This window comes from Mycoplana ramosa (assembly GCF_041930185.1).
GTDB lineage: Bacteria > Pseudomonadota > Alphaproteobacteria > Rhizobiales > Rhizobiaceae > Mycoplana > Mycoplana ramosa.
The window spans coordinates 1-56,608 of sequence record NZ_JBHEEW010000010.1 but is presented as its reverse complement, the minus strand read 5'-3'; the positions used below and the strand labels follow the sequence as shown (position 1 = coordinate 56,608).

The 56,608-nt window shown below is 64.3% G+C and carries 51 protein-coding genes, 3 tRNA genes and 2 riboswitches (1 of these 56 cut by a window edge); of the genes, 40 read left to right on the top strand and 14 right to left on the bottom strand.

What is annotated here, in order from left to right:
* The 9 genes from JNC62_RS14075 to cobO all read left to right on the top strand — a co-directional run.
* Positions 1-611, top strand: the 3' end of a protein-coding gene (locus tag JNC62_RS14075) for a cobyric acid synthase (protein WP_374839646.1). It extends 850 nt beyond the left edge of the window; the window shows 611 of its 1,461 coding nt (coding positions 851-1,461); its start codon lies beyond the left edge, outside the window; the stop codon is at positions 609-611.
* A 172-nt stretch (positions 612-783) separates the two neighbouring features.
* Complete coding sequence (locus JNC62_RS14070) at positions 784-2,601, top strand: peptidoglycan-binding domain-containing protein (RefSeq protein ID WP_374839645.1); 1,818 nt, start codon at positions 784-786, stop codon at positions 2,599-2,601.
* A gap of 88 nt (positions 2,602-2,689) precedes the next feature.
* Positions 2,690-3,004: riboswitch (cobalamin riboswitch) on the top strand.
* Positions 3,005-3,050: 46 nt separating this feature from the next.
* On the top strand, positions 3,051-3,227 hold the full coding sequence (locus tag JNC62_RS14065; protein WP_374839644.1) for a CbtB domain-containing protein: 177 nt from the start codon (positions 3,051-3,053) through the stop codon (positions 3,225-3,227).
* Positions 3,228-3,237: 10 nt separating this feature from the next.
* A complete protein-coding gene (locus JNC62_RS14060) occupies positions 3,238-4,026 on the top strand; it encodes a CbtA family protein (protein ID WP_374839643.1) in 789 nt (262 codons plus the stop codon).
* The gene (gene cobU / locus JNC62_RS14055) at positions 4,023-4,550 is read left to right on the top strand and encodes a bifunctional adenosylcobinamide kinase/adenosylcobinamide-phosphate guanylyltransferase (RefSeq protein ID WP_374839642.1); all 528 of its coding nucleotides are present in this window, start codon (positions 4,023-4,025) and stop codon (positions 4,548-4,550) included. Before JNC62_RS14060 ends, cobU begins: the two co-directional genes overlap by 4 nt.
* 4 nt (positions 4,551-4,554) lie before the next feature.
* The gene (gene cobW, locus JNC62_RS14050; protein WP_374839641.1) at positions 4,555-5,613 is read left to right on the top strand and encodes a cobalamin biosynthesis protein CobW; all 1,059 of its coding nucleotides are present in this window, start codon (positions 4,555-4,557) and stop codon (positions 5,611-5,613) included.
* 117 nt (positions 5,614-5,730) lie between these two features.
* Positions 5,731-9,696 (top strand): cobaltochelatase subunit CobN, encoded by a 3,966-nt coding sequence (cobN, locus tag JNC62_RS14045; RefSeq protein ID WP_374839640.1) that lies wholly within the window; start codon positions 5,731-5,733, stop codon positions 9,694-9,696.
* On the top strand, positions 9,693-10,079 hold the full coding sequence (locus JNC62_RS14040) for a GFA family protein (protein WP_374839639.1): 387 nt from the start codon (positions 9,693-9,695) through the stop codon (positions 10,077-10,079). Before cobN ends, JNC62_RS14040 begins: the two co-directional genes overlap by 4 nt.
* A 61-nt stretch (positions 10,080-10,140) precedes the next feature.
* Positions 10,141-10,752 (top strand): cob(I)yrinic acid a,c-diamide adenosyltransferase, encoded by a 612-nt coding sequence (gene cobO, locus JNC62_RS14035; protein WP_374839766.1) that lies wholly within the window; start codon positions 10,141-10,143, stop codon positions 10,750-10,752.
* A gap of 47 nt (positions 10,753-10,799) precedes the next feature.
* On the opposite strand, the gene JNC62_RS14030 is transcribed toward cobO, so the two are convergent.
* The 3 genes from JNC62_RS14030 to JNC62_RS14020 form a co-directional block, all read right to left on the bottom strand.
* Entirely contained in the window at positions 10,800-11,921 is a 1,122-nt protein-coding gene (locus JNC62_RS14030; RefSeq protein ID WP_374839638.1) for a cation-translocating P-type ATPase, read from the bottom strand.
* Positions 11,918-13,582 (bottom strand): cation-translocating P-type ATPase, encoded by a 1,665-nt coding sequence (locus tag JNC62_RS14025; RefSeq protein ID WP_374839637.1) that lies wholly within the window; start codon positions 13,580-13,582, stop codon positions 11,918-11,920. Before JNC62_RS14025 ends, JNC62_RS14030 begins: the two co-directional genes overlap by 4 nt.
* A 224-nt stretch (positions 13,583-13,806) precedes the next feature.
* Complete coding sequence (locus JNC62_RS14020; RefSeq protein ID WP_374839636.1) at positions 13,807-14,592, bottom strand: TSUP family transporter; 786 nt, start codon at positions 14,590-14,592, stop codon at positions 13,807-13,809.
* Between the two features lie 309 nt (positions 14,593-14,901).
* On the opposite strand from JNC62_RS14020, the gene JNC62_RS14015 reads away from it, so the two are divergent.
* Genes JNC62_RS14015 through cbiB form a run of 5 tightly spaced genes read left to right on the top strand, consistent with a single transcriptional unit; the run spans position 14,902 to position 19,511 of the window.
* On the top strand, positions 14,902-15,393 hold the full coding sequence (locus tag JNC62_RS14015; protein ID WP_374839635.1) for a cobalamin biosynthesis protein: 492 nt from the start codon (positions 14,902-14,904) through the stop codon (positions 15,391-15,393).
* Positions 15,393-16,235: a uroporphyrinogen-III C-methyltransferase gene (gene cobA, locus JNC62_RS14010; RefSeq protein WP_374839634.1), complete on the top strand. Its 843-nt coding sequence runs from the start codon at positions 15,393-15,395 to the stop codon at positions 16,233-16,235. The genes JNC62_RS14015 and cobA overlap by 1 nt, the downstream gene beginning before the upstream one ends.
* Positions 16,232-17,533, top strand: coding sequence for a cobyrinic acid a,c-diamide synthase CobB (locus tag JNC62_RS14005; protein ID WP_374839633.1), 1,302 nt, complete (start codon positions 16,232-16,234; stop codon positions 17,531-17,533). Before cobA ends, JNC62_RS14005 begins: the two co-directional genes overlap by 4 nt.
* Positions 17,530-18,540 carry a threonine-phosphate decarboxylase CobD gene (gene cobD, locus JNC62_RS14000; protein ID WP_374839632.1) on the top strand — a complete coding sequence of 337 codons (1,011 nt, stop codon included), beginning with the start codon at positions 17,530-17,532 and terminating at the stop codon, positions 18,538-18,540. The genes JNC62_RS14005 and cobD overlap by 4 nt, the downstream gene beginning before the upstream one ends.
* Positions 18,537-19,511 (top strand): adenosylcobinamide-phosphate synthase CbiB, encoded by a 975-nt coding sequence (gene cbiB / locus JNC62_RS13995; protein WP_374839631.1) that lies wholly within the window; start codon positions 18,537-18,539, stop codon positions 19,509-19,511. Before cobD ends, cbiB begins: the two co-directional genes overlap by 4 nt.
* Before the next feature lie 69 nt (positions 19,512-19,580).
* Here the strand turns inward: cbiB and JNC62_RS13990 are convergent, their stop codons facing one another.
* Positions 19,581-20,306 (bottom strand): Crp/Fnr family transcriptional regulator, encoded by a 726-nt coding sequence (locus tag JNC62_RS13990; RefSeq protein ID WP_374839630.1) that lies wholly within the window; start codon positions 20,304-20,306, stop codon positions 19,581-19,583.
* A gap of 369 nt (positions 20,307-20,675) precedes the next feature.
* Between JNC62_RS13990 and JNC62_RS13985 the strand changes: the two genes are divergently transcribed.
* The 6 genes from JNC62_RS13985 (at position 20,676) to JNC62_RS13960 (ending at position 26,306) form a co-directional block, all read left to right on the top strand.
* The gene (locus JNC62_RS13985) at positions 20,676-20,954 is read left to right on the top strand and encodes an acyl carrier protein (RefSeq protein ID WP_374839629.1); all 279 of its coding nucleotides are present in this window, start codon (positions 20,676-20,678) and stop codon (positions 20,952-20,954) included.
* A 120-nt stretch (positions 20,955-21,074) separates the two neighbouring features.
* Positions 21,075-21,560: a 3-hydroxyacyl-ACP dehydratase FabZ family protein gene (locus JNC62_RS13980; protein ID WP_374839628.1), complete on the top strand. Its 486-nt coding sequence runs from the start codon at positions 21,075-21,077 to the stop codon at positions 21,558-21,560.
* Positions 21,561-21,563: 3 nt separating this feature from the next.
* Positions 21,564-22,766 carry a beta-ketoacyl-ACP synthase gene (locus JNC62_RS13975; protein ID WP_374839627.1) on the top strand — a complete coding sequence of 401 codons (1,203 nt, stop codon included), beginning with the start codon at positions 21,564-21,566 and terminating at the stop codon, positions 22,764-22,766.
* Positions 22,767-22,776: 10 nt separating this feature from the next.
* Positions 22,777-24,063 (top strand): beta-ketoacyl-ACP synthase, encoded by a 1,287-nt coding sequence (locus tag JNC62_RS13970; protein ID WP_374839626.1) that lies wholly within the window; start codon positions 22,777-22,779, stop codon positions 24,061-24,063.
* Between the two features lie 275 nt (positions 24,064-24,338).
* Positions 24,339-25,367, top strand: a complete 1,029-nt coding sequence (locus JNC62_RS13965; protein WP_374839625.1) for a zinc-binding dehydrogenase — start codon at positions 24,339-24,341, stop codon at positions 25,365-25,367.
* Positions 25,368-25,370: 3 nt separating this feature from the next.
* Complete coding sequence (locus JNC62_RS13960; RefSeq protein ID WP_374839624.1) at positions 25,371-26,306, top strand: lipid A biosynthesis lauroyl acyltransferase; 936 nt, start codon at positions 25,371-25,373, stop codon at positions 26,304-26,306.
* 19 nt (positions 26,307-26,325) lie between these two features.
* On the opposite strand, the gene JNC62_RS13955 is transcribed toward JNC62_RS13960, so the two are convergent.
* Complete coding sequence (locus JNC62_RS13955; protein ID WP_374839623.1) at positions 26,326-26,817, bottom strand: hemerythrin domain-containing protein; 492 nt, start codon at positions 26,815-26,817, stop codon at positions 26,326-26,328.
* A 177-nt stretch (positions 26,818-26,994) separates the two neighbouring features.
* On the opposite strand from JNC62_RS13955, the gene ccoN reads away from it, so the two are divergent.
* The 4 genes from ccoN to ccoP are packed head-to-tail and all read left to right on the top strand — an operon-like array spanning position 26,995 to position 30,423.
* Positions 26,995-28,629: a cytochrome-c oxidase, cbb3-type subunit I gene (ccoN, locus tag JNC62_RS13950; protein WP_374839622.1), complete on the top strand. Its 1,635-nt coding sequence runs from the start codon at positions 26,995-26,997 to the stop codon at positions 28,627-28,629.
* A gap of 14 nt (positions 28,630-28,643) precedes the next feature.
* On the top strand, positions 28,644-29,375 hold the full coding sequence (gene ccoO, locus JNC62_RS13945; RefSeq protein WP_374839621.1) for a cytochrome-c oxidase, cbb3-type subunit II: 732 nt from the start codon (positions 28,644-28,646) through the stop codon (positions 29,373-29,375).
* 12 nt (positions 29,376-29,387) lie between these two features.
* Entirely contained in the window at positions 29,388-29,540 is a 153-nt protein-coding gene (locus tag JNC62_RS13940; protein WP_374839620.1) for a cbb3-type cytochrome c oxidase subunit 3, read from the top strand.
* Positions 29,541-29,544: 4 nt separating this feature from the next.
* Complete coding sequence (gene ccoP / locus JNC62_RS13935; RefSeq protein WP_374839619.1) at positions 29,545-30,423, top strand: cytochrome-c oxidase, cbb3-type subunit III; 879 nt, start codon at positions 29,545-29,547, stop codon at positions 30,421-30,423.
* Between the two features lie 69 nt (positions 30,424-30,492).
* On the opposite strand, the gene JNC62_RS13930 is transcribed toward ccoP, so the two are convergent.
* Complete coding sequence (locus JNC62_RS13930; protein WP_374839618.1) at positions 30,493-30,849, bottom strand: VOC family protein; 357 nt, start codon at positions 30,847-30,849, stop codon at positions 30,493-30,495.
* Complete coding sequence (locus tag JNC62_RS13925; RefSeq protein WP_374839617.1) at positions 30,849-31,262, bottom strand: SRPBCC family protein; 414 nt, start codon at positions 31,260-31,262, stop codon at positions 30,849-30,851. The genes JNC62_RS13930 and JNC62_RS13925 overlap by 1 nt, the downstream gene beginning before the upstream one ends.
* 457 nt (positions 31,263-31,719) lie before the next feature.
* Between JNC62_RS13925 and ccoG the strand changes: the two genes are divergently transcribed.
* From ccoG to mgrA, 6 genes are all read left to right on the top strand, one after another.
* Positions 31,720-33,306, top strand: coding sequence for a cytochrome c oxidase accessory protein CcoG (gene ccoG / locus JNC62_RS13920; RefSeq protein ID WP_374839616.1), 1,587 nt, complete (start codon positions 31,720-31,722; stop codon positions 33,304-33,306).
* The gene (locus tag JNC62_RS13915; RefSeq protein WP_374839615.1) at positions 33,303-33,806 is read left to right on the top strand and encodes a FixH family protein; all 504 of its coding nucleotides are present in this window, start codon (positions 33,303-33,305) and stop codon (positions 33,804-33,806) included. The genes ccoG and JNC62_RS13915 overlap by 4 nt, the downstream gene beginning before the upstream one ends.
* The gene (locus JNC62_RS13910; protein WP_374839614.1) at positions 33,803-36,112 is read left to right on the top strand and encodes a cation-translocating P-type ATPase; all 2,310 of its coding nucleotides are present in this window, start codon (positions 33,803-33,805) and stop codon (positions 36,110-36,112) included. Before JNC62_RS13915 ends, JNC62_RS13910 begins: the two co-directional genes overlap by 4 nt.
* Positions 36,109-36,291 carry a cbb3-type cytochrome oxidase assembly protein CcoS gene (ccoS, locus tag JNC62_RS13905; RefSeq protein ID WP_374839613.1) on the top strand — a complete coding sequence of 61 codons (183 nt, stop codon included), beginning with the start codon at positions 36,109-36,111 and terminating at the stop codon, positions 36,289-36,291. Before JNC62_RS13910 ends, ccoS begins: the two co-directional genes overlap by 4 nt.
* Before the next feature lie 179 nt (positions 36,292-36,470).
* Positions 36,471-37,907, top strand: coding sequence for an NADP-dependent phosphogluconate dehydrogenase (gnd, locus tag JNC62_RS13900; RefSeq protein ID WP_374839612.1), 1,437 nt, complete (start codon positions 36,471-36,473; stop codon positions 37,905-37,907).
* Positions 37,908-38,102: 195 nt separating this feature from the next.
* A complete protein-coding gene (gene mgrA, locus JNC62_RS13895) occupies positions 38,103-39,134 on the top strand; it encodes an L-glyceraldehyde 3-phosphate reductase (RefSeq protein ID WP_374839611.1) in 1,032 nt (343 codons plus the stop codon).
* A 134-nt stretch (positions 39,135-39,268) separates the two neighbouring features.
* Here mgrA and JNC62_RS13890 read toward each other — a convergent pair whose 3' ends face one another.
* On the bottom strand, positions 39,269-41,197 hold the full coding sequence (locus JNC62_RS13890; protein WP_374839610.1) for an LTA synthase family protein: 1,929 nt from the start codon (positions 41,195-41,197) through the stop codon (positions 39,269-39,271).
* A gap of 246 nt (positions 41,198-41,443) precedes the next feature.
* Here JNC62_RS13890 and JNC62_RS13885 point away from each other — a divergent pair, with 246 nt between their 5' ends.
* The 4 genes from JNC62_RS13885 to bluB all read left to right on the top strand — a co-directional run bounded on the left by JNC62_RS13885 (position 41,444) and on the right by bluB (position 46,661).
* The gene (locus JNC62_RS13885; protein ID WP_374839609.1) at positions 41,444-43,120 is read left to right on the top strand and encodes an NAD+ synthase; all 1,677 of its coding nucleotides are present in this window, start codon (positions 41,444-41,446) and stop codon (positions 43,118-43,120) included.
* Between the two features lie 16 nt (positions 43,121-43,136).
* Positions 43,137-43,961, top strand: a complete 825-nt coding sequence (locus JNC62_RS13880) for a TolB family protein (protein ID WP_374839608.1) — start codon at positions 43,137-43,139, stop codon at positions 43,959-43,961.
* A 160-nt stretch (positions 43,962-44,121) separates the two neighbouring features.
* Positions 44,122-45,660 carry a diguanylate cyclase domain-containing protein gene (locus tag JNC62_RS13875; RefSeq protein WP_374839607.1) on the top strand — a complete coding sequence of 513 codons (1,539 nt, stop codon included), beginning with the start codon at positions 44,122-44,124 and terminating at the stop codon, positions 45,658-45,660.
* Between the two features lie 11 nt (positions 45,661-45,671).
* Positions 45,672-45,929, top strand: a riboswitch (cobalamin riboswitch).
* A 45-nt stretch (positions 45,930-45,974) separates the two neighbouring features.
* Complete coding sequence (bluB, locus tag JNC62_RS13870; protein WP_374839606.1) at positions 45,975-46,661, top strand: 5,6-dimethylbenzimidazole synthase; 687 nt, start codon at positions 45,975-45,977, stop codon at positions 46,659-46,661.
* A 7-nt stretch (positions 46,662-46,668) separates the two neighbouring features.
* On the opposite strand, the gene JNC62_RS13865 is transcribed toward bluB, so the two are convergent.
* Positions 46,669-47,667 (bottom strand): DUF2865 domain-containing protein, encoded by a 999-nt coding sequence (locus tag JNC62_RS13865; protein ID WP_374839605.1) that lies wholly within the window; start codon positions 47,665-47,667, stop codon positions 46,669-46,671.
* A 152-nt stretch (positions 47,668-47,819) separates the two neighbouring features.
* Between JNC62_RS13865 and JNC62_RS13860 the strand changes: the two genes are divergently transcribed.
* Positions 47,820-48,965: a phytanoyl-CoA dioxygenase family protein gene (locus JNC62_RS13860; protein ID WP_374839604.1), complete on the top strand. Its 1,146-nt coding sequence runs from the start codon at positions 47,820-47,822 to the stop codon at positions 48,963-48,965.
* A gap of 195 nt (positions 48,966-49,160) precedes the next feature.
* Here the strand turns inward: JNC62_RS13860 and JNC62_RS13855 are convergent, their stop codons facing one another.
* The 3 genes from JNC62_RS13855 to JNC62_RS13845 all read right to left on the bottom strand — a co-directional run bounded on the left by JNC62_RS13855 (position 49,161) and on the right by JNC62_RS13845 (position 51,155).
* Entirely contained in the window at positions 49,161-49,667 is a 507-nt protein-coding gene (locus JNC62_RS13855; RefSeq protein WP_374839603.1) for a GreA/GreB family elongation factor, read from the bottom strand.
* A gap of 413 nt (positions 49,668-50,080) precedes the next feature.
* Positions 50,081-50,156: transfer RNA gene (locus JNC62_RS13850), tRNA-Thr, on the bottom strand.
* Between the two features lie 51 nt (positions 50,157-50,207).
* Positions 50,208-51,155: a LysR family transcriptional regulator gene (locus JNC62_RS13845; RefSeq protein ID WP_374839602.1), complete on the bottom strand. Its 948-nt coding sequence runs from the start codon at positions 51,153-51,155 to the stop codon at positions 50,208-50,210.
* A gap of 138 nt (positions 51,156-51,293) precedes the next feature.
* Here JNC62_RS13845 and JNC62_RS13840 point away from each other — a divergent pair, with 138 nt between their 5' ends.
* Together JNC62_RS13840 and JNC62_RS13835 are read left to right on the top strand one after the other, a co-directional pair.
* A complete protein-coding gene (locus JNC62_RS13840; RefSeq protein ID WP_374839601.1) occupies positions 51,294-51,917 on the top strand; it encodes an FMN-dependent NADH-azoreductase in 624 nt (207 codons plus the stop codon).
* Between the two features lie 185 nt (positions 51,918-52,102).
* Positions 52,103-52,381, top strand: coding sequence for a hypothetical protein (locus tag JNC62_RS13835; protein ID WP_374839600.1), 279 nt, complete (start codon positions 52,103-52,105; stop codon positions 52,379-52,381).
* 57 nt (positions 52,382-52,438) lie between these two features.
* Here the strand turns inward: JNC62_RS13835 and rlmB are convergent, their stop codons facing one another.
* Positions 52,439-53,314, bottom strand: a complete 876-nt coding sequence (gene rlmB / locus JNC62_RS13830; RefSeq protein ID WP_374839599.1) for a 23S rRNA (guanosine(2251)-2'-O)-methyltransferase RlmB — start codon at positions 53,312-53,314, stop codon at positions 52,439-52,441.
* 216 nt (positions 53,315-53,530) lie between these two features.
* Here rlmB and JNC62_RS13825 point away from each other — a divergent pair.
* Both JNC62_RS13825 and JNC62_RS13820 read left to right on the top strand, forming a co-directional pair.
* Positions 53,531-53,615, top strand: a tRNA-Tyr gene (locus tag JNC62_RS13825).
* Between the two features lie 24 nt (positions 53,616-53,639).
* A tRNA-Gly gene (locus tag JNC62_RS13820) sits at positions 53,640-53,713 on the top strand.
* Here the strand turns inward: JNC62_RS13820 and JNC62_RS13815 are convergent.
* Complete coding sequence (locus JNC62_RS13815; RefSeq protein WP_374839598.1) at positions 53,702-55,042, bottom strand: polysaccharide pyruvyl transferase family protein; 1,341 nt, start codon at positions 55,040-55,042, stop codon at positions 53,702-53,704. The genes JNC62_RS13820 and JNC62_RS13815 overlap by 12 nt on opposite strands.
* 808 nt (positions 55,043-55,850) lie before the next feature.
* On the opposite strand from JNC62_RS13815, the gene JNC62_RS13810 reads away from it, so the two are divergent.
* On the top strand, positions 55,851-56,608 hold a 758-nt coding region (locus JNC62_RS13810; protein WP_374839597.1), incomplete at its 3' end, for an elongation factor Tu.

Below are 56,608 nucleotides of genomic sequence, written 5' to 3'. Positions count from 1 at the left end.
CAGGCGAACGCATCCCGTCCGATGCCGGTCTCGTCGTGCTTCCGGGTTCGAAGTCCACCATCGCCGACCTCCACGACCTGCGGGCGCAGGGCTGGGATCGTGATCTGGCGCACCACCACCGCCGCGGCGGCCGCATCATCGGGATCTGCGGCGGCTACCAGATGCTGGGCCGGCGCGTGACCGATCCGCTCGGCATCGAGGGCAGCGAGCGAGAGATCGAAGGTCTTGGCCTGCTTGAGGTGGAAACCGAGATGGCGCCGGAAAAGACGGTGCGCAACAGTTCGGCGCATTCGCTTCGCTACGGCGTGCCACTTGAGGGCTACGAAATCCACCTCGGCCGAACCACCGGCCCGGACTGTGCGCGGCCCGCCGTGGAGATCGACGGCCGGCCGGACGGAGCGACATCGCCGGACGGGCGCGTTTTCGGCACCTACCTGCACGGGCTCCTGTCGAGCGATTCCTTCCGGGCCCGCCTTCTGGCGGAATTCGGGATTGCCGGCGGCGGCTTTGACTATCGCAAAGCGGTCGACGAGGCGCTGGATGGGGTGGCGGCGGAACTCGAGGCCGCACTGGACCCGCGATGGCTGGCTCAGTTTTTACGATGTGATTGAGTCCTCCCGATTATTCGACTTTCGCCAAACGTCAGTAAGTATGTGCAATGCCGGTTCTTCGAAGGTCGGAAGGCAGCCATCAAAGTTGTGCCGGAATCCGATGCCAAGGCGTTGAACGGCGTCCAGTTGCGACTAGCCTGCGGTGCTTCCGCAGCGATCGAAAGGGAATTTGATGACCAGTGCGCGTTTTGCGAAACTCGGATTGGCCAGCCTGCTGGGGCTCGCCGTCGCCGGTGGAGCGGCGGTGCAGGCGGCGGAAACGCAACCGCCCGTCAGCGCGACAAAAAAGTGGGAATCCGAGTTTTCATTGTGGCAGAAGATTTCCGCCAGCAGCGATCCGGCCGGGTATGAAAGCTACCTGAAGCAGTATCCGAACGGCACGTTCGCTTCGATGGCACGGATCCGCCTCGCCGAATTGAACGCCGCCGGCGTCGCCAAGCCTGCCAAGGAGGCAGACGGATCCGCGCAGGGGACGGAGGGTGCCGTTCCTTCGGCGAAGGAAAAGGCGCAAGCGGAGCAGAAGGCCGCCGAAGCGGCGCGGCTGAAAGCCGAGGAACAGGCGAAGGTTGCCGCCGAGAAGGCGAAGGCCGAGGAGGAAAGGCTCGCCGCCGAAGCCGAGCAGAAGCGGCTGCAGGCCGAGGAAGAGGCGAGGATCGCCGCCGAGAAGGCGAAGGTCGAGAAAGAAAGGCTTGCCGTCGAGGCAGAACGCAAGCGGCTGGAGGAAGCCGAGCGACTGCGCAAGGAACAGCAGGCGCGCGCGGAAAAGGAAGCCAAGCGCGCCGCCGAGGTGAAGGCCGAGGCTGAGCGCAAGGCGGCCGTGGAGGCTGCCGAGGCCGAGCGGTTGAAGGCGGAGCAGCAGGCGCGGGCCGAGGCCGCACGCTTGAAGGCCGAGCAGGACGCAAGGGTGGCTGAGGAAGCAAAGGCCAAGGCAGAGGCGGAGCGGGCGGCCGCGGAAGCTGAGCGCAAACGCCTCGAGGCGGCGGCGGAAGCCGCGCGGATCAAGGCCGAGCAAGCCGCGCAGGCAGAAGCGGAGGCCCGGGCCAAGGCGGACGCGGCAGAGGCGGAACGGGTGAAGGCGGAAACTGCGCGAGCCGAAGCGGAGGCTGCGCGGGCCAAGGCCGAGGAGGCCGCGGCGGCGGAGCGGCAGAAGGCCGGGCAGGCTGCGGACGACAATGCCGGATCTGTCGCGCCCGACGGTTCTCACAGCGCTGCCGGTGCCACGGATACCGAGGCACTTCCCGCCGCGCCGGACAGTTCGACGGCCACGACCACGGCGACCGGGGCAGACGGCGATGAGGCCGAGCGCCTTGCCCGTCGTGAGGACAACAGCTGGAGCCGGGCCGTTCTCAGTGGCCGGCCGGCCGCATTCCTGAAGTATCTCGACGAATATCCGAATGGCCGGTTTGCCGACCAGGCGCGGCAGCGCTTGGCCGCCGGCGGCACCCAGAGCAATGACGGCGCGACGGCGGAAGGCGAGGCCAGCAGCAGCGACGTCACCACCCGGAAGCCTGTGGCCAAGCCGCAGTTGCAGTCGCAACCGACGGTTTTCCAGACATCGCCTGACGTCCGCGAGGCTTATCTGGAGGCGGGAACCCGCGCTCAATCGCAGCGATGGCTGAACGCGCTCGGCTACGACACGGGCGGTGCGGACGGCGTGTTCGGGCCGAGAACCCGTGCGGCGATTGCGGCATGGCAGCGCTCGCTCGGCTATCGCGCAGACGGCTACCTGACCCGCAAGCAGTTTCGTCAGTTGCGCGAGTCGGGCCAGTTCGCCGAGCAACGCAATCGCCAGCGTGTCGCGCGGGAGCGCTACCAGGCGGGAGGCTATTCCGGTGACGGCTATGGCGTGTACGACGGGCCGGTTGACGGCTACCTTGAGGGGCCAGTGGGCGGCTATCTGGAAGGGCCTGTCGGCGGCTACTACGAGGGGCCAGTTGACGGCTATTACGGCCGCCCGCGCCGGGGCGGGTGGAGTGGTCCCGGCTACTGACCCCCTGGTTCGGAGATCCGTCCTGACGCCGGTATTCGGCAGATGGATGGCGCGGACGGTCGATTGACTTCGGCCACCGTCGCGCATATTCATCGCAGCATTGGATGGTGCGCCGGTCCGGGAACGGATTGGCGCGTAAATGGGAACGTGACGGGTGGACCCAAGCAGGGCGCCCCAATCACGGCCGACCCCGCGACTGTAGAGTGGCGAGGCCTGTCCGACCGGATCGAACGATCCGGCAAAGCCACTGGGTGGCGGCATGATGAACCGGGGCTGGACGCCTCTATGTCTACGAATCGTCCGCCTTTCATGCCGCTTTCACCCGGGAAGGCGAGGACATGCCGCCGGCGCGCACGCGCCTGACGCCGCGAGCCAGGAGACCTGCCGGCCAATGATGGGCATCGTGCCCGACCCTGGGGGTGTTCCCCGTTGCCAGCACGGAGGTTGTCATGGCTGTTTCTCACGTTTCCTCGAATTCCCTTTCCCTCAACGATCGTCTCTACGCGGGAATTACCGCGTTGCTGCTCGGCGCCTTCCTGGTGTTCGGCGCTGGCCTCGCCAATTCCTCCGTTCTGCACGACACCGCGCACGACACCCGCCATTCCTACGGCTTCCCCTGCCACTAAGGGGGGTGACATGATCGTCAAATATCTCCTGGCCGCCCTGGTGGCCGGGCTGTTCTCCGGCGCGCTCATGACGGCCGCCCAGGAGGCGCGGGTGATTCCGCTCATTCTCCACGCCGAGGAGTATGAGGGCGGGGAGGCCGCGCCCGCTCCGGCCGGCACCGAAGCCCAGCCCGAGGCGACGCACGAGCATTCGGCGCTCGGTATCGGTGCGGGCCTGTCCGAAATTGCCGGCTATCTGTCGCCGGTTTCGGTCGCCTACGCCCATGGCGGCGAGGCACACGACGACGAGGGCGGCATCATGTTCGGCATGAGCCGGTTCTCCGGCACGCTGCTTGCCAATCTGGTGGCCGGCGCCGGCTTCGCCCTGCTTCTTGCAGGCGCCAGCCTCGTCACCGGCAACCCGATCACGGTCGCGAACGGAGCGCTGTGGGGAGCTGCGGGCTGGCTTGCCGTGCATCTGCTGCCGGCCATCGGCCTGCCGCCGGAGCTGCCGGGCTTTCCAGCTGCCGAGCTGGCCGACCGCCAGCTCTGGTGGATGGCGACCGTCGCGCTTTCAGCCGGCGGGCTCTACCTGCTGATCCTGAAGGACGGACTGGCCGCCAAGGTCGCCGGCATCGCCCTGATCGCGGCGCCGCACGTCTATGGCGCGCCGCAGCCGGTGGATCTGACCAGCAACGTGCCGGCCGTGCTCGGCGCCGAGTTCGCCGTCGCCGCGCTCGCCACGACGCTGTTCTTCTGGATCGTGCTCGGCCTGTCGCTCGGCTTTGCCAACGAGAAGATCGCAAAGGCCGATCGATGAATACGACATCGCCCGGAGCTGTCCTGGTTCTGGGCGGTGCCCGTTCCGGAAAATCCGCATTTGCCGAGCGGCTGGTGCGCGAGACCGGCCTTGGGAAGCACTACATCGCGACCGGGCGCGCCTGGGACGAGGAGATGCGTGAGCGTATCGAGCAGCACAAGGTTCAACGGGGCAGCCACGGCTGGACCACCCATGAGGAACCGCTGGCGCTGCCGGAGCGCATCAACGATACCGCCCGCGACGATCGCGTCCTCCTCGTCGACTGCCTGACCCTCTGGGTCACCAACCTGATGCTCGAAGGCCACGATATTCCTGCGGCCTTCGACGATCTCTCCGCAGCCGTCGTGACGGCGCCCGGGCGGCTGGTCTTCGTCTCCAACGAGGTCGGCCTCGGCATCGTCCCGGAGAACAAAATGGCGCGCGAGTTTCGCGACCACGCCGGCCGGTTGCACCAGCAGGTGGCGTCTCTCGCCGCCGAAGTCTATCTTGTCGCGGCAGGCCTGCCGCTGAAAATGAAGGGTTGAGCCCATGCTCCAGCAGAAGATTCCCGCCACCGTCATCACCGGCTTCCTCGGCGCCGGCAAGACGACGATGATCCGCAACCTGCTGCAGAATGCCAACGGCAAGCGCATCGCGCTGATCATCAACGAATTCGGCGACCTCGGCGTCGACGGCGATGTGCTGAAGGGCTGCGGTGCCGAGGCCTGCAGCGAGGACGACATCATCGAGCTGACCAACGGCTGCATCTGCTGCACCGTCGCCGACGATTTCATCCCGACCATGTCGAAGCTGCTCGAGCGCGAGAACCGCCCCGACCACATCGTCATCGAGACCTCCGGCCTGGCGCTGCCGCAGCCGCTGGTCGCCGCCTTCAACTGGCCGGAGATCAAGACCCAGGTGACGGTCGACGGCGTCATCACCGTTGTCGACAGCGCCGCCGTCGCCGCTGGCCGCTTCGCCGACGACCACGACCGGGTCGATGCGCTGCGGGTCGAGGACGACAACCTCGATCACGAGAGCCCGCTGGAGGAACTGTTCGAGGACCAGCTGACTGCCGCCGACCTGATCGTGCTCAACAAGACCGACCTGATCGACGCCGCCGGCCTCAAGGCCGTGCGCGAGGAGGTCGCTTCCCGCATCACCCGCAAGCCGGCGATGATCGAGGCGAGGAACGGCGAGGTCGCCGCCGCCGTCCTGCTCGGGCTCGGCATCGGCTCCGAGGACGACATCGCCAACCGCAAGTCGCACCACGATCTCGAGCATGAGAACGGCGAGGAGCACGACCACGACCATGATGAGTTCGAAAGCTTCGTCGTCGAAGTCGGCGCCGTGGCCGATCCGGCCGGCTTCGTGGAGCGGCTGAAGGGCGTCATCGCTGCGCATGACATCCTGCGCCTCAAGGGCTTCGCCGACGTGCCCGGCAAGTCGATGCGCCTCCTGATCCAGGCCGTAGGCAGCCGCATCGACCAGTATTTTGAGCGCGCCTGGAAGCCCGGCGAGGCCCGCGGCACCCGCCTCGTCGTCATCGGCCTGCACGACATCGACGAGCCCGCCATCCGCGCCGCCATCGCCGCTGCCGCGAACTGAGGTCGCAGCCGTGTTTCCGGGGCAGGGCCATCGCATGCTGGCTCCCGCTTCTCCCCGGCAGGGAGAAGGCGGCCCGCAGGGCCGGGTGAGGGGACGTCAATTCCGTGGAGGGCGCGCATGCACCTTCTCCTAGCCCAGAAAGGCACGATCGCCGACGGCAAGGAGGCTATCGACCTTGGCCAGTCGCCGGGCGAGGTGCTGTTCCTGTCCGCCGCCGATACCGAGCTCGCCGCGATCGCCGCCGCCAATCGCGGACGACAAGCAGGAACGCGGCTGCGGCTTGCCAGCCTCGCCTCGCTGTCCCACCCGATGTCGGTCGACACCTATGTCGAGCGCACGGCGCGACACGCGAAGCTGATCGTCATTCGCGCGCTCGGCGGCGCCAGCTATTTCCGTTACGTGCTCGAGGCACTGCACGCCACCGCCGTCGCCAACGATATCGCCCTGGTGGCGCTGCCGGGCGACGACCGGCCGGACGCGGGACTGGCGCCGTTCAACCGCATTGCCGAGGACGACCGGCTCGCCCTGTGGGCCTATCTGACCGAGGGCGGGGCGGACAACGCCTCCCGCTTCCTCGCCTATGCCGACGCGCTCGTCACCGGCGGCGAAAAGCCGGCGCCAGCGACGCCGCTGGAAAAGGCCGGCATCTGGTGGCCGGGCAGGGGCGTCGTCGACGTCGGGACATGGGCCGGGCTTTGCGACGAGGCCGCGTGTTCTTCGCGGGGACTTTATCCCTCGCCGCAAGCCTCTCCCGGTGGCCCCTCACGCGTAGCCTCTGCCGATGAGCTTTGCCCCCCACCCCAGCCCTCTCCCCGTGAACGGGGAGAGGGGGCGGGATCGCCCGCAGCGGGCGCCATCCTTCCTTCTCCCCGCCTGCGGGGAGAAGGTGCCCAAAGGGCGGATGAGGGGCAGTTCGCGACGGACACAAGTATCCCCCCGACCGTCGCCATCTGCTTTTACCGCGCCTACGTGCAGAGCGGCGAGACCGCCCCGGTCGAGCTTCTGATCGAGGCGCTGGCGGCGGAGGGCGTGCGGCCGCTGCCGGTCTTCGTCTCCAGCCTGAAGGATCCCGCCTCGGTCAAAACGCTGCGGGCGGCCTTCGCCGCTGTCTCGCCTGACGTGGTGCTGAACGCCACCAGCTTCGCCGTCTCGGCGCCCGGCGCGAACCGCAAGCCCACCGTGCTCGACGAGGGCGGCGCGCAGGTGCTGCAGGTGATCTTTTCCGGCTCCTCGCGCGCGGCCTGGGAAGGCTCGGGGCAGGGGCTTACGGCGCGCGACCTCGGCATGAACGTCTCGCTGCCGGAGGTGGACGGGCGGGTGCTCGCCCGCGCAGTCTCCTTCAAGTCGGCGGCGCGCTGGGACGCCGAGGTCGAGACCAACATCCTCGGCCTCGAGCCGGTCGAGGACCGCATCCGCTTCTCCGCCCGCCTTGCCGCCAACTGGGCCCGGCTACGCCGCACGGCGGCCCAAGAACGGCGCGTCGCGCTGGTCATGGCCAACTATCCGAATCGCGACGGCCGGCTCGGCAACGGCGTCGGCCTCGACACGCCGGCCGGCACGCTGGAAATCCTCCGGTCGATGCGCTCTGGCGGCTATGTCACCGGCGATCTGCCCGCCGATGGCGATGCCATGATGGCGCACCTCATGGCCGGGCCGACCAATGCAGCGAGCGACGGCCGGGAAATCCGCGAAACCATTTCCCTGAAACGCTACAAGGCGTTCTTCGCCTCTCTTCCCAAACCAGTTCAGGAAGGCGTCACGGCGCGCTGGGGCGCCCCGGAGAGCGATCCGTTCTTTATGGGCGACGTTTTCGCCCTGCCGCTTGCCCGCTTCGGTGAGACGCTGGTCGGCATCCAGCCGGCGCGCGGCTACAACATCGATCCGAAGGACACCTACCACTCGCCCGACCTCGTGCCGCCGCACGGCTACTTCGCCTTCTACGCCCATCTTCGCGAGGTTTTTGGCGCGCATGCCATCGTGCATGTCGGCAAGCACGGGAACCTCGAATGGCTGCCGGGCAAGGCACTGGCGCTGTCGGAGGTCTGCTATCCGGAAGCCGTGCTCGGGCCGATACCGCATCTATACCCCTTCATCGTGAACGACCCGGGCGAGGGCACCCAGGCCAAGCGCCGCTCCGCGGCCGTCATCATCGACCACCTGACGCCCCCTTTGACGCGCGCCGAGACCTACGGGCCGCTGAAGGATCTCGAGGCGCTCGTCGACGAGTATTACGACGCCTCCGGCGGCGATCCCCGCCGCATCAAGCTTCTCAGCAAGCAGATCCTTGACCTGGTCCGCGACATCGGCCTCGACCAGGACGCCGGCATCGCGAAATCGGACGGCGAGGAGGCGGCGCTGCAAAAACTCGACGCCTATCTCTGCGACCTGAAGGAGATGCAGATCCGCGACGGGCTGCACGTCTTCGGCGTCTCGCCCTCGGGGCGGCTGCTCACCGACCTGACCCTTTCACTGGCCCGGGTGCCGCGCGGCCTCGACGAAGGCGGCGACGCCAGCCTGCAGCGGGCGATCGCGGCGGACGCTTTGGACGCTTGCTTCGACCCGCTCGACTGCGTCCCCTCCGACCCGTGGACCGGTCCCAAACCCGAAATTCTCGCGCAGCAAACCGAAGCCCCCTGGCGCACGGCCGGCGATACGGTCGAGCGCATCGAACTCCTGGCGGCAAAGCTGGTGGGTCACGAACTGCCGTGCCCGGCGGGCTGGACCGCCACCCGCGCCGTCCTTGACCAGGTGGACGCTGCGATCCGGCCGTCGATCGAGGCCTGCGGCGAAGCCGAAATGGCGGCGCTGATGCGCGGCCTCGATGGCCGCTTCGTCGAGCCGGGCCCCTCCGGCGCGCCAACGCGCGGGCGGCCGGACGTGCTGCCGACCGGGCGCAACTTCTATTCCGTCGACAGCCGCGCCGTGCCGACGCCGGCCGCCTGGGAGCTCGGCAAGAAATCGGCGGAACTGCTGGTGACACGCTACGCTCAGGACCACGGGGAATGGCCGACCTCCTTCGGCATCACCGCCTGGGGCACCTCGAACATGCGCACCGGCGGCGACGACATCGCCCAGGCGCTGGCGCTGATCGGCGCGAAGCCCGTCTGGGATGCCGTGTCCCGCCGCGTCACCGGCTACGAGATCATCCCGCCGGCGATGCTGCGCCGGCCGCGCGTCGACGTGACGCTGCGGATTTCCGGCTTCTTCCGCGACGCCTTCCCCGAGCAGATCGCGCTGTTCGACCGGGCGGTGCGCGCCATCGGCGCGCTCGACGAGGACGACGAGGACAACCCGATCGCCGCCCGCATGCGCGCCGAGGCGGCAAGTCTCGCCGCGAGCGGTGCCAGCGAGGGCGAGGCGCGGGCGCAGGCTGGCTATCGCGTGTTCGGGGCAAAACCCGGCAGCTACGGCGCCGGCCTGCAGACGATGATGGACGAGGGCCTCTGGAAGGACCGCGGCGACCTGGCCGAAGCCTGGCTCGCCTGGGGCGCGCATGCCTATGCCGGGGAGGGCGAGGATGCTTTTAGCCGCGACCGGCTGGAGGCGCGGATGAAGAGCCTGCAGGCGATCGTCCAGAACCAGGACAACCGCGAGCACGACCTGCTCGACAGCGACGAGTACTACCAGTTCGAGGGCGGCATGGCGGCGGCGGTCGCCCACCTGACCGGCACGCAGCCGACCGTCTACCACAACGACCATTCACGCCCGGAAAAGCCGGTTGTGCGAACGCTGGAGGATGAAATCGGCCGGGTGGTGCGCGCCCGCGTCGTCAATCCGAAGTGGATCGATGGCGTCATGCGCCACGGCTACAAGGGCGCCTTCGAACTCGCCGCCACCGTCGATTTCATGTTCGCCTTCGCCGCGACGACCGGTGCCGTCAAGGATCACCATTTCGAAGAGGTCTATCGGGCGTATATTCTCGACGAGCGGGTGCGGGATTTCATGCTCGAGAAGAACCCCGCGGCCCTGAAGGAGATGGCCGATCGGCTGGTCGAGGCAATCGATCGGCGGCTGTGGTCGCCGCGCTCGAACTCGGCACGCTTCGAGCTGGAGACGATTGCGGAAAGGAGGAGGGCGTCATGACCGAGCTTTCCGGACATTGCCTGTGCCGGTCAGTACGCTTTCGCGTGTCCGGTCCGGTGATCCGCGCCGGCCATTGCCATTGCGAGAGTTGCCGGCGGGCGACCTCGTCGCCGGTGACGACTTTTTTCAGCGTCGCGAGGAAGGATGTGGTGTTCGACGGCGACACGCTGCGCCACTACGCCTCTTCGCCCGGCGTGTCGCGCGGCTTCTGCATCGCCTGCGGCTCGCCGATGAGCTACGAGACGGCGGAGCGGCCGCAGGAGATCGACCTCTATGTCGGCGCCCTCGAGGACGCCTCCGGCGTGGAGATCACCAGGCACTGGTTTTGGAGCGAACGGGTCGCGTGGCTTGCCTGCGACGACGACCTGCCCAAGCACGATTGAGGAGCATGCGATGAGCGACACCGAGAACGAAACCGTCACCGACACCGGCCCCGAAATCGGCATGACCGAAGCCGAGCTTGCCCGCCACTCGGAGAAGATGGCGAAGAAGAAGCAGGCGCGCGAAAAGATCATGGCGACGAAGACCGACGAGAAGGGTCTGGTCATCGTTCACACCGGCAAGGGCAAGGGCAAGTCGACGGCCGGCTTCGGCATGATCTTCCGCCACATCGCCCACGCCAAGCCCTGCGCGGTCGTGCAGTTCATCAAGGGCGCGATGCTCACGGGCGAGCGCGAGTTGATCGAGAGGCATTTCTCCGATCTCTGCCAGTTCCACACGCTCGGAGAAGGGTTCACCTGGGAAACCCAGGACCGGGCCCGCGACATCGCGATGGCCCAGAAGGCCTGGGAGAAGGCCAAGGAGCTGATCCGCGACGAACGCAACTCGATGGTGCTGCTCGACGAGATCAACATCGCGCTGCGCTACGATTACATCGACGTCGCCGAGGTCGTCGAGTTCCTGTCGACGGAGAAGCCCTATATGACCCATGTCGTGCTGACGGGCCGCAACGCCAAGGAGGAACTGATCGAGATCGCCGACCTCGTCACCGAGATGGAGCTGGTGAAGCACCCGTTCCGCTCCGGCATTAAGGCGCAGATCGGCGTCGAGTTCTAAGGGCGAAGCGGGCGGCTGCATGAATTTCAGTACTCGCCCGACGCCTGTCACGCTGCCTTCAAGATGAGCTTGGCCAATACTCGGAGCCAGAGCACCGAGCTGGCGACCGAGGCGCAGAACAGCCAGTCGGAAAAGTCCAAAGGAACGGTGGAGAATGCCTCCTGCAGGAACGGCGTGTAGACGACGGCGGCCTGCAGGAACAGGGATAGGCTGATCGCGAGCCAGAGCCACCGGTTGGCGAACAATCCGACAAATGCGCTGAGTTCGTCCGAACGCGCGTTGAGGATGTTGAAGAGTTGGAAGATGGTCAGCGTGGTGAAGGCCACTGTCTGTGCGTACTGCAGCGTACCGTGGCCTTCGATCAGCCCACCGGGGAGGCTGGCATCGAGGACGAGCAGCGTGCCCACTGCCATGATCGTTCCGACATAGAAGATCCCGATCCACATCCGCCGGGTGATGACCCCCTCGCCGCGCGGGCGCGGCGGGTGCCGCATGATATCCGTGTCGGCAGGATCCAGCCCGAGCGCAAGCGCCGGGGCCCCATCCGTGACCAGGTTGATCCAGAGGATCTGCGTCGCCAGAAGCGGCAGCACGACCTCTCCGGAACCTGCGACAAGCCCGATCAGGTCCGCCAAGAGGACGCCGAAGAACATGGTCATCACCTCGCCGATGTTCGATGAGAGCAGGTAGCGCAGAAACTTGCGGATGTTCGAGAAGATGACGCGACCTTCCTCCACCGCTGCGACGATGGACGCGAAGTTGTCGTCCGCAAGCACGATGTCGGCGGCTTCCTTGGAAACGTCGGTTCCGGTGATCCCCATCGCCACCCCGATGTCGGCGGTCTTGAGGGCAGGCGCGTCGTTCACCCCGTCCCCTGTCATCGCAACCGTCATCCCGCCGCGTTGGAGGGCGTTGACGATACGGAGCTTGTGGTCCGGATTGACCCGGGCGTAGACCGAGACCTGCCGCACGGTCTCTTCGAGTTCCTCGGGCGACATCTTCTCCAGTTCCGCACCGGTTACGGCGCGCCCATCCTCGCTGATGCCGAGTTCCAAGGCTATTGCCGCAGCCGTGCGTGGATGGTCGCCTGTTATCATGATGCAGCGAATGCCTGCCGACCTTGCCGTCGCGACCGCCTCCTTTGCCTCCTGTCGCGGCGGATCGATCATTCCGATGAGGCCGAGGAAGACGAGATCGCGCTCGAGGTCGCCAGGAGGCGGCTGCGCCGGTAGGCGTCGCGGGGAATGGATCGGAACGCGATTGCCAGCGTGCGCAACGCCTCGTTGGCCAACGCGTCATTTGCCGCACGAATGGCGGCGCGGCGTTCCGCTGTCAGGGGCCGCGCTTCGCTTCCGACGAGTTCGTGCGAACATCTGGCCAGGAGCACATCGGCCGCGCCCTTGGTGAACGCACGCAGATGCTCCCGCTCGGCATCCGCGTGGATCGTGCTCATCAGCTTGCGTTCCGATGAGAACGGGACCTCGCCGATCCGGTCGAAGCGGGCGTCCAGTTCGTCAGGCTCAAGGCCGGCCTTTCGGGCCGCGACGATCAATGCTCCCTCCGTGGGGTCTCCCTGGACGATCCATCGACCTTGCCGCTCCTGCAGGACGGCGTTGTTCGCGCGGTCGGCTGCCGCCAGGGTGCGGACCAGTTCGGTCCTGAGAGCCCCGTCGACCGGGCCGCCGTCGCCAGACCGCACGTCGCCATGCGGAGAGTAGCCGATGCCTCCCAGCTCGATGCTGCCGCTCGCCGTGACCACCCGCTTCACGGTCATTTCGTTGCGGGTCAGCGTTCCGGTCTTGTCCGAGGCAATGACATTGGCGGACCCGAGGGTCTCCACAGCCGCGAGATGCCGGACTATCGCATTCCGACGCGCCATCCGCTGGACGCCCAAGGACAGGACTGCCGTCACGACGGTCGGCAACCCCTCGGGTACGGCTGCAACCGCCAAGGCGACCCCGAGAATCAGCACATCGAGAAGGGCGGAGAAGTCGGCAATCTCCTCGAAGACGAGTATGGTGGCGATCATCACCACCGCGATGGCGATGACGATCAGGCCCAGTACCCGCCCCACGCGATCGAGCTCACTCTGAAGCGGGGTTTTCTCGTCTGGGGTCGTCTCCAGCAAACCGGCAATCTTGCCCATCTGGGTCGCCATGCCGGTCGAAGTCATCACGGCACGACCATGGCCGTAGGTAGCCGAGGTGCCACTGAACACCATGTTGTGGCGGTCCCCGACGGCCGCTTCGTGCTCGATCGGGGCGATGTCCTTGGAGACCGGAAGGCTCTCGCCGGTCAACGCGGCTTCCGCCGTTTGCAGCGCCGTCGACTGGATCAGTCTCGCGTCGGCGGGAATGGTATCGCCTTCCTCTATAAGGAGAATGTCGCCGGGAACCAGCTCGGCGGATGGGATCTGCTGTACCACGCCGTCGCGGATTACCTTTGCCCGTGCGGCAGCCATCTGCTTCAGCGCTGCGATCGCCTGCTCCGCGCGCGACTGCTGAAGATAGCTCATCACCGCGTTCAGGAAGACAATGGCGAGGATGGCAATCGCCTCATAGGGCAGAGCGGTGTCGCGTTCGATCAACCACAGGGCGCCGGAAATCAACGCCGCGATGATGAGCAGGACGACGAGGACGTCGGTGAACTGAGCCAGGAACTTGCGCCAGGCGGGTACCGGCTCTTCGGCATTCAGCACGTTTGGACCATAGTTTCGGAGACGACCCTCCGCCTCGGTTGAGGACAGACCGGTCTGCGGGTTGGTCCCTAGCCGCGCAAGCAGACCGGCCGCGGTTTCGAGATGTGCATTGGACGCGTCAATCGTGACCATGCTGCCTCTGGCGCTCGGATCGAGCGATGATATTACGACGATCGCCGCGTTAGGCCACCTCCGAATAAAAGAACGAGTCCGGGGCAAGGCGCGCCGCCCCGCGGCATCACGCGAACGGGAATGATGGTGGTCGTTAACCACCACCGCGCCTTTGCCGATGAACTCACAGGACGTCAGGCGATCTTTGCTCGACGGTCGGAATTGTAGGCGGCGATGAGACGTCGTTAGACGCCGAGCCAGAGCCGCAGCGGATTCGCGGGATCCGCCATCAGCCTTATCGCCAGCGCCATGCTGGTGACGACCAGGAGCGGCTTGATGATCTTGGCGCCCCGCTTCATCGCGAAGTGGGAGCCTGCCTGCGCGCCGAGGAACTGGCCGACGCCCATGAGCAGTCCGACCTTCCACAACATCGCCCCGTAGGCGAGGAAGACGGCGAAGGCGCCGATGTTGGAGCCGAAGTTCAAGAGTTTCGTATGCGCGGTCGCTTTCAGTACGCCGAAGCCGGCAAGTGTCACGAAGGCGAGCATGAAGAACGATCCGGTGCCCGGTCCGAACACGCCGTCGTAGAAGCCGATCAGCGGCACGACGGTCAGGGCGAAGGCCGCTTCCGCCAGCCGCCGATGCTTGTCGACGTCTCCGATGTTCGGCTTGAGGGCAAAGTAGAGAGCGATGCCGAGCAGCAGGAAGGGCAGCACCGCCTTCAGCACGTCGCCCGGCAGCACCGTCGCAACAGCGGCACCGAGGGCCGCGCCGATGGCCGACAAGGCCGCCATCGGCAATTGCTTGCGCAGATTCACCTGTCCCGCCCGCGCATAGGCGAGAGTCGCCGAGCCTGAACCGAACAGGGCCTGCAGCTTGTTGGTCCCGAGCGTTTGCAGCGGGGGTATGCCGGCGAGCAGCATGGCCGGAATGGTGATCATGCCGCCGCCGCCGGCGATCGAATCGATGAAGCCTGCGAGGAAGGCGGCAAGAAACAGAAAAAACAGGACGTGGAGAGCGAGGTCGATCACGGGCTGGTCCGGCAGGCGAGAAAAATGCTGTTGTCTCTTTGTCAGAAGCCGGCTGCATTTGCAAAGTGCCGCGAGTTTGTTGCCGCAGCAGGCGGGGGGGCCGACGGGATGGCGCTCACGCTTCATTCGACGCCGCAATCCGGTTTGACCGGGAAAATGCGCTCCGGTAAACAGACCGACATGCGACGGTGCCCTTGGCGGGGCCGGAGAGGTGCTCGATGTGATCGACCCGGGAAGGGGATCAAGGTCGGGGCTGTCGAGACGGGAATGCCCGAACTCTCGCATGACCCGGAGGCGAGGAGAGGGCAGATGAAGCAATCGGCGCAAGCCACCAAGGGCGGGGGACCGGTCCTCGTGCTCGGCTTGGGTTGCGAGCGGGGCGCCGGCGCGAGCGAGGTCATTGCGCTTGCCGAGCAGGCGCTGCGTTCGGCCAGCCTTGATCCCGCCGCCCTGGTCACGGTCGCCTCCCTCGATACACGCGCCGACGAGCCGGCGATCCAGGCGGTTGCCCGCCACTTCCGCGTGCCGTTCCGCACCTTCGATCCGACAACGCTGGAAGCGGAGACATGGCGGCTGGCCAATCCGTCCGAGATCGTTTTTCGCCACACCGGCTGCCACGGGGTCGCGGAGGCGTCGGCACTCGCGGCAGCCGGACGCGACGGTCGGCTTGTGGTTCCGAAGGTCAAGTCGGCGCGCGCGACCGCCGCGATCGCGGAGTCCTTTCAACCTGTTGGGGTTGCTTCTTTGCAAGGTGAATCGGTTGCTTCAAGTGTCGCGTCATCTATGGGGAGGGCCGTCTGATGGACGCACTGTTCTCGTCCCTCCCGGTTATGGAGCCGGGAAGCGTTTGGCTTGTGGGTGCGGGACCCGGAGACCCGGGCCTGATGACGCTGCTTGCCGTGCAGGCGCTGCGACAGGCCGACGTCATCGTTCACGACGCGCTCGTCAATGCCGAATGTCTGAAGATGGCAAAGGTGGGTGCCGCGCTGGAGTTCGCCGGAAAGCGCGGCGGCAAACCGTCGCCGCAACAGCGCGACATTTCGCTTCGGCTCGTGGAGCTTGCCCGCGCCGGCAAGCGCGTCCTGCGGTTGAAGGGCGGCGATCCGTTTGTCTTTGGCCGTGGCGGTGAAGAGGCGCTCACGCTGATCGAGCACAATATCCCCTTTCGCGTGGTTCCGGGCATCACCGCCGGGATCGGCGGGCTCGCCTATGCCGGCATTCCCGTCACCCATCGCGAGGTTAATCACGCCGTCACCTTCCTGACCGGCCATGATTCGTCCGGCGTTGTCCCCGACCGCATCAACTGGAGCGGCATTGCCGCCGGGTCCCCAGTCATCGTCATGTACATGGCGATGAAGCATATTGGGCAGATTGCCGAAAACCTGATCGGCGCCGGCCGGTCGCCGGACGAGCCGGTTGCCTTCGTCTGCAATGCCGCGACGGCGGAACAGACGGTGTTGGAAACCACCCTGTCGCGTGCTGCGGAAGATGCGGCCGAAGCGGGTCTCGAGCCGCCCGCGATCGTTGTCGTCGGTGATGTGGTGAGGCTTCGCGGATCGCTTGACTGGCTCGGGGCCTTGCGGGACGGCAGGACGCTGGCGCCCGACCCGTTCGGCTCCCGCACCTTGAAAGATCCCGCATGAGAGGGCTGATGATCGCGGCTCCGGCCTCCGGGTCGGGCAAGACGACCGTGACCCTCGGCCTGCTGCGGGCTTTTGCGGATCATGGAATGGCACTGGCGCCGGGGAAGGCCGGCCCCGACTTTATCGACCCCGCTTTTCATGCCGCCGCCGCCCGCGCCGACTGCTTGAACTATGATCCCTGGGCGATGCGCCCGGAACTGCTGGCAGACCTCTCAGCCAGGCAGCGGGACGGCGACCGGTTGCTTCTGGTCGAGGCGATGATGGGGCTTTTCGATGGGGCGGCGGACGGCACCGGCACGCCGGCGGATCTCGCCGCGATGCTCGGGCTTCCGATCGTCCTTGTGGTCGATTGCAGCAGGCTGTCACATTCGGTTGCAGCGCTCGTGCGCGGCTATATCGATTTCCGTGCCGATGTCCGTGTCTGCGGCGTCATCCTCAACAAGGTCGGCAGCGCCCGCCACGAGGCAATGCTGCGCGATGCGCTGAAAAGGGCCGGCGTCACGGTGTTTGGCGCGATTGCCAGGGATCCCGGGCTCGTCTTGCCGGAGCGGCACCTGGGGCTTGTCCAGGCGGGCGAGCACGCCGCCCTGGAAGACTTCGTCGACCGGGCTGCGGAGGTGATGCGCCGGAGCATCGCGCTGGATCGGCTTGCGGATGCCGGCGCTTGCCAGTCAGGGCCGGTACCGGCGGATGCTCCCCGCCTTGAGCCACTCGGACAGCGGATTGCGATCGCGCGCGATCGGGCCTTTGCCTTCATCTATGCGCACATTCTCCAGGGCTGGAGGGACAACGGCGCCGAGATTTCCTTCTTCTCCCCGCTTGCCGATGAGACGCCGGCTGCGGATTGCGACGCGGTGTACCTGCCCGGCGGGTATCCGGAGCTTCATGCCGAAACCCTTGCCAATGCGACGAATTTCAAGGAAGGCATGGTCGCCGCTGCTCGTCGCGGCGCGCGCGTCTATGGCGAGTGCGGAGGTTACATGACCCTGGGGGAGGGCCTGGTTTCGGCGGATGGCGCCCGGCACGCGATGCTTGGCCTGCTCCCGCTTGTGACCAGCTTTGCCGAGCGCCGCCGCCAGCTCGGATACCGGCGTCTGACGCCACTCGACGCCTCTGGATTTTCGCGGCCGATGACGGCGCACGAGTTTCACTATTCGACCGTTGTCGATGAGGGCGACGCGGACAGGCTCTTTGCCGTGGCCGACGCAACGGGCGCGGACCTCGGCAAGGCCGGACTGCGGCGGGGCAACGTGTCGGGATCTTACATGCATCTGATCGACATCGCGGTGCAGCCATGAGCGAGGCGCCGATCCAGCACGGCGGCGGCCTCTCGGCTGCGGCGGCGCGCTATGGCGGCCGCCCGGAAGACTGGCTCGACCTCTCCACCGGCATCAACCCGTGCCCGGTGCAACTGCCGCCGATCGATGCGGCCGCATGGCACCGGCTCCCGGATCAGAGCCGGCTCGGCGAGGCGCGTCTGGCCGCCGCGGCCTACTATCGAAGCGGAAACTGCCTGCCGCTGCCGGTGCCGGGAACGCAGGCGGTAATCCAGCTTCTGCCAAGGATCGTGCCGCCGGGCCGCCGCGCTGCGGTCGTTTCTCCGACCTATGGCGAGTATGGTCGCGTGCTGCGAAATGCCGGAGTGGCGGTTGATGCGATCGACAGTCTGGAGGGAGTGCGTGAGGATCACGGGCTGGTCGTCGTCGTCAATCCCAACAATCCCGACGGGCGGCTCTATCGCTCCGAAGAGCTCCTGCGGCTGTGGCGAAGCCTTTCCGAGGCCGGGGGAACGCTGGTTGTCGATGAAGCCTTCGCCGATATCGAGCCGTCGGCCGCGCTCGCGCCCCATGCCGGCACCGGCAGGGGGCTTGTCGTCTTCCGCTCCTTCGGCAAGTTCTTCGGCCTTGCCGGTCTGAGGCTGGGATACGTCCTCGGCGAAAAGGCGCTGCTTGCGGATCTTGCGGAGTGGCTTGGACCCTGGGCGGTGTCCGGCCCGGCACTGACGATTTCCACCGGTCTGATGACCGGCGATTGCGAGCCGATCCGCAAGGCGATTCGGGAGCGCAAGGCCGCCCTCGACGCCGTCCTGCAAGCTGCGGGTCTACCGATTGTCGGCGGAACACCGCTGTTTTCGCTCGTTGAGCATGCACAAGCGCAAAAATTGCAGGAATGGCTCTGCAGTCGCCATGTTCTCGTGCGCGCATTCGATTATGATCGGCGCTGGCTACGCTTCGGTCTTGCGCCGGACGCGGCCGCCGACATGCGCCTTGCAGAAGCACTTGCCAGTTTTCGCTCTGATCCATGACCGCCACGCTCATCGTCCTTGCCGTTGCCCTCGTTCTGGACCGCATCGTCGGCGATCCGCCGAAGCTGTGGAACCGCGTGCCCCATCCGGTGGTCGTGTTCGGCTGGGCAATTTCGGCATTCGATCATTTTTTCAACGGCAAGCGCATGCATGCCGAGACCCGCAGGTTCAACGGAGCGGTCGCGATCGGCGCGCTGCTTGCGGCCAGCCTCCTTGCCGGCTACCTCATCCACAGCCTGCTGATGGGGCTCGGCTGGCTCGGTTGGGCGGTCGAGGCGATGATCGTTGCACTTTTCCTTGCCCAGAAGTCTCTGGCCGATCATGTGGGCGCGGTTGCGACCGGCCTGAAGCGCGGCGGCCTGGAGAGCGGGCGACAGGCGGTCTCGATGATTGTCGGCCGCGATCCGGCGACGCTTGACGAACCCGCCGTGTGCCGCGCCGCGGTCGAGAGTCTTGCGGAGAACTTTTCCGATGGGGTGGTCGCACCGGCTCTCTGGTATGCCCTGCTTGGGCTGCCCGGGTTGCTTGCCTACAAGATGCTCAACACGGCGGATTCGATGATCGGCCACAAGAACGCGAAGTATCTCGAGTTCGGCTGGGCATCCGCGCGGCTGGACGATCTGGCCAACTGGCCGGCGGCGCGTCTTTCGATCCTGCTGATTGCAGCCGGCGCTTGGATCGACAAGGGCGGCCGCACCGCGCGCGCTGCGCTCGACCTCGGACTTCGCGACAACGGCCTGCACCGGTCGCCCAATGCCGGCTGGCCGGAAGCGGCCATGGCCGGCGCGCTCGGCATCAGCCTTGCGGGGCCGCGGATCTATGGCGGGGTGCGCGTCGAGGAGCCTATGATCAACGCCGCCGGCCGCGCAATGGCGACGGCGGGCGACATTGGCGCGGCCCTGTCGATCTTCGATCGTGCCTGCGATGTGCTGGTATTGGCGGCTATTGCCGGCGCCGTCATTGCGGCATGAACGACAGCGCGACCGTCAGATTTGCTTGCTGCGCGTCCCGACACCGGGGTCTGCTGGAGTGCGTGTGCTTCAGTCGATGCCGGCAAACTGCTGCAGCCGTTCGAGGTCGGGCACGGTGACATGGCGATTGTTCTCGATGTGGATGACGCCATCCTTGCGCAGCTTGGTGAACTGGCGGCTGACGGTTTCGATCGTCAGGCCAAGGAAGTCTGCAACGTCGGCGCGCGAGAGCGGCAGTTCGAAGGCCGTGCCTTCCACCGTTTCCGGATCGTAATGCGTCGCGATCAGGTGCAGGAAGCTCGCGACCTTTTCCTGAGCGTTCTTCCGTCCAAGCGTCAGCATCCAGTCGCGTGCTTCATCAAGTTCCTTGAGTGTCTGCTGATGAAGCCGATGCTCCAGATCCGGCGAACGGCTGACGAGGCGTTCAAGCATTTGCCTCGGGAAGGTGCAGATTTCGGTCTCCGTCGCCGTTTCGGCGCTATGCGGGCTTTCGGTGGCATGGGGGCGGCCCAGGAAATCCGGCGCAAACTGCAGGCCGACGATCTGCTGGCGGCCGTCCGGCATCATCCGGGTCAGTTTGACAACGCCGCGCATGATGTTGGCGCAAGTGCAGGTTTCCTCGCCTTGGCCGACCAGTTCGGTGCCGGCCTCAAGACGCTTGCGTGTGGAGTGTTTGCTGAGCTCCAGGAGCTGCTCGGCGGACAGCGCTCCGCAGACGCCACCATGACGTGCTTCGCAGGAGCGGCACGCGACCGGGGTATCTGAATTGTGAATATCGCTGCGCTGCATGTCCATTGGTGCCGCCTCTCTTCGATTTGACGCCCGTCACCCTTGAAGGAGATCGCTGGCGCTTACAATGCGACATGGTTGCCGCAGTCTCCGATCGCGGCAATTTATCGCGATCGTCAGTTGAAGCCAGCTGATCCGAACTCAGCGCGGCCGGCTTGACCAGAATCAGATGCACGGCTTTAGTTGATCAGCATTTTTGCAACGTGGCCATGGCCGCCCCGCTCCGGAGCAATGTGGGTGAGACCGTGGCCGGCTTCAACTGGTGTTAGAGCAACAAGCTGTTGCCAAAATGCTGCAGTCGGGGATCTGCCCATTGGCATTTCCGCCGCATTTACTTATAGGATCGCCAAACCATAGAAATCATGAGGTACTGGCGTGACAGCTACATTTAACAAGGTTGCCGACATCATCGCGGAAACCAGCGAGATCGATCGTGAAACGATCAAGCCGGAGAGCCACACGATCGACGATCTCGGCATAGACAGCCTTGATTTCCTCGACATCGTGTTTGCGATCGACAAGGAGTTCGGCATCAAGATTCCGCTCGAGCAATGGACGCAGGATGTCAATGAAGGCAAGGTGGCGACCGAAGAATACTTCGTTCTGCGCAACCTTTGCGCCAAGATCGACGAACTGCGGGCCGCCAAAGCCTGATTCGCCATCGAATTGACGGCGGCGCTCCAGGTGCCGCTTCTGACCGATATCAGGCTGCTCCGGCCTGCTATATCCGATAGACCATTCGATTTCCGGTTTTGCCGGAGGCATGGGTTCTCGATGCTGCTTGAATATTTCCAGATGATCGATCGCGTGGTGTCTGTGGACGCCGAGCGCGCGACACTCAAGGCGCGTTCCGTGGTGCCTGCGAGGAGCCCGGTCTTTGAGGGCCATTTTCCCGGCATGCCGCTCGTTCCGGGCGTGCTTTTGATCGAGACGATGGCGCAGGCGTCGGGCTTTCTCGTGCTCGCCGCGACCAACTTCGCCGCCATGCCCTTTCTGATGTCGGTCGACGGCGCAAAGATGCGGACGTTTGTCGAACCCGAAGCCGTTCTGGATATTGAGGCCGTTCTCGAGCACGACGGATCCGGGTTTGCCGTCACTAAGGCCAGGATTACATCCGATGGCAAGAAGATCTGTGACGCGCAGCTGAAGCTGCGGACCATGCCGTTCAACGAAGTGCCGCTGGGCGATATAGTGCGCAAGCGGGCCGAGGAACTCGGGCTGTTCGAAGCCCTTGCCGCCAGCGGCGGCGAAAGGACCTGACGCATGACGAAGGCTGCAAACGACGTCGTCATCACCGGAATCGGCATCGTCACCTGTCAGGGTGTCGGCGTCGAGCCGCACATCGCCCATCTGAAATCCGAGCGAGCGCCGGAACTGAAGATCGATGTGGACCGCTTTGCCCCCTATCCGGTGCACCCCCTCCCGGAGATCGACTGGTCGCAACAGATCGCCAAGCGCGGCGACCAGCGGCAGATGGAGAACTGGCAGCGCCTTGGCGTGTTTGCCGCCGGTCTCGCACTCGACGATGCCGGCCTGAAGGAAGATGTCGAAGCCTGCGGTACGATGGACATGATCGTGTCTTGCGGGGGCGGCGAGCGCGACATCAATGTCGATTCGCTGATTGTCGACGAGGGACTGAAGCGCAACGACCGCGAGCGGCTGCTGAACGAGAAGCTGACCACCGAACTGCGCCCGACGCTGTTCCTCGCCCAACTGTCCAACCTGATGGCGGGCAACATCTCGATCGTTCACAAGGTCACGGGATCGTCGCGAACCTTCATGGGCGAGGAGGCGGCCGGCATCAGCGCGATCGAGACTGCATTTGCCCGGATCCAGGCGGGACAATCGACACATACGCTAGTCGGCGGTGCATTTGTCGCAGAGCGGGCGGATGTCATTTTGCTCTACGAGGCGATGGGTGCACATGCCACGGGTTCCTGGACGCCGCTGTGGTCGCGCGACCCGAATGCGGGTGGCGGCGTCGTGACCGGGTCGGTCGGCGCGTTCCTGGTGCTGGAATCACGTGCGCACGCCGAGGCGCGCGGCGCACGCATCTATGCGACGATCACCACGATCGGCGGCGATCGCGGCCGGCGCGAAGACGGACGGCTGGAGCGCCGGCTGGAAGCGCTGGCGGACGCCGTCGAGGCGAATGCCGATTCCACAGTCATTTTTACCGGCGCCTCGGGTCTGCACGGAGTGACCGGCCGCGAGAAGGCATGGCTGGAGCACCGCTTCGCCGGCGTGCCGGTGCGGGGCTACAGCGGACTGGTTGGCCACGCGCTGGAAACGCAATTCCCGCTGGGGCTCGCGCTTGCGGCGCTGGCAATTTCGAGCCAGGCGAAGGTTCCGCCCTTTGATGCTTCGGCGGAGCGGGCGATGAGCGGACCGGCCTCGACGGCGATCGTCACGACCGTCGGCCACACGCGCGGCGAGGGCCTCGCCATGCTGAACGCAGAGAAGTGAGGACGGGGGCATGAGCAAGGCAGCCTACAGGGACCATCTTGGACGCCCGATCGTCGCCGTCACCGGCATGGGCGTGATCACGTCGCTCGGCCAGGGGCTCGAGGACAATTGGGCCGCGCTGTCCGGCGGCGTATCCGGGATCCACGGCATCACCCGCTTCCCGGTGGATGGCCTCAATACCCGCATCGCCGGTACTGTCGATTTCGTCAAACTGCCTGCCGAAAATCCGGTGGAGCGGTCCTATTTCTATGCGCGCGAGACGACCGAGGAAGCGCTGGCCCAGGCCGGGCTCTCGGGTGATTTCGGCGGGCCGCTGTTTCTGGCTGCCCCGCCGATCGAGCCGGAATGGAGCCAGCGGTTTGCGCTGGCCGAACGCGCCCCGCCGATGCAACGGCCGGGCGATGCCTATGACCGCTTCATGGCTGTTCTGCGTGAGAAGCCCGATCCGGCGCTGTACGAGACCTGGCTCTTCGGGGCGATCTCCGAGCGGCTCGCCGATCGTTTCGGCACGCGCGGCTTGCCGGTGACGCTTTCGACGGCCTGCGCCTCCGGCGCCACCGCGATCCAGCTCGGCGTCGAGGCGATTCGGCAGGGACGCACCGAACGCGCCTTGACTGTCGGTACCGATGGATCGGTGACCGCGGAGGCACTGATCCGCTTTGCCCTCCTTTCGGCTCTATCGACCCAGAACGATCCGCCGGAGAGGGCATCTAAACCCTTCACCAAGGATCGCGACGGTTTCGTGATCGCCGAGGGCGCGGCAACGCTGGTGCTGGAATCGCTGGAATCGGCCGTCGCGCGCGGCGCCCGCGTGCTCGGCATCCTGAAGGGCTGCGGCGAGAAGGCCGACCACTTCCACCGCACCCGTTCCTCTCCGGACGGCGGGCCGGCGATTGCCACGATCCGCGCAGCGCTGGAAGACGCAGGGATCGCCGAGGACGGGATCGGCTACATCAACGCGCACGGCACCTCGACGCCGGAGAACGACAAGATGGAGTATCTATCCATGTCGACGGTGTTCGGGGAGGGGCTGTCGAAGATCCCGGTTTCGTCGAACAAGTCGATGATCGGTCACACGCTGACGGCGGCGGGCGCGATCGAGGCGGTGTTCTCGATCCAGACCATGCTCACCGGCACGCTGCCGCCGACGATCAACTACCAGAACCCCGATCCGGGCATCGTGCTCGACGTCGTGCCGAACGTGAAGCGTGACAAGCAGGTTTCGGCCGTGCTTTCAAACTCCTTCGGCTTCGGGGGGCAGAATGCCAGCCTGGTCATGACGGCCGAACCGGGCTGAGCGGTGGGCGGAACCGGACGGGCAAGGGCCTCCGTCCGGTACCGCATGCTCCGGCGCAGGGCGCAATCCGCGTCGAAAAGACACCAGTCCTCGCGTCCCCCCAGATGCGAAAAGATGTTCCGGTTTTTCGGCCCATGCGCTAGAGCATCGGTCGAAAAGCGGCGCATCGACACCCCGATGGGGCGGTGCGAAGCTTCTGCTTCAGGGTGCCCGTACGCGGACCGCACTCTGCCTTCCAAGAATATTCGTCGCCGCCGCGGCAAAGGAAAAAGAACATGCGTGCACTCCAGCTCCTCGACGACCGCAAGCTCGAACTGACCGACCTTCCCGAGCCACCCGCGCCGGGACCGGGGGAGGTGACGCTGCGCGTCAAGGCGGTTGCCCTCAACCACATCGACGTCTGGGGCTGGCGCGGCATGGCGTTCGCCAAGCGCAAGATGCCGCTCGTGATCGGGGCCGAGGCCTCTGGCGTCGTCGACCAGATCGGTCCGGGTGTTGCCAATGTCCTGCCGGGTCAACTCGTCGCGGTCTATGGCGCGCGCACCTGCGGTCTGTGCAAGCCCTGCCGCGAGGGGCGTGACAACCTCTGCGAACATGTCGGCGGCGTCCATGGATTCCATCTGGACGGCTTCGCACAGGAGAAGATCAACATTCCGGCGCGCCAGCTCGTGCCCGCGCCTCCCGGCGTTGATGCGATCGGTGCTGCGCTCGCGCCCGTCACGTTCGGCACGGTTGAGCACATGCTGTTCGACAATGCCAAGCTGGAATCCGGAGAGACGATCCTGGTTCACGCCGGCGGATCTGGGATCGGCACGGCGGCGATCCAGCTCGCCAAGAAGATCGGCTGCACCGTGATCACCACCGTGGGCTCGAACGACAAGATCGAGAAGGCGAAGGCGCTCGGCGCCGACCACGTCATCAACTACCGCGAGGACCGATTCGAGGGCGTGGTGCGCAAGCTGACCAAGAAGAAGGGCGTCGACGTCGTCTTCGAGCATGTCGGCAAGGACACCTGGGCTGGCTCGATGCTCTGCCTCAAGCGCGGCGGGCGACTCGTCACCTGCGGCTCGACCTCGGGTGTGTCGACCGAAATGAACCTGATGATGCTGTTCCAGCAGCAGTTGAAGCTGCTCGGCTCGTTCGGCTGCCGGATGGAGAACATGGCGAACGCCATGCAGAAGATGGCCCGCGGCATCGTTCATCCGGTCATCGACACCGAAGTCACCTTCGATGGCATCGCGACTGCGCTGGAGCGCATGGAATCGCGCCAGATCTTCGGCAAGATCGTGCTGCGGCTGGACTGACCCGTGCGCAAGATTGTCACTCGCATTGTGCTGGCGCTGCGCAGTTTCGAGCAGTGGCTGGTCGCCCAGTTCGTCTTCGGCCTCCTCAGCCTCATGAAGCTCTTTCCGGCCGACGGGGCGATGAATTTCGCCGATCGCGTCGTGCGCTGGATCGGGCCGAAGACGCGCCGTCACGTGCTGATGATGACGAATCTGCGCAACGCGTTCCCGGAGAAATCGGAAGCCGAACTCGAAGAGATCGCGCTGGATAGCTGGGGCAACATGGGCCGCATGGCCGCCGAATACGTCTTTCTCGACCGGCTCTTCGATTTCGATCCCTACAATCTGGAGGTCGGGCGGGTCGAGGTGTCCGGCATCCCGCTGTTCGTCGACCTGCGCTACAATCCGCGCCCCTTCATCGTCTTCACCGGCCATACCGGCAACTTCGAGATGCTGCCGGTCGCGGGCGCGGCCTTCGGGCTGGACGTGACGGTTCTGTTCCGGCCACCGAACAACCCCTATGTCGCCGACAAGGTGTTCGAGTTCCGCCGCGCGCGCATGGGCAACCTCGTGCCGTCGCATGCCGGTTCTTCGTTCACGCTGGCGCGCAAGCTCGACAGCGGCAATCCTGTCGGCGTCCTCGTCGACCAGAAGTACAGAAAAGGGGTTCCCACGACCTTTTTCGGTCGTCCGGTCCACACTAATCCGCTACTGCCCAAACTCGTGCGCCAGTTTGGTTGCGAGGTGTTTCCGGCCCGCTGCATCAGGTTGCCGGGCAACCGGTTCCGCCTCGAACTGGAGCCGGCCATGGAAATCCCGCGCCGTCCCGACGGCGCGGTGGATGTCGAGGCGACGGCGCAGAAACTGAACGACAAGGTCGAAGAGTGGGTGCGCGAGTACCCCGGTCAATGGTTGTGGTATCACGACCGCTGGGAAATCAAGCATCACCTCAAGGCGTGACGGGGAGGTCCCCGTCAGCTCAAGAGTGCCACAGCCGGCCCAACAGGTGTTCGCGCTCGAATGCGATGTGCCGGCGGATCGTTTCGAAGAAGCCGCGCAGCATGTACCCGGCCGCTTCGGCATTGACGTCCTCGGCGCCGCTCCCGAGTTTCAGGAGCGTATCGATCAGTTCCTCTGCGAAGCACTCGTCCTCGCAATGCTCGAACTTCAGCCGGTTCAGCGTGGCTTCGAGCGCGCCGGCGCGGCCGGCCTGCGCGGCCAGGTGCGGAAAGATCACCTGTTCTTCATAGCGATGCAGGTTGTGGATCAGCGGGCCGAGGACTTTTGCCGCATAGATGCACTTCTGCCGATTTATGTTGGCAGGCAAACTATCGGCGATCTCCTCGAGTGCGTCACACAACAGCAGCTGTTCCCGGTGCGCTCCTGCCAGCCAGTCCAGCGATATGGTGTTGCGCGGCATGGTGGAGAGAAGGTGGTCCACTCTGTCCTGTTCCTTTTGTGCCAGTGTCATGGCGTCTGCTCCCCTTCCCGAAGTAACGAGACTGACTTTTGCTCCTGGAAACCATGTCCGGCCTTGATCTGTATCAAGGCTGCCCTCTCGTGTATTTGCGAGCAGTGCTTTGATGCCGTGGCGGGATTCGGGTGAAGCCGCACGGCGCGTAACGACGTTGAGTTGGGGATGCCAACGATGAAATATGGTTTTGAGACCGCGCTTCTGGCCGTGGGCACGTTCCTGGCGTTGCTCGGGGCGGCTTTCGCGCACGACAATCTGTTCCAGGCCCACATGTGGGTGCTTTTCGTGGTGCTTCTGGGCGGCACCATCATCATGGTAAGGCGGGTTTCCTTCGCGCCCTACCACGTGTCCGGAAGCGGAGCGAAGCAAGGTGACGGCAATCCCTACTTCGATGAAGTGATCAGGTATGGCGTCATCGCCACCGTCTTCTGGGGTGTCGTCGGCTTCCTGGTCGGCGTGGTCATTGCCGCGCAGCTTGCCTTCCCCGACCTCAATCTCGAGCCCTGGCTCAACTTCGGCCGTCTGCGTCCGCTGCATACCTCGGCGGTGATCTTCGCCTTCGGCGGCAACGCACTAATCGCGACCTCGTTCTACGTCGTCCAGCGCACGTCGCGCGCTCGCCTGTTCGGCGGCAATCTCGGCTGGTTCGTGTTCTGGGGCTACCAGCTCTTCATCGTCATGGCCGCGACCGGTTATCTGCTGGGCATTACCCAGAGCCGCGAATATGCGGAGCCGGAGTGGTACGTCGACCTGTGGCTGACCATCGTCTGGGTCGCCTATCTCATCGTCTTCCTGGGCACGGTGATCCGGCGCAAGGAGCCGCATATCTATGTGGCGAACTGGTTCTATCTCTCCTTCATCATCACCATCGCCATGTTGCACGTCATCAACAACCTGGCGATTCCGGTGTCGTTCCTCGGCGTGAAGAGCTATTCGGCCTTCGCAGGCGTGCAGGACGCGGTGACGCAGTGGTGGTACGGCCACAATGCCGTGGCCTTCTTCCTGACCATCCCGTTCCTGGCGATGATGTACTATTTCGTGCCGAAGCAGGCGGAGCGGCCGGTCTATTCCTACCGCCTGTCCATCGTCCACTTCTGGTCGATCATCTTCCTCTACATCTGGGCCGGCCCGCACCACCTGCACTACACCGCCGTACCCGACTGGGCGCAGACGCTCGGCATGGTGTTCTCGATCGTCCTGTGGATGCCTTCCTGGGGCGGCATGATCAACGGCCTGATGACGCTTTCGGGCGCATGGGACAAGGTCCGCACCGATCCGATCATCCGCATGATGGTCGCGGCTATCGCCTTCTACGGCATGGCGACCTTCGAGGGGCCGATGCTGTCGATCAAGGCCGTCAACTCGCTGTCGCACTATACCGACTGGACCATCGGCCACGTCCATGCGGGCGCGCTCGGCTGGAACGGCATGATCTCGTTCGCGGCCGTTTACTATCTGGCGCCCAAGCTGTGGAACCGCGAGCGGCTCTATTCGGTCAACATGGTCAGCTGGCACTTCTGGCTCGCCACGCTCGGCATCGTGCTCTACGCCGCCGCCATGTGGGTTGCCGGCATCCAGCAGGGTCTGATGTGGCGCGAATACGACGACCAGGGCTTCCTCGTCTATTCCTTCGCGGAAACCGTGCTCGCAATGTTCCCCTACTATGTCATCCGGACGCTTGGCGGCGTGCTCTACCTGGCCGGTGCCTTGGTGATGGCCTGGAACGTCTACCAGACCATTCGCGGGCGCCTGCGCAACGAAGCCCCCATGGGCACCCGGCCGGCTGCGGCCTTGCAACCTGCCGAATAAGGAGCGTGTGATCCATGTCTATATTGAACCACCACTCCAAGCTGGAGAGAAACGCAACGCTGCTGCTGGTCGCCTCGCTCGCCGTGGTCACGGTCGGCGGCATCGTTGAGATCGCACCGCTCTTCTATCTCGACAACACGATCGAGAAGGTCGACGGCATGCGTCCTTACTCGCCGCTGGAGCTCGCTGGCCGTGACATCTATGTCCGCGAGGGCTGCTATGTCTGCCACAGCCAGATGATCCGTCCTTTCCGCGACGAGGTCGAGCGCTACGGGCACTATTCGCTCGCGGCCGAGAGCATGTACGACCATTCCTTCCAGTGGGGGTCGAAGCGCACCGGGCCGGACCTGGCGCGCGTCGGCGACCGCTACTCCAACGAATGGCACGTGCAGCACCTCATCGAGCCGCGTTCAGTGGTGCCGGAATCGGTCATGCCGAGCTACGCCTTCCTCAAGGAGACTCCGCTGAAGGTCACCGATGTCAGCATGAACCTGAAGGCCAATCGCGCGGTCGGCGTTCCCTACGACGACGCGATGCTCGAGAACGCGGTGGCCGACCTGAAGGCCCAGGCCGATCCGAACGCGGATACGTCGGGCCTGCTGCAGCGCTATCCGAAGGCAAAGATCGGTGACTTCGACGGTGATCCGCAGAAGCTCACCGAGATGGATGCGCTGGTCGCCTATCTGCAGATGCTCGGCACGCTGGTGGACTTCTCCACCTATGACGACGCAAGCGGTTATCGTTAAGGGAGGCGAACCATGGAAACCTACACGGCCATGCGGCACTTCGCCGACGTCTGGGGTCTGCTCGCCATGACGATTTTCTTCGTCGGCGTCATCCTTTTCACCTTCCGGCCCGGCGGACGCAAGGCCGCTGAGAACGCCGCGCAAATCCCTCTCAAGGAGGACTGACACCATGGCTGACAAGCATGGGGCTGAAAAGCACATCGACGACGTCACGGGCGTCGAAACCACCGGCCATGAATGGGACGGCATACGCGAACTGAACAACCCGATGCCGCGCTGGTGGCTCTGGACGTTCTACGCGACCATCGTCTGGGGGATCGGCTATATGATCGCCTATCCCGCCTGGCCGATGCTGACGGAGGCGACGCGCGGCGTGCTCGGCTATTCCAGCCGTGCGGAGGTGGCGAAGGAGTTGCAGGCGGCCAAGGCTGCGCAGACGGTGTTCGTGGATCGGATCGCGGCCGCCCCGCTCCCCGACATCATCGCCGATCCGGAACTGTCTCAGTTCGCGATTGCCGGCGGCGCCGCGGCGTTCAGGGTGAACTGCGTGCAGTGCCATGGGTCCGGCGCCGCCGGCTCGGCCGGCTTCCCCAACCTGAACGATGATGACTGGATCTGGGGCGGCAGCCCCGACGAGATCTACAAGACGATCGCGCATGGCATCCGTTTCGAAGGCGACGCCGACACGCATGTTTCCGAAATGCCTGCATTCGGCGACATGCTGCAGCCGGACGAGATCAAGCAGGTTGCCGCTTATGTGGTCAGCCTCACTGGAACGCCCGCCGATTCAGGCATGATCGAACCGGGCAAGCAGCTCTTTGCCGATAACTGCGCTTCCTGCCATGGCGAGGATGCGAAGGGCATCCGCGAGATGGGCGCGCCCAACCTTGCCGATGCCATCTGGCTGAAGGGAGAAGGCGAGCAGGCGGTCGCCAACCAGATCCGCGCCCCCAAGCACGGCATGATGCCCGGCTGGCTGTCGCGTCTCGGCGAGCCGACCGTCAAGCAGCTCGCCGTTTATGTGCACTCGCTGGGTGGCGGGGAATAGTCCACCGTCCGAGACTGCGTTCCAAGTACGCCCCTCTGCCGCCTGCCGGGAGAGGGGCGTTTTTTGTCTCTACCGATCCGACCAGACGCCCAGTTCGTAACCATCCGGATCGGCAAAGTGGAAGCGGCGTCCGCCGGGAAACGGAAAGATCGCCTTGACGATCCGCCCACCGGCCGTTTCCACGCGGGCAGCGGCGTCTTCAAGGTCGTCGGCAAAGAGAATCACCAAGGGTCCGCCGGCGGCGTCTACCGGCGCCAGCGTCGTGAAGCCGCCGGTCAGGCGGCCATCCTGGAACTCGCAATACTGCGGGCCGTAGTCCGTGAAGGTCCAGCCGAAAGCGCTGCCATAGAACGCTTTCGATCGGGCGATGTCCGCCACCGCGAACTCGATATAGTCGATCTTGCAGTCCTTTCCCGTCGCGACCATCACCTGTCTCCCCGTGTTTCCATCAATTCCTTCAGTGTCTCGAGATCACGCGCCACCTGTGCGGCGTCCGTCTCGAACGCCGCGTCGTCCATGCCCGGCAGGCGGAGCAGGGTAAACATCACCTCGGCGCCGTCGCCGTTGGGCACGACCCGCAAGGCATTGTAGACCACCCGCCCGTTCGGCATCGTGACGGTGTGGTCGATCACCCCGAAATCGTTGTCCGGGGCGAAGCGGACGCGAACCTGTCCAATCGGCCCGCCATCGGCCACCCAGTCCGCGCCATCGGGCGCCAGGCCGGACGCCAGGCCCGCGGCCCAGCGCGACATCTTCTCCGGCCTCGAGGCGAAGGCATAGACCTCGCGCCAGTCGCGGGCGATCGAGCGGTGGATGATTCGGGCGGGTAGGGTGGTCATCGTCGCGTTCCTTTCGAGTTGCAGCCCTTCGGTTGAAGGAAGTTCAATCATACGACCGAGCGTATCGCCACAAGGCAGCTGTGTCAGGTGGAGCGCATTTGCGCCAGGCGTGCGATTCGTCTTCTAGGCCTGGTCTACTTTGGTCCCCGTCTCCAGAGGCAGGAAACGAGGCGTCGACCGGAAATCGACTGCTGTTTGGTCTGCACCAAGGACGACGCTGCCTGCGTCGACCAGCATTGAAACAATCGACGGTGCACTCACGCAGACGAAGCCTGCGGATATCGGATGCAGCCGCAAAGTTCCCACAAGGCGGGATGGCGGTCGCAGCCGCCAGCGGTTCCGTCCGCGGCGGATTTGTCGCATGCCACTTCGGCCGCCGCGACCGTAATAGTTGATTTAAGTCAAGGAGGCCTCAGGATACGGGGCGCACAAGGTTGCCGAAGGACGGTGCCGCTCGATGAACATTTACAACGCCCTGGAAACCAAGACGGAACCCGCCATCGAGCAACTCGAGGCCGAGGCGGTCAATTCTGCGAAATACCGAAAGCCTCTCTACGAGAAGCGGCGGAAGATTTTTCCAAAGCGCGCGGAGGGCCGGTTCCGGCAGTTCAAGTGGATCGTGATGCTGGTGACGCTCGGCATCTACTACCTGACACCCTGGATCCGGTGGGATCGCGGCGCCCATGCACCGGATCAGGCGGTGCTGGTCGACCTGGCCAATCGGCGCTTCTACTTCTTCTTCATCGAGATATGGCCGCAGGAGTTCTTCTTCGTGGCCGGTCTGCTTGTGATGGCGGGCTTCGGTCTCTTCCTGGTCACCTCGGCAGTCGGGCGCGCCTGGTGCGGCTATGCCTGCCCGCAAACCGTATGGGTCGATCTGTTCCTCGTCGTCGAGCGGGCGATCGAGGGCGACCGCAATGCGCGGATCAAGCTCGATGCCGGTCCCTGGACGTTTGAGAAGCTGCGCAAGCGGGTTGCCAAGCACGTCACCTGGCTTGCCATCGCGGTTGCCACCGGTGGTGCCTGGATCTTCTACTTCGCCGACGCACCCCAACTGCTCAAGAGCTTCCTCACCTTCGAGGCACCGCCCGTCGCCTATATCACCGTCGCCGTGCTGACCGCGACGACCTACGTTTTCGGCGGACTGATGCGCGAGCAGGTCTGCACCTACATGTGCCCCTGGCCGCGCATCCAGGCCGCAATGGTGGACGAGAATTCCCTGGTCGTCACATACAACGACTGGCGTGGCGAGCCGCGCTCGCGCCACGCCAAGAAGGCGATTGCGGCCGGAGAAAGCGTCGGCGACTGCGTCGACTGCAACGCCTGCGTCGCGGTCTGCCCGATGGGAATCGACATTCGCGACGGACAGCAGCTGGAATGCATCACCTGCGCCCTTTGCATCGATGCCTGCGACAGCGTCATGGACAAGCTCGGCAAGGAGCGCGGGCTGATCGCCTATGCCACCCTTTCGGACTACATGGGCAACATGGCGCTCGCCACCGGTGGCGGTGCGGGACCGATTGATCCCGCGCGCGTTCGCAACCAGTCGGACGGCACCCTGTCGGACAAGGTGCGCCACTTCGACTGGCATGTGATCTTCCGCCCCCGCACGATCTTCTACCTCGTGGTCTGGTCGCTTGCGGGTCTGGGGCTGATCTTCGCGCTTGTTTCGCGCGACCGGCTCGGGCTGAATGTCATTCATGATCGAAATCCGCAATATGTGCTCGAATCGGACGGATCGATCCGCAACGGCTACGAGGTCAAGCTTCTGAACATGATCCCGGAGCCGCGCATCATCTCACTCTCGATCGAGGGGATGCCGAATGCGACGATGCGCATTGCCGGCCACGAGAGCCCCGATGGCCGTCAATTCAACATCCCGGCATTGCCGGACAAGGTGACGGCGCTGAAGGTGTTCGTAACGCTGCCGAAGGAATCTAGCGCCGAAGCGGCCGACGGGTTCCGGCTCGTGGCCGAAGACCGGCCGGGCAACGAGCACAGCGCCTATGAAGCCAACTTCAATGTTCCAGGAGGTAAGCGATGAGCCGGGCTGCGAAGACACCAAAGGCGCCGTTCACATTCACCGGGTGGCATATGCTGGGTGTGATGCTGCTGTTCTTCGGCACGATCATCGCCGTCAACCTCGTAATGGCGTGGAACGCGGTCAGCAGCTGGAGCGGTCTCGTGGTGCAAAATACCTACGTTGCCAGCCAGCAGTTCAACGGCAAGGTGGCGGAAGCAAAAGCCTTTGCGGCCAGTGGGCTGGCGGGCTCTCTCCAGATTGCCGACGGCCGCGTCAGCTATCAACTGCGCGACGCCGCGGGCGCCCCGGTGGCAGCCGATGCCGTCACGGTTACGTTCAAGCGCCCCGTCGACGAACGGGAGGATTTCCAGTTGACCCTTGTCGAAGCCGGTGGGGGCAACTACGCTGCCAAGCGGGATATGGCAGGCGGTCAGTGGATCGCTGACATCACCACCGTTCGGGGCGGCGAAACGATCTTTCATCAGACGATCCGTCTTGTCGTTGCGGGAGAGACGCCATGAGTTGCTGCGCGCCGGGCACCGAAGGCGCCCTGGATGGCACGGCGGCCTTAGCGGCCGCGCCGTCGGCGGGGGAACTCCTGCTTGCAAGCCGCGATCTCGGCGAGGGGCTGCGCCAGACGGACCTGAGCGTTCCTGGGGTGCATTGCGGCGCTTGCATCATGACGATTGAGAACGCACTGACGGCCCTGGCAGAAATCGAAAGCGCACGTGTCAACCTGACGGCGAAACGCGTGACGGTGCGCTGGCGCGCAGGCGAAGGCTTCGATCCCGAGGCGATCGTGAACGCAATTGCCGCAACCGGATATGATGCGCATCTGTTCACGGCTCCGCTTGCCGGCGACGATGAGTTGCGCAACCAACTGATACGGGCTGTGGCGGTGTCGGGCTTTGCAGCCATGAATATCATGCTGCTGTCCGTGTCCGTCTGGTCAGGCGCCGAAGCCTCGACCCGGGACATGTTCCACTGGATTTCGGCCTTTATCGCCGGTCCGGTGCTGCTCTATGCCGGCCGCTTCTTCTTCCGTTCCGCCTGGAGCGCCCTGAAGCATGGCCGCACCAACATGGACGTGCCGATCTCGCTCGCCGTCACCTTGTCCTATTTCGTCTCGCTGTGGGAGACGATCCATCACGCCGAGCATGCCTGGTTCGACGCGACGGTCACGCTGCTGTTCTTCCTGCTGATCGGCCGCACGCTCGATCACGTCATGCGTGATCGCGCCCGCTCCGCAATCACAGGCCTTGCCCGGCTGTCGCCGCGCGGGGCCATGGTGATAACGGCGAACGGTGCACGGGAATACCGCCCGGTCGAGGAGATTGCGGTCGGTGACCGGCTTTCGGTGGCCGCCGGTGAGCGGATCGCCGTCGATGCGCGCGTCGTCTCGGGGACGAGCGACGTCGACCGGTCGCTCGTCAGCGGCGAAAGTGCACCGGTCATGGCGCGCCCCGGCACCGAGCTCGAAGCTGGCGTCATGAACCTCACCGGCGCGCTCGTGGTCGAGGCGACCGCGGTGGCACGCGAATCCTTCCTTGCCGAGGTGATCGGCCTGATGGAGGCCGCCGAAGGCGGGCGGGCCCGCTATCGTCGCCTTGCCGATCGTGCCGCCGCCTACTATTCGCCGGTCGTGCACCTGCTCGCCCTCGTTTCGTTCTTCTGCTGGGGTTTCTACGACGGCGACTGGAAGCATGCGATGCTCGTTGCGGTCGCCGTGCTGATCATTACCTGCCCGTGCGCGCTCGGTCTTGCCGTGCCGGTCGTGCAGGTCGTCGCCGCTGGCCGCCTGTTCAGCAATGGCGTCATGGTCAAGGACGGTTCGGCGATGGAGCGGCTTGCCGAAATCGACACCGCGCTGTTCGACAAGACCGGAACGCTGACCATGGGGACGCCGAGAATGGTGGGCCGCACGACCGCCATTGAAGTCAACGAGGGGAGACGTCCGGTGGCACAGCCGTTCGCCATCGCCGCGGCGATCGGCGGGCATTCGCGCCACCCGTTGTCGGCCGCGCTGGCCGCCGCCTACACCGGACCCTTGCCGCAGTTCCAGGCCGTCACGGAGATACCCGGCTGCGGGCTTGAGGCGGTGGCCGCCGAAGGAACCTACCGGCTTGGCAATCGTGCCTTTGCCTGCGGCGGTGCCGATGACGGGGAGGACGGAACGGCGACGTCCGAGGTCGTTCTGTCACTGGATGGGCGGCTCCTCGAGACCTACAGCTTCGAGGACCGGCTCCGTCCGGGCGCGCGGGACGCGCTAGACCGGTTGCGCAGCCAGGGAGTCGAAGTCGGCATCCTGTCCGGCGACCGGCCTGCGTCGGTCGAGCGGGTCGCCTCGATGCTGGGCGTCGAGCGGTGGCGCGCCGCGCTCGCACCGCGCGACAAGACGGAGGCGGTGACCACGTGTGCCCAATCCGGCCGCAAGGTGCTGATGGTCGGCGACGGCATCAACGATGCCCCGGCGCTGTCGGCCGCGCACGTCTCGATGGCGCCGGCGACCGCCGCTGACATCGGCCGACAGGCGGCGGACCTCGTCTTCCTGCACAGCGGGCTCGACGCGGTTTCCTTTGCGCTGGAGATGGCGCGCAAGGCCAGCCGCCTGATCCGGCAGAACTTTGCCCTGGCGATCGGCTACAACGTCATCGCGGTTCCGATCGCGATCCTTGGCCATGCCACACCGCTCATTGCCGCCGTCGCCATGTCGACTTCATCGATCATCGTCGTGGCGAACTCGTTGAGGCTGAGAAGCAAGGCGCCGGCGACGACAGACAATGTCGTCAAGCCGGTCCCCTCGGCCGGAATGGCAAGGCCCGCATGAGTACGCTGGTCTATCTGATCCCGATTGCGCTTTCTCTCGGCGGGCTTGGTCTTGCGGCCTTTCTGTGGTCGATCAAGAGCGGCCAGTACGAAGATCTGGACGGTGCGGCCTGGCGTGTTCTCGACGATGGAGACGCCTCGACGGGCCATGGAGAACGGCCGGACGACGGGCGGGCGTGAGGCCCGTCCCGGCATGACCGCAAGCTTGTCCTTGTCGTAAATCGATTTGAATGCCAAAACCAATCTGCCGAAGTTCGGCAGGCTCCATCGCTCGCCGCGCTTCGGGAAAACTAGCTTTCGCGTTGCCAAGGGTGTCTCGGCACCCGGCGATGCGTCCTTTTTTATGCGGAGGTAAGACGGTGGCACAGGCGGAAATCGGTTTGATCGGTCTCGGCGTCATGGGATCGAATCTGGCGCTCAACATCGCCGAAAAGGGCAACAAGGTCGCGGTCTTCAACCGCACCGTCGCCCGGACCCACGAATTCTACCGGGAGGCCGGGGCGCTGAGGGACAACATCGTGCCCTGCGACACGATCGAGGAGTTCGTCGCCGCCATCCGGCCGCCGCGGCCGATCATCATCATGATCAAGGCCGGCGACCCGGTCGATCAGCAGATGCAGCAGCTGAGGCCGTATCTGGAGAAGAACGATATCCTGATCGACGCCGGGAACGCCAACTTCCGCGACACGATGCGCCGCTTCGATGCCCTGAAGGACACCGGCCTCACCTTCATCGGCATGGGGGTTTCCGGGGGCGAGGAAGGGGCGCGCCATGGCCCCTCGATCATGGTCGGGGGTACGGAGGGGTCGTGGAAGCGCGTCGAAAAGGTGCTGACGTCGATCGCCGCGCAGTACAACGGCGAGCCGTGTGTGGCCTGGCTCGGCGAGAACGGCGCGGGTCATTTCGTCAAGACGATCCACAACGGCATCGAATATGCCGACATGCAGATGATTGCGGAAATCTACGGCATCCTGCGCGATGGGCTGAAGATGAGCGCCGGCGAGATCGGCGAAGTCTTCGCCGACTGGAACAAGGGGCGGCTGAACTCCTACCTGATCGAGATCACCGCGAAGGTTCTGCAGGCCGCCGATCCCATCAGTGGCAAGCCGATCGTCGACGTCATCCTCGATCAGGCCGGCCAGAAGGGCACCGGTAAGTGGTCCGTCATCGAGGCGCAGAACCTGGGTGTTCCCGCAACGGCGATCGAGGCGGCCGTTGCCGCGCGCGGCATATCCTCGATGAAGGGCGAGCGCGAGGCGGCGGAGAAGGTGCTTGGCCTCCCGCCGGTGGCGCCGCTATCCGTTTCCGACAGGGCAGCGTTCATCAAGGATCTTGAGCTCGCATTGCTGGCCGCCAAGATCGGTGCCTATGCGCAAGGCTTCGCCGTGATGGCGGCCGCGTCGAAGGAGTACAAGTGGAACCTGCCGATGCCGACGATCGCCAGGATCTGGCGGGCCGGTTGCATCATCCGCTCGCAGTTCCTCGACGAGATCACCACCGCGTTTACCAAGAACCCCGACGCGGTCAACCTGATCGTCACGCCGGCGTTTGCCGCCATGCTCAAGGAGACCGATGCTGCGCTGCGTCGCGTCGTTTCGACGGCGGTTCTCGGCGGCCTTCCCGTGCCGGCGCTCGCGTCGGCGCTCGGCTACTTCGACAGTTATCGCCGCGGTCGCGGCACGGCGAACCTCATCCAGGCCCAGCGTGACTTCTTCGGCGCGCATGGTTTCGATCGCATCGATGGGGCCGACAGCCACCACGGCCCGTGGGGCAGCGGGCTTGGGACCGGGGCCTGATCGATCGTTCCGGCGGGCCTGCACGGTGGCGCTGGCCCTTTCAATTCTGCATTTCGGGTCCGCGGGAAACCGGTCGCACCGCGCTTTCAATCGTGTCTGGTGCGGACCTTAAGCGGAGCTCAGCCTGCAGTTGCCCCTTGTGAGAGGGGCCGGGGTGAAGGTATCCATTGGTGATATAAAATCAGGGAGTGCATGATGGCCTGGCAGCCTGCTGAAAATCGCTACGATACCATGAAGTACAACCGCGTCGGACGCTCCGGCCTCAAGCTGCCGGCCGTCTCGCTCGGCCTGTGGCACAATTTCGGCGACGACACGCCGCATGAGCGGAAGCTCGAGATGTGCCGGACGGCCTTCGACCTCGGCATCACCCATTTCGACCTCGCCAACAATTACGGGCCGCCGCCCGGTTCGGCCGAAACCGCGTTCGGCGAAATCCTCCGCACCGATTTTGCCGGCCTGCGCGACGAACTGATCATTTCCTCCAAGGCGGGTTACGACATGTGGCCCGGTCCCTATGGCGAATGGGGCAGCCGTAAGTATCTGATCGCCTCGTGCGACCAGAGCCTGAAGCGCATGGGCCTCGACTATGTCGACATCTTCTACTCGCACCGCTTCGACCCCGACACGCCGCTGGAGGAAACCTGTGCCGCGCTCGACCACATCGTCCGTTCGGGGCGTGCGCTGTATGTCGGCATTTCCTCCTACAATGCGCAGCGCACCCGCGAGGCGGCGGCGATCCTGAAGGGGCTCGGAACGCCCTGCCTGATCCACCAGCCGAGCTATTCGATGCTCAATCGCTGGGTCGAGCGCGACGGCCTGCTCGACACGCTCGACGAGATCGGCATCGGTTCCATCGTCTTCTCCCCGCTCGCGCAGGGCATGCTGACAACCAAATATCTCGGCGGCATTCCCGGCGACAGCCGCGCGGCACAGAACCATTTCCTGAAGAAGGATTTCATCCGCCCGGAGATCATCGACAACGTCCGCAAGCTCAACGAAATTGCCGAACGCCGCGGCCAGAACCTGGCGCAGATGGCGATCGCCTGGGTTCTGCGCGGCGGCCGCGTGAGCTCGGCGCTGATCGGCGCGAGCCGTGCCAGCCAGATCGTCGATTGCGTCAGGGCGCTGGACCGTCCTGATTTCACCGCAGAGGAATTGGCGGAAATCGACGGTTACGCGCGCGAGGCCCACATCAACCTTTGGGCCCGGTCCGCCGAACTCGAATAAGCCAAGGACCTCTCAGGCGTTCCCCCCCCCCCCCGACCCGGTCGGAAACCGGCGCGCCGGAAGCGGCGGAATCAGAAACCCCTCGTTTCCCAAGGGAGACGAGGGGTTTCATGCATCTGATCAGGCTCGCTGTGTCACGACGTCGCGCCAATGACGCCCGCATGGGAGGGGAAGAAGCGCTCCAGACCACGGCGCTTGCCGAACAGGATGTCGTGCTGCAGGAGCCGATAGTCGCGAATGAGCGGGTCGATGGTTTTCTTGCGCGCCCAGTCGGGCGTCGCCTTGCCATCATCGCCGATCAACTGGTAGCGGTCGATGACGTCGTACTGTTTCTGAACGCGGCCGAGAAAGCCGGTGTAGTAGGGGTGCTCGAACCCCGCCTGTGTCAGGATGTGGTAGGGCAGCAGCGCCGGGCTGATGGTGCCGATGTCCTCCTTCACGCCGGTCTTGTTCGACCAGACGATCAACGGGGTTTCGTGCTCCTGCTTCATCTGCTCGACCGAACCGCGGCGGGAAGCGGTGACATTGTTCATGTAACCGCTCGCCGTGTAGACGGTGTTCAGCGGCGGCAGGTGGTCGCCGAAGACGACGATGATCGTCTCGCGGTCTCGGCTGCGCGCCCAGTCCATCAGCATCTTCAGGCTGTCATCCGCCTCCTTCACGCCTTGCGCGTAAGTGGACAGCGCCTGCCGGTCGCCAAAGGGCAGGTTGCCTTCGACCTTGATCGTGTTCTTCGCATAGCGGTCCGGTTCGTAAGGCCCGTGTCCCTGGAGCGTGACCGTGAAGAAGAAGAACGGATCCTCCTGCGCATCGGCCTGGCGGATCAGCTCCTTCGTCAGCGACTCGTCGGAGGCGAAGATCCCGCGCTTGGTCATGACCGGCATCGTTTCCTCGGTGCGGAAGGTCTCGAAGCCAAAGGACTTGTAGACGGAGGTGCGGTTCCAGAACCAGCCGGCGAAGGGATGAATGGCACGCGCCGTGTAGCCCTCGCCGCGGAAGAAGGTCGCCAGCGAGGGAATCGGATCGCGGACATACTGCTGGTAGGGAATGCTACCGGTCGGCAGGAAGGCATTGGAGAAACCGGTCAGCGCCTCGAATTCCACGTTCGCCGTCAGCCCGCCGAACTCGGGAGAAAAGACGGCGCCGGATGTGTTCTCGCGGATGACCGGCATCGGGTCAGGGGTAAATTTCAGGCTCGTCAGGCGCGTCGGATCCCAGAGCGATTCGCTCATGACCACGATGACGTCGGGCTTGCTGCGGTGCGTGGTGCCCGCCGGGAGCGGCTCCTGCTGAATATGGTCGATCGCGTCGGCCGAGTAGCCCGCGGGCGCCTTGACGTTCGCCATCGGCAGGTTGATCGCAAAGGCGAGCATGAAGCCGTTGTGGCGGTAGTTTTCCGCCTGGTCCCACATGATCGGGAAGACGTTGAGGCGATCTCTGACCCAGGAAAACTGGTTGTAGTCCATGATCGAGGAGAAGCCTGTCAGCAATGGAACGGCGATCGCCAACCGCAGGGCGCGCTCCTTCAGGCTCAGCGGCCGAAATCGCTTCCAGGCAAAAACCCAGACCGAGATCAGCGCGGCGATGGCGGCAAGGGTCCCGATGGCGACAGCCGCAGCCGTCCAGGGCCGATCGCGAACGAGCGCCGGCATCAGTTCCATGATCTGACGGCCGAACAGCAGATCGGTGGGATAGAGCGGATCGGTGAGGAAGATCTGCTTCTGCTCGGAGATGAAGGCGAGCAGGACCGCTACCGGAGCCAGAACCAGCACCGCCTTGTGCTGGCGGCCGATCAGCGCGTCAAAACCGAGAAAGGCGAGAAGGAAAAGGCCGCAAGTGGTCCATCCGGGCTGCGCATAGGTCGTCAGGAAGGTTACCGTTGCAGTGGCCGAATTGCGCGTGATCAGTTCGACGGCGGCGACGGTCAAGACGGCGAGCAGCAGTGTCAGGCCAACTGAGCCCAGCGCCGCCATCGTCTTTGCGACGCGGGTGGGATGACCTGTGTCGACGGCAAACCCCTTTTCGACGGCGGTTGCCGCGACGGCAGAACTTACAAGGGTCACGCGCTACTCCAGGCTTCATAAAAGTGTCGTCTCTCTGTCATATCGCTGTCATTTTGAACAGGGGATGAATAGTCGAGACAGCGCCGGCGGGGGGCTCTCCGCCCTGCGGATCGCGCGATCCAACCGCTTCGCCTCGCGCGCTTGCGAAACGGAAACCGTTCATTTTCAAACGGCCGATGATCCTTTAAACAACGTCTTGAGGCCGCCCGTCGTGACCACGCCGGGGCGGCGGGATCGAGGGCAGAGATGAACGAGAACAACAACAGGACGACGCTCCGCATTGCGGTCGCGCAACTCAATCCGACGGTCGGCGACATAGCCGGAAACCTGGCGAAAGCGCGCGAGGCGCGCGCCGATGCCGCTCGCCAGGGCGCGGATCTGCTGCTTTTGACCGAGCTCTTCATTTCCGGCTATCCGCCGGAGGACCTCGTTCTGAAGCCGGCCTTCCTCAAGGCATGCCATGCGGCCGTCGATGCGCTCGCGGCCGATACCGCCGATGGCGGTCCCGGCGTCGTCGTCGGCTTTCCCCGGCAGGGTGTGACCGGCCGGCTCAATTCCGTCGCCGTCCTCGATGGCGGGCGCATTCTCGTCTTCCGCGACAAGCTCGACCTGCCGAACTACGGCGAGTTCGACGAAAAGCGTGTGTTTGTCGAAGGCGCCATGCCCGGTCCGGTCAACTTCCGCGGCGTCCGGCTCGGCATTCCGATCTGCGAGGAGATCTGGAACGACATGGGCGTATGCGAGACGCTGGCAGAAAGTGGCGCGGAGATCCTGCTCGTTCCGAACGGTTCGCCCTACTATCGCGGCAAGGTGGACGTGCGCCATCAGGTGGCGCTGCGGCAGGTGATCGAGACCGGCCTGCCAATGGTCTTTGCCAACCAGCTCGGCGGACAGGACGAACTTGTGTTCGACGGTGCGAGCTTTGGCCTCAACGCCGACAAGTCGCTTGCCTTCCAGATGAGCCAGTTCGAGGAGGCGATCGCGCTCGTCACGTGGAAGAAGGAGAACGGCACCTGGCGCTGTCACGGTGGGCCGATGTCGAAACTGCCCGAGCAGGAGGAGGCGGACTACCGTGCCTGCATGCTGGGGTTCCGCGACTACGTCAACAAGAACGGCTTCAAGAATGTGGTGCTCGGACTGTCCGGCGGCATCGACTCAGCGATCTGTGCCGCGCTCGCCGTCGATGCGCTGGGGGAGGAGCGCGTGCGCTGCGTGATGCTGCCTTACCGCTACACCTCGCAGGAGTCGCTGAGCGATGCGGCGGCCTGCGCACGGGCACTGGGCTGCCGCTATGACATCGTCCCCATCGAAGCGCCCGTCGTCGGCTTCATGGACGCGCTGTCCGACATGTTCGAGGGCACCGAGGCGGGCATTACCGAGGAGAACCTGCAGAGCCGCGCACGCGGCACCATCCTGATGGCGATCTCGAACAAGTTCGGCTCGATGGTGGTCACGACCGGCAACAAGTCCGAGATGTCCGTCGGCTATGCGACCCTCTACGGTGATATGAACGGGGGGTTCAATCCGATCAAGGATCTCTACAAGATGCAGGTCTACGCCTTGTCGCGTTGGCGAAACGGCTCGGTGCCGCCGGGTGCGCTCGGCCCCTCCGGCGAGGTGATTCCGCGCAACATCATCGAGAAGGCCCCTTCCGCGGAATTGCGGCCGAACCAGACCGACCAGGATTCCCTGCCGCCCTATCCGGTGCTCGACGACATCCTGGAGTGCCTTGTGGAAAATGAGATGAGCACCGAAGAGATCGTCGCACGCGGCCATGACGAAGCAACCGTGCATCGGGTCGAGCATCTGCTCTACATTGCCGAATACAAGCGCCGGCAGTCGGCGCCGGGCGTGAAGATCACGAAGAAGAACTTCGGTCGCGATCGGCGCTATCCGATCACCAACCGGTTCCGCGACCGATAGGGCAAGGGTGACGACGATGCGCAGTTCCGTCGAGATACACAACATCAGGACAGGACTGACGCGCGTCGTCTGGCAGACCGACCAACTGGTGGAGGCACCGAATTTCTCCCGCGACGGCCGATCACTCGTCATCAATGGCGACGGCCGGCTCTACCGGCTGCCGCTCGACGGCAGTCCGCCCGTGCCGATCGATACGGGATTTGCAATCCGCTGCAACAACGACCACGGCCTGTCGCCGGACGGGCGTTGGCTGGCCATCTGCGACAAGACGGAATTCGGCAAGTCGGCCATCTATATTTTGCCTGCCGACGGAGGCGTGCCGAGGCTCGTCACGCCAGGGTTGCCATCCTATTGGCACGGCTGGTCGCCGGACGGGAGGCAGATCTGCTATTGCGGCATCAGGGACGACCTCTTTGATATCTACACGATTTCGGTCGACGGCGGCGAGGAGGAGCGGCTGACCTTCGGCGAAGGGCGCAACGACGGACCGGACTGGTCGGTCGATGGTCGCATCTACTTCAATTCGAGCCGGAGCGGGCGCATGCAGATCTGGTGCGTTCGGCCGGACGGTCGCCATGTCACGCGGATCACCGACAGCCCATGGGCGGACTGGTTCCCGCATCCGTCTCCGGACGGGCGGCATCTGCTCGTGCTTTCCTATCATGCCGACGTGCTGGACCATCCCCGTGACCAGCGCGTTCGCCTCCGGTTGATGGACGCTGACGGACGAAACGATCGTGTGCTGTTCGAATTGCTCGGCGGGCAGGGAACGATGAATGTGCCGAACTGGTCACCCGATGGCGACCAGTTCGCCTTTGTGCGCTACGGGCCTGCCGATTGACGTGCTCGCGGCGCGAGCGCATGTCGACGTCCGATCCCGGCCGGCTTAACCTTTCGGAAACCAGGCCGCTTAAGGGAATTTTCCCGCTTTTGCGTCAACGTGCCACGATAAAACGCACAAGGCGGCAATGTAGACCGCCAGCATGTCGGTGGGGAAAGACATGGCGAATGCTGGGGCTGAGGGTCCGGTTGGGCGCCGGAGCAGCGTCAAGATCATGATCGGTCTTGCGGCGATGGTGATCGTCGCCCTGTTCGCGTCCGCCAATTTCATGGTGCTCGATTACTCGATCCGGCAGGCAAACGAGTTTGTCGCGACCTCGGAAAAGACGCTGGTCAAGAACGAGTTCCGCCAGCAGATCGAACAGGTCGTGCTCTACCAGAGCGGCATGTCCGTGTGGGACCGGAGCTTCGATGAGCTGGCCGACGGCTCGTTCAGCGACGAGTTCATCCGCAGGGAGTTGCGCGACTGGCTCTGGAGCGATTTCGGGTTCTCCTGGATGGTGTTCACAAAGCCAGGCGAAGAGACGGTCCTGGCTGTCCATAACCGGCACGTGGTCCGGCCGCAGGATGCCGACCAATTGCTCTATTGGGTCAGTGACCTGACCAAACGCGCCGAAGGAGCCTACTATGCGGCGCTCCGCCGTACGCGCGACGGCTGGCTTCTCGCAAAGTCGTCCGAAAGCAGCGGCATGTTGTCGCCGACATTGGCGCAGATCAACGTTACCGGGATGCGGATGATCGACGGAACGATGAGCATTATCGTCGTGCAGTCCGTCGTGCCCAAAAGGCTTTTCATTCCGGATGAGCGCAAGAAGCCGGTGCTGTTGGTGACCGTCAAGCCGATCACGGCCAAGATGCTGGCGAATTCCGAGCAGCGCCTGGGAATCCGCGAACTCGGCTTTTCGCCGATCACGACCGAGGATCGCGACCTCTTGCTCACCGGCGTCGGCGGCGACGCCTTCAACCCGATGGCGGCCTCCTGGCGCCCGAACCGTCCTGGCTCGTTCGTCTGGTCGATGGCGATCCCGCAGATCACCGCATTGGTTGCGATCTTCGTCGTGGTCATGGGTTTCGTCGCGCTGAAGTTTGCCTCGCTTGTGCGGGCCCTGGAGCGAAGCGAATCGCAAAACGCCTATCTCGCCCGCCACGACGCCCTGACCGGCTTGCTCAACCGTTCCGGCTTTGACGGTGCCATGAAGGATCTGCTCGACAAGGGCGCCCAACCATTTGCCGTCTTCGCGATTGACCTCGATCAGTTCAAGGCCGTCAATGATCGATACGGCCATGCCGCGGGCGACGCCGTGCTCAGGGCGATCGCCAACCGGTTCCTTGTCAGGCTCAACAACAAGGGCATCGTTGCGCGCCTGGGTGGCGACGAGTTCGCAGTGCTGCTTCCCGGCATCACCGACCGGCAGGCTCTCTTCGACCTTGGCAACGGTCTGGTGCGCGACGCACAGATACCAATTCCCTTCGATGGACAGCTTCTGGGTGTCGGCAGCAGCGCTGGCATCGCTGTTTACCCCGACCACGGCCGGACCGTGCACGATCTCATGGTGGTTGCCGATACGGCGCTCTATACCGCCAAGAACGGCGGCCGCAACCGCGCCGTGTTTGCGGCGCCCGATCAGGACAACGCGGGAAGGGAGATCGAATTTTCCTGCGCGCGACACCTGAGTGTCGGCGGTGGCCTTGCATCCTAGCCAACGACGTGCGCAAGTATCGTCCGTCAGGTGCCCCTGCGCGAGCAGGGGAGAATCGGGAATTCGGTGGGGCTGAAGCCGCACGTTCGTTCTGAGCACAGAGCGAACGGCAACCGTTAGCCTCGAAGCCGAAACGTGCCCAACGCTGTGACGGGGACGGCCAAACCCGGAAGGTTCAAACCTTCCGATCGCCACTGGTGCTTTAACCGGGAAGGCGGCGCGGCCGGAGGAACCGGAGTCAGAAGACCGGCCTGGCGAGATAGACCGACCCGCACGGACGGCGGACGGTTTCATGCATTGTTGGGGAGATGACGATGCACCCTTCGCCGAAGGACGATCTCGTCCACGCACAGCCCTTTTCGCCCGCCGAACGGGCGGCCGTATACCGCGCGATCGAAACACGCCGCGATGTGCGCGACCAGTTCCTGCCGGAGCCGCTGCCCGAAGACCTGCTCGAGCGTTTGCTTGGTGCGGCGCATCTGGCGCCCTCGGTCGGTTTCATGCAGCCGTGGAACTTCATCGTCATTCGCGACCCGGCGGTGCGGGCGCAAGCCCACCGGGCATTCGAGCGCGCCAACGAGGAGGCGGCGGTGATGTTTGCCGGTGAGCGCCAGTCGCTTTACCGCTCGCTCAAGCTTGAGGGTATCCGGAAGGCCCCGGTCAGCATCTGCGTGACCTGTGATCCGGACCGCGGCGGGGCGGTGGTGCTCGGCCGCACCCACAATCCGCGCATGGACGTGTACTCGACCGTGTGCGCGGTACAGAACCTCTGGCTTGCAGCACGGGCAGAGGGCGTCGGCGTGGGCTGGGTCAGCATCTTCCACGATGCGGATATTCGTGCGCTGCTGGGCATTCCCGAGCGGGTCGAAATCGTCGCCTGGCTTTGCCTCGGTTTCGTCGACCAGCTCTACCGCGAACCGGAACTCGCGCTGAAGGGCTGGCGGCAACGATTGCCGCTGGAGGAGCTCGTTTATGCCGAGCGGTGGGGAAAGCCGCGGTAAGGACGGCTCAGTTTGCGCCCGCAGGGTTGCGCAGATCGATCCTGGGTTCGTCCGGCAGGAAGACGGGACCGACATTGCGGACCTTGTCCTTTTCCGGATCGTAAGGACGTTCGATCACGACCTTTTGGGAGGCGTCGCTGCCCACCGGATGCATGCGGATCGTCGTGACCGAGCCGGCGCTCTCCTTGACGATCCCGGTCCCCGTCGCGGTGCTTTTGTAGGCAAGGCGGCCGCAGCCACAGGCTTGCGACTTCGGCAGGCCGCGTGTGCGATAGGCGAAGGCGGCGGGCAGTTGTCTGTAGAGCCTGCCGGTGACGGTGGAAACCATCTCGCCGTCGTCGATCGAATCGAGCGCCTGGTAGTAGAGTTCGGTCTGCGTATGTGGGCACAAACTGGCGCAGACCCTCTGGTCTCGCCGGAAATCGAGCGGGGACGCGCCCGAGGTTACGGGGAAGAAGCCTCCGTCGCAGGTTCGGACGCAAACCGTGCGCAACCTGCCGCCCGCGCCCCCGCCGGTTGCGGAGCGGGTTGCCAGACCGTCAAGCGGGAATTCGCCATCGGGTGAGGGCGTTTCTGTCGCCTGGCTTGCCGGCGTCGTGCCCGCGTCGTCGACGCCGTCGCAACCCTCGGCTTCGATCTCCGCAAGGATACGGGCCCGGGCCTCCTGCCTGTTTTCCGACGACGCGAGTGCGCTTCGCCCTGCCTCGATCGCCCTGAGGTTGCGTTCCATTCGTTCGACGGAGGAGGCGAGCTCGCTGCATTGGCGGGCGGTCGACGTCCGGTAGACCTTGATGCTGCCGATGCTGCAGCCAAGCTGCCGCAGACTGGCTCTCGCCCTCTGCAACTGATCATTCTGCTCGGTGACGGCGCTGGAAGCGGTAGCGATGTCACCAATGGTTTCCACGATCGCGACGGTCGCAAGACGCGATCGAAGGTCTGCGCAGAGGTCGTCTGCCCGAGCCGATGCGGCCGTGGCGAGCATGAGGGCGGAGGTCGCCAGAACCATCGATCGGCGCGAGCACAAGAACACTGCGGCCACTCCGGACAGGAAAATTGCTGGCACGACATCATCATAGGGTGCAGGAGCGCCGGCGCAACGCGCTCATGCAAATGTGATTAATCGCCACGACGGCGCCGAAGGAGAGCTGATATCAGGTTTTGGGCCGGCGCGCGGAATTGATCTCACCCGGCCCATGGTGTAGCAAAGTGCACTTATCCGATTGCGTCCACACCTATAGGTTTTGTATGCGCCTCTCTTCCGTCCTGCTGAGTCCGTTCTACGCCCTCCAGCTCGCATCGGGTGCCAAATCCTTTGCCGACAATCCGATTATCGGCAGCAAGACGCTGAACAGGATGGGCCTGCACGCGAAGCGCGTCGCACTGGCGATGGATATGGCGGACCGGCGGCGCAAGTCGCTCGCGCATCTCGTCACGCCCGAGCAGCGACGCGAATACGAGGAGAACGGCTTCGTCCGGATAGAGAATTTCCTGCCGCCCGAGGTTTTTGCCAAAGTCACGGCGGAACTGGAAAACAGCGATTTCGAACGCTACGACATGCTGCAGGGAACCACGGTCACCCGCCGCGCCCTGATCGACGACAGCGATCTGGAGCGGTTGCCGGGGTTCAAGGCAGCGCGCAATGATCCTCGCATGTCGAACCTGCTGCGTTACGTCTCCTCGCACGATGGCCAGCCGCTGCTCGTCGTCCAGGTGGTGATGGCGCTGCCTTCGACACCCTCCAAGGAAGCCGCATCCGACCCGCAGACGGCGCTGCACAGCGATACCTTCCAGCCCACCGCCAAGGGCTGGCTTTTCCTCAAGGACGTGGGCGAGGACGACGGTCCGTTCTCGTACGTGCCGGGTTCGCACAAGATCACGCCCCAGCGCATGGCCTGGGAACAGCGCATCAGCGAGAACGCCGACACGATCGAGAACAAATACTCCGCGCGTGGCTCGCTGCGGATCATGCCGGAGGAGTTGGCGGCACTCGGCTACGGCCAGCCGGTGAAAATGGTGGTGAAAGCGAACACGCTGATCGTCGCCGACACGCACGGCTTCCACGCGCGCTGCCCGAGCTACAAGGAAACGACGCGGGTCGAAATTTACGGGTCGCTGCGCCGCAACCCTTACCTGCCGGTCACCGGCATGCACATCGCGTCGCTTTCCTTCGTCAAGTCCCGCGTCAATCGGCTGATCATCGGCGGCATGAGGCTCCGCGGCAAGCTCGGCCTGAAAGGCTCTCCGTGGGCACCGGCCGGTTTCGGCAAGGCGCTGGAGTGGTCCAAGCGTTTGAAGCGGAAATAAAGGCTGTCGCAGGCACGCGCCGAACCATGCCGCCTGCGCGGACACCGTCAAAATCCCCTGCAGCCGACCGATCGGTGTGACAACAGGCCCGGACAGATGCAGCATGTCTCCCGAACCGGAGAAGCGCTTTCGGGAGACACGCCAAAGACAAGCACCGAAAGGGCGACAGGCGAAGCGCAAAGATCGCGGCGCGCCTCAAGCGGCACTGGGTCCCGGGTCGTCGCCATTGTTTCTGTCGAAGGGTACCGGAATCGCCCGGGTCGGAAATGAGATGATGCGCGCGGCTTCCGCAGGCTCCCTGCGATGGTGGTCCGAGCGGGGCACCACTTTCTCGACAATGACGGTTCGTGGCCACCCGTCGTCCGTCATGACGGCTGCAGCATCACCTTCCGAAAGTCCGAGAAGTGCCAAACCGAGCGGGTCGTGAATCGACAGCGCGTGCGGAACGGCCTCGGAGGGAAGCTCCGCCTGGACGATCACCACGGTGTGAGGGCTGTATCCCTCCAGTCTGTAGGTCACGCGGCTATTGATTGTCACGACGTCGGGCGGGATCTCACCGCTGCTGTAGACGTCGGCGACCGTCAATTTTGCTCGAAGCAGGACGGCGAGCGGATCGCTCGCATCGGGCAGGCGTTCGAGAATGGTTTCCAGGATCGCCATGTCATTGGCGGTGAGTTTGCAGCTGATCGGTTCCACGGGCATCTGAAATCTCTCCTTCGCCGGCAGCGATATTGCGCTCCGGCCCAAACGAGGTCCAAGTCGGTGAAATTTTTCCCCTGGTCGCGGCGGCCGCGCCAGGGGCTACGAGCCCGTGATCAAGCTACCCGCATGATGAATGAAGCGGAGACGGCGTCGGTGGACCGGTGAAGAAAGAGGGGTGCCAAGCCGGGGCAGGGCGATCCCTGCCGAGGTGCGTCGGTGACACGTGTAGGACGCCATCAGCCAATCCTCACAACCTGGGCGCTAAGCTTGCCCGGGTGGCAGGATCGGTTCGGCGGCATGAAAAGTCAAGCAACGGACTGGCGGAGCGAAGAGACTGGCGCCATGAAGGGGGCAGTCACCCTGTCTCAGGCACGTTCTGTTGCCGATCTGTGCGGGCTGGACAATGAATTATATGGTGCCCCCACCAGGACTCGAACCCGGGACCCCCTGATTACAAATCAGGTGCTCTACCAACTGAGCTATAAGGGCACACCGGGACGGAGTTAGCATATTTGGCCCGGCTGTAAAGGAAAAAAACCGTCAGATCGTCCAGTCATCCGTTCCGGCCGGGCGCGGGATGACGTGTTTGCAGTCGGCCATCGAGCGCGGCAGGTTTTCGGCGAGGAAGTCGATGAGCGCCCGCACCGCCGGCAGCATGCCGTGGCGGGAGGTGAAGGCGGCATGGATCGACGACTGCGGCGAGGCCCATTCCGGCAGCACCGGTTCGAGGACGCCGCTGTTGAAGCCGCGCTCGGCGATCCGGTCCGGCAGCAGTCCGACGCCAAGTCCTTCGATCACCGCCCTTTCGAGAACGCTGAAATCGATGCAGGACAGGACCGGATTGTGCGCGACGTCGCGGAAGCCGCCGTCCGCATCGACAAGCGTCCAGATCGCCCGGACCGGCTGCTCCTGCATGGCGATGGTCGGCAAACGGGAGAGGCTTTCGAGCGTGATCGGCCCGTGCCGGGCCACGAAGGCCGGGCTGGCGGCCAGGTATTGGCGCGTATCGGCGAACTTTCGCACGACGATCGACTGGTCGCCCTCGTAGCTGGCCCGCACCCTCAGCGCCACGTCGATCCGTTCCTCGATCAGGTCGATCGGCCGGTTTGTCGTCAGGATCGACAGCCGTACCTGCGGATATCGCTTCAGGAACAGGGGCAGAATGTCGGCCAGCATCGGCGCAAAGCCGAGCGGCATGGCAAGACGAACGGCGCCGGCCGGCTCGGACTTGGCCGCGGCGACAACGGTTTCGGCCTCCTCGACGCCGGCGAGGATGGTTTCGCAGCGTTGGTAGAAAGCCTCGCCGATGTCGGTCACGCGCAGCTTGCGCGTGGATCGCTCGAGCAGCCGCACGCCCAGTTGCTCCTCCAGATGGGCGACGCGCTTGCTGATCTTCGATTTCGGCATGCCAAGTGCGATCGCGGCCGCGGTGAAGCCCTTGTGCTTCACAACGGCGGCAAACAGCACGAGATCGTTGAGGTCCTGCATGGAAAGGTCCGGTTCGGCGGTAAAGCCGGCATTATTGTTTCCCTCAGGAAACAGTCAATCGGTTTTCCGGCGTCTAATCCGGCGATTGTCTATAACGCATATTGGAGGCACCAAACCTCCAATCAAAGGTGCCACGCCATGAACCTTCTTCATATCGATTCGGGAATTCTCGCAGATCATTCCGTGTCCCGTCGCCTGACCGCGGCGATCGTCACACAGGTTGTTGCCGACCATCCCGCCGCCAGGATCACCTACCGCGACCTTGTCGCCGATCCGCTGCCACACCTGACGGGTGCCCATCTGATGGCCGCCAACGCGAGACCGGAAGACCTCGACAGCCAGGTTTCCGCCGACCTGGCCGCAAGCGCTGCCGTGCTAGAAGAGTTTCTGGCCGCCGACATGGTCGTCATCGGCGCGCCGATGTACAATTTCGCCCTTCCGAGCCAGCTGAAGGCCTGGATCGACCGCATCGCCGTCGCCGGCAAGACGTTCCGCTACACGGAAAACGGTCCGGAAGGGCTGGCGAAGGGCAAGAAGGTCATCGTCGCGTCCACGCGCGGTGGCCACTACAGCAGCGGCCCGGCGGCGGCGATGGACCATCAGGAAAGCTACCTCAGCACGGTGCTGGGCTTTATCGGGGTCACGGAACTGGAGTTCGTCCGCGCCGAGGGCCTCAACCTCAGCGCCGCTTCCAAGGCCGCCGCCATCGCCTCGGCTGAACAGACCATTGCCGGCTTCGGCAATCTGAAGCTCGCCAGCTAAGGCAATGCGCCGAACACCCGCGGACCCGCCGGACCAGTCTGTCCGGCGGGCTTTGCATTATCCCCGGCATGCCAGTCCTTTGCGCGCCTGCATGCCGCCCGGCCACCGGCGCGGGCGCGGCATCTCGACAGCGGCGAAAAAGGGCATAGACTTGAAATTTGGAGGGTGCAGCGGAGATGTGACCGATGCCGCCGGTGACGTGCTTGACGGTGCTTTTGGTCCTGCTCGCGTGGCCGATGGACATCGCAGCGGCGGGCGGGCTGAACGGTACCCTGTGCACCTGCCGCAATCGCGACGGCAGCAGGCATCAACTCGGCTCGCTCGTCTGCCTGAATGTCGACGGGCGCCGCTATCTCGCCCGGTGCGAGATGGCGCTGAACGTGCCTAACTGGAAGAAGGTCCAGGACAGTTGTCCGGTCGCGGCGGGCGGTCACCTGATGCAGCGGCTTCCGGCCGCGCTGTGACTGTGCCTTTGATCGGACCCGCCGGACGCGCTGCGCGGGGTGGGGACTGCCGGCCGGTTACTTCACCAGATATTGCCGGGCTGCGTAGAGGGCGATCGCTGCGGCGTTGGAGACGTTCAGCGACTTGATGGCGCCCGGCATATCGAGGCGGGCCAGCGCCTTGCAGGTCGCCCGGGTCTTCTGCCGCAACCCCTTGCCCTCCGAGCCGAGCACCAGCGCGACCTTGTCCCCCGAAAGCGTCGCTTCGAACGGCTGCGGGCCTTCGGAATCGAGCCCGACCGAATAGAAGCCGAGGGCGTGCAGCTCCTCCATCGCCTCGGCCAGATTGGTGACCTGGATGTAGGGGATCAGTTCCAGGGCGCCGGAGGCCGATTTCGCAAGCACGCCCGATTCGGTCGGCGAATGGCGCATGGTGGTGATCACCGCGCCGGCGCCGAAGGCGACGGCGGTGCGCAGGATCGCGCCGACATTGTGCGGATCGGTGACCTGATCGAGCACCAGGATCAGCGGGCTTTCCTTGAGTGCACCCAGCCGGCGGACGGGGAGCGGTCGGGTCTCCAGCATCACCCCCTGGTGGATGGCCTCGGGGCCGAGCACCTTGTCGATGTCGGACGGCAGCACGGTTTCGACCGGATAGGGCAGGGTCGTCGGATCGGGCAGATCAAGGCGCTGAGCGGCATTCTGCGTCACCGACAGCTTGATGATGTGGCGCTCGGGATTGTCGAGAGCGGCGCGCACGGTGTGCAGGCCATAGAGGAAGACCTGATCGGGGCCCAAGGCCGGGGCTTTCCAGCCTTCCGCCTTCTTGCGGCGATGGTCGTCCTTCGGCGTCGGAATCTCGCCACGCTCGCGCCGCTGGTCGCGGTGCGCACGGCGAAGATTGGCATAGTGGGTGTCCCTGGCGCTGCGGCCGCCTGCATCATCTTTGCTCATGCCGCCTTATAGCCGTCGGCGCGAATTCCGCAAATCCAATGATCGCTTTGGTATCGTCGTTGCGAATTTGTTTTTCCCAACTTTTTCCAAAACATCGTGTTGACAGGATGAAACGGGCCGGTCATATACGCGGCGCAGATCGAGGGGGCGCCTTGCTCCGGCCGGAACCGCTCCTGGATCTCAAAATGCTTGGTCGCTTGATCCCGACAGAAACATGGAGGGATGCCCGAGTGGTTAAAGGGGACGGACTGTAAATCCGTTGGCTATGCCTACGCTGGTTCAAATCCAGCTCCCTCCACCATTCTGTTGGTACGGATCGAACGCCGCGGGTATAGCTCAATGGTAGAGCAGCAGCCTTCCAAGCTGAATACGCGGGTTCGATTCCCGCTACCCGCTCCAGTTCGAAGATTTCGCCTTCCCGCGCCCCCAAGACATCTGGTCCATGCCATAGGCGTCTCTGAGAAAAGTTTCGTAACCATCCGACCCGCTAGTGTGGGCTTGGGTGCGGTGTAGCAGCCAGGTCTCCGCCGTGGCGGCGATGTCCGATTCCGGATCAACGAGGCGAACAAGAGGGGAATGCTGCGCCAACCACTGGTTCTTGTGGGTCCTGACATCGAATAGCAGACTGGGAACGCGGCACAGTGTGCTGAGGATCGCCATGTGATAGCGGCCGCCAATGTGCAGGCGGCACCGCGAAATGATATCGGCGGCCATTTCAATGCTGGCTGTTTCGGCGAAGATGCCCCCCCTGGAAATCACCTCGTTTTCGAAAGTGGCAAAACGGTCTGCAGCGCGTGTAAGGACGACGGGTCGCAACGAAAGGGAATCACAGGCGGCAAGGGCGGACTCGAAGATTCGAATATCCTCTCCACTGTCGTTGCGCGCGCCTGTCGTGATCAAGCATCCGTCACGGGGGCCGACAGCATCTGGTGCTATCCGAAGGAAAGCGGCATCGGGCAAGAATGTCATGCCGTGATGCTTTGCGGAGATTTTGTCTCGAGCCGCCACGAACCGCAGCGATTTGAACAACTGGTGCAAATAGTCGTCCCGCTCATCCCGATAGATCGGTATTGTGCCGTTGAGAACCGCATAAGGTTTTCCGAGCCCTCGGGCGACCATGACCGGCGTGAAAAAGGTCGCGAGTCCTTCCAGTGACGTCTCATCGTCAAGCGAACCTTCAGGCTGCAGAAGGATGAAATCCGACGCGACAATGGTGTCAAACGCGGTTTGACCATAGGCATGCACCAGGCGTTCTTGCAGAGCCGTCGCCTCGGGCTCCCTCACAACGCTCGCCCCGTACTTCTTGCGAAAGGCGGCAAAGTCAAATCCGATGGAGGTTATTGCCGCATCGGGAAATGTCCGGAGTATCGCTTGCTTAAGGCCCTGGCTTGTCAAGCGGCAGCCAATGTTGACCCTGAAATCGGTATCATTGAACAACGCGACCTTTATGCAACCTTCCGTATTCCGGTGCACGGACAATTCTTCGACGAAGCTTTTGTAGGTTGCCCAATACTGCGCAACGTCGCGGTCCAGCAACTGCTCACAAAGGTGCAATGCATCGTCATACATTTTCTCTTTGACCAGAAGCGCGGCGGCTCGACGAAGCCTTGCATCGTTCTGCGGCTTGTTGATGACCGACTTTACAAGATGGGATGCGAACTTGCGTTTGTTTCTCGTGCGGTAGATTTTGGCTGCACGCCAATGAAAAGAGGAGATCGCTCTGATCATAACCGCAATGATCCTTTCGTCGCTCCAATAAATTATATCTTGGCAAGGGTATGCCTTGGGAATCGTTCTTACGCGCCATACTTTTAAATGCACGTAAACAGGACCGGATTTGCCATGCGGCATAAGCAAGTTTCAGTTCTCGATGTTCGATCTTCTGGGGTCAACTCGGAGTTTTTGTTCCAGCGATGTAGCCAACGCTTCCGCGAGGGCGCGACCCGGTCGCTGCATTTGTCCGTGCAGCCATCGGACATGAATCAATCCGGATCTCGACCTGTAACCCTCGAGCCCATGCCGATCGCAGTGCGAGCCTGTGTTTGCCGGACCTGCGTCGCACCAGTTGACCTTCCGCTCCGATCGCCACGCCGATGTCGCGGTCGAAGAGCGAAACCGATAGCCAGTGTCGCGGAATTGCTGGAAGCGGTTGCGCGGAAGTGTGCTGATCCGCTTGATGTTTCTCGATCTCTCGATCAGGTCGAGTTGGCACTCAAAACAAGGGAAGATCTGAGCGTCTTTCGCGGGTGGAAACGCGTGACAAGCAATCGGGGAGGCAGAGGGCGTGTGCTGCTGTCTGCTGCGTTAATTCGAATAATAAAAAGAATTTCTCAAGCCTATGAATGACCGTGCTAAGTGCTACATGCCGTTTGTGGCAAAGTTTGGTGGTGGCGCTAGCAACCCAGGCAACCATCCGTCGCGTGGGCGCCCGCTTAGCCCATGTATTTAAGGCTTGCGCATTCCTTGCGAAAGCCTTAAACGGCTGCCAAACCGGAAGGGCCGGTTAAGCCCAAGTTTCGTTTACAGGAAGAATGAAATGGCAAAAGGTAAGTTTGAGCGCACCAAGCCTCACGTAAACATCGGCACGATCGGCCACGTCGACCACGGCAAGACGTCGACGACGGCGGCGATCACGAAGTTCTTCGGCGAGTTCAAGGCGTATGACCAGATCGACGCGGCTCCGGAAGAGAAGGCGCGCGGCATCACCATCTCGACGGCCCACGTCGAATACGAGACGCCGAACCGTCACTACGCCCACGTCGACTGCCCCGGCCACGCCGACTACGTCAAGAACATGATCACCGGTGCGGCCCAGATGGACGGCGCGATCCTCGTCGTTTCGGCTGCCGACGGCCCGATGCCGCAGACGCGCGAGCACATCCTGCTCGCCCGCCAGGTCGGCGTTCCGGCGATCGTCGTGTTCCTCAACAAGGTCGACCAGGTTGACGACGCCGAGCTGCTCGAGCTCGTCGAGCTGGAAGTGCGCGAGCTGCTGTCGTCCTATGAATTCCCGGGCGACGACATCCCCGTCGTCAAGGGCTCGGCGCTGGCCGCTCTGGAAGACACGAACAAGGAAATCGGCGAGAACGCGATCCGCGCGCTGATGGCCGCCGTCGACGAGTACATCCCGACGCCGGAGCGTCCGATCGACCAGCCGTTCCTGATGCCGATCGAAGACGTGTTCTCGATCTCCGGCCGTGGCACGGTTGTGACCGGTCGCGTCGAGCGCGGCATCGTCAAGGTCGGTGAGGAAATCGAGATCGTCGGCATCCGTCCGACGACGAAGACGACCTG

Excerpts from the sequence above, each read along its gene's own strand:
- JNC62_RS14070 (WP_374839645.1), top strand. The coding sequence starts at position 784 with ATGACCAGTGCGCGTTTTGCGAAACTCGGATTGGCCAGCCTGCTGGGG.
- JNC62_RS14065 (WP_374839644.1), top strand. The coding sequence starts at position 3,051 with ATGGCTGTTTCTCACGTTTCCTCGAATTCCCTTTCCCTCAACGATCGT.
- JNC62_RS14060 (WP_374839643.1), top strand. The coding sequence starts at position 3,238 with ATGATCGTCAAATATCTCCTGGCCGCCCTGGTGGCCGGGCTGTTCTCC.
- cobU (WP_374839642.1), top strand. The coding sequence starts at position 4,023 with ATGAATACGACATCGCCCGGAGCTGTCCTGGTTCTGGGCGGTGCCCGT.
- cobW (WP_374839641.1), top strand. The coding sequence starts at position 4,555 with ATGCTCCAGCAGAAGATTCCCGCCACCGTCATCACCGGCTTCCTCGGC.
- cobN (WP_374839640.1), top strand. The coding sequence starts at position 5,731 with ATGCACCTTCTCCTAGCCCAGAAAGGCACGATCGCCGACGGCAAGGAG.
- JNC62_RS14040 (WP_374839639.1), top strand. The coding sequence starts at position 9,693 with ATGACCGAGCTTTCCGGACATTGCCTGTGCCGGTCAGTACGCTTTCGC.
- cobO (WP_374839766.1), top strand. The coding sequence starts at position 10,141 with ATGACCGAAGCCGAGCTTGCCCGCCACTCGGAGAAGATGGCGAAGAAG.
- JNC62_RS14030 (WP_374839638.1), bottom strand. The coding sequence starts at position 11,921 with ATGATCGATCCGCCGCGACAGGAGGCAAAGGAGGCGGTCGCGACGGCA.
- JNC62_RS14025 (WP_374839637.1), bottom strand. The coding sequence starts at position 13,582 with ATGGTCACGATTGACGCGTCCAATGCACATCTCGAAACCGCGGCCGGT.
- JNC62_RS14015 (WP_374839635.1), top strand. The coding sequence starts at position 14,902 with ATGAAGCAATCGGCGCAAGCCACCAAGGGCGGGGGACCGGTCCTCGTG.
- cobA (WP_374839634.1), top strand. The coding sequence starts at position 15,393 with ATGGACGCACTGTTCTCGTCCCTCCCGGTTATGGAGCCGGGAAGCGTT.
- JNC62_RS14005 (WP_374839633.1), top strand. The coding sequence starts at position 16,232 with ATGAGAGGGCTGATGATCGCGGCTCCGGCCTCCGGGTCGGGCAAGACG.
- cobD (WP_374839632.1), top strand. The coding sequence starts at position 17,530 with ATGAGCGAGGCGCCGATCCAGCACGGCGGCGGCCTCTCGGCTGCGGCG.
- cbiB (WP_374839631.1), top strand. The coding sequence starts at position 18,537 with ATGACCGCCACGCTCATCGTCCTTGCCGTTGCCCTCGTTCTGGACCGC.
- JNC62_RS13990 (WP_374839630.1), bottom strand. The coding sequence starts at position 20,306 with ATGGACATGCAGCGCAGCGATATTCACAATTCAGATACCCCGGTCGCG.
- JNC62_RS13980 (WP_374839628.1), top strand. The coding sequence starts at position 21,075 with ATGCTGCTTGAATATTTCCAGATGATCGATCGCGTGGTGTCTGTGGAC.
- JNC62_RS13975 (WP_374839627.1), top strand. The coding sequence starts at position 21,564 with ATGACGAAGGCTGCAAACGACGTCGTCATCACCGGAATCGGCATCGTC.
- JNC62_RS13970 (WP_374839626.1), top strand. The coding sequence starts at position 22,777 with ATGAGCAAGGCAGCCTACAGGGACCATCTTGGACGCCCGATCGTCGCC.
- JNC62_RS13965 (WP_374839625.1), top strand. The coding sequence starts at position 24,339 with ATGCGTGCACTCCAGCTCCTCGACGACCGCAAGCTCGAACTGACCGAC.
- JNC62_RS13955 (WP_374839623.1), bottom strand. The coding sequence starts at position 26,817 with ATGACACTGGCACAAAAGGAACAGGACAGAGTGGACCACCTTCTCTCC.
- ccoN (WP_374839622.1), top strand. The coding sequence starts at position 26,995 with ATGAAATATGGTTTTGAGACCGCGCTTCTGGCCGTGGGCACGTTCCTG.
- ccoO (WP_374839621.1), top strand. The coding sequence starts at position 28,644 with ATGTCTATATTGAACCACCACTCCAAGCTGGAGAGAAACGCAACGCTG.
- JNC62_RS13940 (WP_374839620.1), top strand. The coding sequence starts at position 29,388 with ATGGAAACCTACACGGCCATGCGGCACTTCGCCGACGTCTGGGGTCTG.
- ccoP (WP_374839619.1), top strand. The coding sequence starts at position 29,545 with ATGGCTGACAAGCATGGGGCTGAAAAGCACATCGACGACGTCACGGGC.
- JNC62_RS13930 (WP_374839618.1), bottom strand. The coding sequence starts at position 30,849 with ATGGTCGCGACGGGAAAGGACTGCAAGATCGACTATATCGAGTTCGCG.
- JNC62_RS13925 (WP_374839617.1), bottom strand. The coding sequence starts at position 31,262 with ATGACCACCCTACCCGCCCGAATCATCCACCGCTCGATCGCCCGCGAC.
- ccoG (WP_374839616.1), top strand. The coding sequence starts at position 31,720 with ATGAACATTTACAACGCCCTGGAAACCAAGACGGAACCCGCCATCGAG.
- JNC62_RS13915 (WP_374839615.1), top strand. The coding sequence starts at position 33,303 with ATGAGCCGGGCTGCGAAGACACCAAAGGCGCCGTTCACATTCACCGGG.
- JNC62_RS13910 (WP_374839614.1), top strand. The coding sequence starts at position 33,803 with ATGAGTTGCTGCGCGCCGGGCACCGAAGGCGCCCTGGATGGCACGGCG.
- ccoS (WP_374839613.1), top strand. The coding sequence starts at position 36,109 with ATGAGTACGCTGGTCTATCTGATCCCGATTGCGCTTTCTCTCGGCGGG.
- mgrA (WP_374839611.1), top strand. The coding sequence starts at position 38,103 with ATGGCCTGGCAGCCTGCTGAAAATCGCTACGATACCATGAAGTACAAC.
- JNC62_RS13885 (WP_374839609.1), top strand. The coding sequence starts at position 41,444 with ATGAACGAGAACAACAACAGGACGACGCTCCGCATTGCGGTCGCGCAA.
- JNC62_RS13880 (WP_374839608.1), top strand. The coding sequence starts at position 43,137 with ATGCGCAGTTCCGTCGAGATACACAACATCAGGACAGGACTGACGCGC.
- JNC62_RS13875 (WP_374839607.1), top strand. The coding sequence starts at position 44,122 with ATGGCGAATGCTGGGGCTGAGGGTCCGGTTGGGCGCCGGAGCAGCGTC.
- bluB (WP_374839606.1), top strand. The coding sequence starts at position 45,975 with ATGCACCCTTCGCCGAAGGACGATCTCGTCCACGCACAGCCCTTTTCG.
- JNC62_RS13865 (WP_374839605.1), bottom strand. The coding sequence starts at position 47,667 with ATGGTTCTGGCGACCTCCGCCCTCATGCTCGCCACGGCCGCATCGGCT.
- JNC62_RS13855 (WP_374839603.1), bottom strand. The coding sequence starts at position 49,667 with ATGCCCGTGGAACCGATCAGCTGCAAACTCACCGCCAATGACATGGCG.
- JNC62_RS13845 (WP_374839602.1), bottom strand. The coding sequence starts at position 51,155 with ATGCAGGACCTCAACGATCTCGTGCTGTTTGCCGCCGTTGTGAAGCAC.
- JNC62_RS13840 (WP_374839601.1), top strand. The coding sequence starts at position 51,294 with ATGAACCTTCTTCATATCGATTCGGGAATTCTCGCAGATCATTCCGTG.
- JNC62_RS13835 (WP_374839600.1), top strand. The coding sequence starts at position 52,103 with ATGCCGCCGGTGACGTGCTTGACGGTGCTTTTGGTCCTGCTCGCGTGG.
- rlmB (WP_374839599.1), bottom strand. The coding sequence starts at position 53,314 with ATGAGCAAAGATGATGCAGGCGGCCGCAGCGCCAGGGACACCCACTAT.
- JNC62_RS13815 (WP_374839598.1), bottom strand. The coding sequence starts at position 55,042 with ATGATCAGAGCGATCTCCTCTTTTCATTGGCGTGCAGCCAAAATCTAC.